The following is a 49,072-nucleotide window of genomic DNA, read 5'->3' on the forward strand; positions in this document are numbered from 1 at the left end:
CTATATGCTGGAATCGCAGAAGGGCTCGCGCCACCTGAACCGACCGCCACGGCGGCGCGGCGGTGTGGCCAAGCGCCGCGGCATCACCCGCGAACACGAGTGCCTGCTCGTCGCGCGCGACCGGAGCAGGCGGACGCTGGATTTTCACACTGGTCGTGGGCAGGTCAGCGCCGCCCGGCTTACCGCTTGTTTGCAGCCCGTGCTGGCGCCCGACGTGCTGCTGATCAGCGATTCGGCAGCAGCTTACCGGGTCTTCGCCTCCAACGCCGGTATCACACATGAAGCCGTCAATCTGCGTGCCGGCATCAGGGCCCGCGGCACGATCCACCTCAATAACGTCAATGGCTGGCATGGCCGATTCAAGACCTGGATCAAGCGTTTCAATGGCATCGCCAGTCGCTACCTGGTGAACTACTCCGGCTGGCAACGCTTCCTGGATGACGGTGAGTTGCTTACGCCAGCGCAATTGCTGACCGCCATTATCCAGTGCGCGATTTGTCGTCGGAAAATAACGAATTAACGCGCACAGCGCCCAACGGTTGGGCTCGGCGCATGCTCAGGCGCCGCCATGCCGGGCGCCACCCGGGATCGCCGCCAGCAGCGAGCGCGTGTACGGATGCTGCGGATTGCGGTACAACTCATCCGAATCGGCCATCTCGACCACGCTGCCCTGGTGCATCACCATCACCTGGTCCGAGATGTACTTCACCACCGACAAATCGTGCGAGATGAAAATATAGCTCATCCCGTATTCGTCCTGCAGGTCTTGCAGCAGGTTCAGCACCTGGGCCTGGACCGAGACGTCGAGCGCCGACACCGATTCGTCGCACACCAATATCTCTGGCTTCATGGTCAGGCAGCGCGCGATCGCGATGCGCTGGCGCTGGCCGCCCGAGAACTCGTGCGGATAGCGGCCATAGGCGGCGTCCGGCAAGCCCACCCTCCCCAGCAGCTGGCGCGCCAGCGCGCCGCGCTCCATGTCGTTGGCGCCGATGCCATGGATGCGCATCGGCTCGAGCAGGATCTGGCCGACCGTGAAGCGCGGATTGAGCGAGGCATACGGGTTCTGGAAAATGATCTGGATCCGGCGCTTATAGGCGTGGTACTCGCGGTCCGACATGGCCACCAGGTCGCGCCCCTCGAACAGCGCCGAGCCGCCCGTCGCCCGGTGCAGGCGCAGCAGGGTCAGGCCGACCGTGGTCTTGCCGGAGCCCGACTCGCCCACCACGCCCAGGGTCTTGCCGCGCCCCAGGGTGAACGAGACATCCCTGACCGCCTTGAATTCACGCTTGCCGAACAGGCCTTCGCGCAGCCAGAAACTCTTGGCCAGGTTACTGACCACCAGCACCGGCTCGTCCCCGGGCGTCGTACCGCGCGCGCGCTGCTCGTGCACATGACTCGGCGCAAATCGCCCACTCAGGTAATCATCGATCACCGGCAGGCGCAGCGGGCGCGCATCGAGCGAGGGCCGGCAATGCAGCAAGGCCCTGGTATAAGCGTCGGCCGGCGCGCCGAACACCTGGGCGGCCGCTCCCTCCTCGCGCACCTGGCCATGGCGCATCACGATCACGCGGTCGGCGATCTCGCCCACCAGGCCCAGGTCGTGGGTAATGAACAGCACCGCCATGCGGCGGGCGCGCTGCAGGCGCGCGATCAGGTCCATGATCTGCTTCTGGATCGTCACGTCCAGCGCCGTGGTCGGCTCATCGGCGATCAGCAGCCGCGGTTCGCAGGCGATCGCCATCGCGATCATGACGCGCTGCTGCTGGCCGCCCGACATCTGCCCCGGATAGGCGTCGATCTTGTGCTCCGGCTCGGGAATGCCGACTTCGTGCAGCAGTTCCAGGGTGCGCGCCCGCGCCGCGCGCTTGTCCATGCCCATGTGCAGGCGCAGGACTTCGCCGATCTGGTAGCCGACCGTGAACACGGGGTTCAGCGACGACATCGGCTCCTGGAAGATCATCGCGATGTCCTTGCCGCACAGCGCGCGCCGCTCGCGTAGCGGCAGCCCGAGCAGCTCGCGGCCGGCGAAGCGGATGCTGGCGCCGGGATCGACGATCGTGGTGTCCGGCGGCAGCAGGCCCATCACGGCCAGCGAGCTGACCGACTTGCCGCTGCCGGATTCGCCCACCAGCGCCACCGTGCTGTTGTCGGGCACGTCGAACGAGATGCCCTTGAGCGCCTCGAAGGTGAGGTGCTTGTCGGTGCGGAAGGCGATGCGCAGATCGCGCACCCGCAGCAGTGGTTCGGTGTCCTGGGTCATCGTGTGCTTCATTTGATCTTGGGATCCAGTGCATCGCGCAAGGCGTCGGCAAACAGCGAAAAACTCGTCACCAGCAGCGCCATCGCGCTGGCCGCGGCGGCCAGTTGCCACCATTTGCCCAGGATCAGCTCGTTTTGCGCCTCGTTGAGCATGCTGCCCCACGAGACCGTACCGACCGGCACGCCGAAGCCCAGGAAGGAAAGAATGACTTCGGCCTTGATGAAACCCACCACCAGGATCGACATCTGCACCAGCGCCACGTGCGAGACATTGGGCAGGATGTGGCCGAACATGCGCTGCCACCCCGATGCGCCGATCGCATTGGCCGCCATCACGTATTCACGCGCGCCGTGCTTGATGTATTCGGCGCGCATCAGGCGATAGGGGCCGGTCCAGCCGGTCAGCCCGAGGATCAGCACGATGGTGGCCACACCCTTCTGTTGCAGCACGGCGGCCACGGTCAGGATCATCAGGATCGAGGGAATCGCCGTGAAGATGCTGTAGAACCAGTTGAACAAGTCGTCGACCCAGCCGCCATAAAAGCCGGAGACAGCACCGAACAAGGTGCCAAGGGCAACCGCCAGCAGGGCAGCCACCAGGCCGACCACGATCGAGGTCTCGCCGCCCTTGATCGTCTTCTTGACGATGTCGTGGCCCCATTTGTCGGCACCGAAGGGCAAGGTGGTGCGCTTCTCGACCGGCGGGTGGGTGGCCGCCACCTGCGCCCTGAGTTCGGCCAGTTCGGCCGCCAGCGGATCGAAGGCATTCGGCGGCGTCGCGCGCGGTGCGTGCGCCTGGGCCAGTGCGCGCGCCGTGGCGTCGGCGCCGACGAAGGTCGGCGGCGCATAATTGACCGCGACCTCGTCTTCCCAGTCGCCCGCCACCAGCCCCGTGCCCGACAGCAGCACCAGCAACAGGAAGGCGCCGACCACGGCCAGCGCCGCCATCGCGACGCGGTCGGCGCAGAGGCGCCGCCAGGCGAGCGTCCACAGCCCGGGGGAGTGCATATGCAAGGTGGTCGTCATGGCTTACCTGAGCTGCACGCGTGGATCGACCGCCTGGTACAGCAGGTCGGCCAGCAGGTTGAACACCATGGTCGCGGCGGCCACGTAGACCGTGATCGCCTTGATCACCGGAAAATCGCTGCGTTCGACGGCCAGGATCACTTCGCGCCCGATGCCGGGGATACCGAAGAAGCGCTCGAGCAGGAAGGCGCCGATCAGCAGCGCCGGCAGGTTGGCCATGACGTGGGTGATGATCGGGATCGCGGCATTGCGCAGCACGTGGACCCAGACGATGCGGCGTTCCGGCAAGCCCTTGGCGCGCGCGGTGCGCACGTAGTCCTGCCCCACTTCGTCGAGCACGAAGCTGCGGTACAGGCGCAGCGTCGGCGCGATCGAGACCGCCAGGCCGATGATGATCGGCAGCAGCGCATAGCGCAGCAGGTTCTCGCCCAAGCCATTGCCCCAGCCCTGGACCGGGAACAGCCCCCACTGGTAGGCCAGCACATACTGGAACACGATGATATAGACCAGGATCGAGATCGACATCCCGACCGTGCAGGCGACCATCACGACGCGGTCGGTCAGTGAACCGCGCACGAAGGCGATCCCCAGCGCCAGCGCGATGCCGAACACGGTTTCCAGCACGGTCAGCGGAATCAGGACCGTGAGCGACGGGCCCAGCCGGCTGGCGATGATGTGCGACACCGGCTCGCCGGTGCTCCAGGCATTGCCGAAATCAAAGGTCAGGATCTGCTTGACGAAGATCCAGAGCTGCACCGTATACGGCTGGTCGGTGCCGAGCTGGCGCCGGATGTTCTCGATCGCGTTTGCATCGGCCATCTTGCCGGCGAGCAGATAGGCCGGATCGCCGCCAACCCAGTTGAAGAGGAAAAAAACCAACAGGACGACACCGGCCATTGTGGGCAGCATCTGCCACAGCCGGCGCAGCACATAAGCAAACATCGCACTCCCAGATTTGCGGATTAGGCGAATGAACCGCCCCGACAGAATGGCCACCAAGGTAAAACTTGACTGGCAAGAATGCCACGATAGCGCATATCCGCTCCTGCTAACAGCCGCGCAATCTTATGCCCCGATAGGCCAGGGTTATTACCATGTCATGACGCCAGTATCACAGATTCATATGAGAAGCTTGCTCGACAGAGAAAATATACATACGCCATATTTGGCAATTTTATGTCATAAAAATATAGTTCAATCAAATCAAATGCTGATTCACACTATATTTTCCGCATAGTCTATCCCGTTTCGAGTTTTGTGACTTTTGTGTGACTATCATCAAAATTACAAGTTGTAAACACAAGTTATCAGGTAGTTGTATTTTAGTCCCGTACATACTTTACTGATTGACACTGTCTAGCGGTCAATGTTTTTATTGCCAAGTAGTAAAAAACATGCCGCGCACATATGCCGCGGCGACTCAACGACTTTACTGGCCGCGCCACCCGCGGCCAGGTCTTACGGGGAAGACTGACTATGATGGTTGAAACTGTGTTATCTCGATCGGTGCGCCTGATCTGCGCCGGCGGCCTTGCCGTCGCCTGCACCGCAGCCCACGCCCAGGAAACGGCGCCCGCCGCCGAATCGCTCCAGCGGGTGGAAGTGACCGGCTCGCGCATCGCGACCGCCAACCTGGAAAGCGTCAGCCCGGTGACCGTGGTCAATGCCAAGGACATCAAGATGGAGGGTGTGCGTTCGGTCGAGAACCTGCTGAACAACCTGCCCCAGGTCTTCGCCGACCAGGGCGGCTCGGTCTCGAACGGCTCGTCCGGCACCGCCACCGTCAACCTGCGCAACTTCGGCGCCGACCGCACCCTGGTGCTGGTCAACGGCCGCCGCCTGCCGGCCGGCAGCCCGCGCAATACCGCGGCCGACCTGAACCAGATCCCGGTGGGCCTGATCAAGCGTGTCGAAGTGCTGACCGGCGGCGCCGGCGCCATCTACGGCTCGGACGCCGTGGCCGGCGTGGTCAACTTCATCATGGACGACCGCTTCCAGGGCGTGCAGATCGACGCCAACTACCAGTTCTACAACCACGACCAGAACGGCGGCCCGGTAGCCCAGGCTGCCGAGCGCCGCAACTTCCCGGTGCCGGGCGACAAGGGCGCCGACGGCAAGGTCAAGGACATCACCCTGACCATGGGCGGCAACTTCGCCGACGGCAAGGGCAACGCCGTGGTGTTCTTCGGCTACAAGAAAGAAGACGCCCTGCTGCAATCCGAACGTGACTTCACCGCCTGCGCGCTGAACGGTTCCACCGTCGGCAACACCTACAACTGCGGCGGCTCGGGCACCAGCTTCCCCGGCCAGTTCATCACCGCCACCGGCCTGAAGACCGTGGCCGACGCCAACGGCGGCGTGCGTCCCTACGTGAGCGCCACCGATGCCTACAACTTCGGTCCGCTGAACTACTTCCGTCGTCCATCGGAACGCTACACCTTCAGCTCGTTCACCCACTACGACATCAACGAGAAGGCCCGCCTGTACGCCGAGGCCAGCTTCCACGACGACAGCACCGTGGCCCAGATCGCGCCATCCGGCCTGTTCGGCCTGGACGCTTCCGGCGCCAACGCGATCCGCTGGGAAAACCCGCTGTTGTCCGACGCCTGGCGCAGCGCACTGGGCATGACCGGCCCCGGCGACACCGCCGACGTCGTCATCCTGCGCCGTAACGTCGAAGGCGGCGGCCGCCGCGACGACCTGCGCCATACCTCGTACCGCGGCGTGATAGGCGTCAAGGGCGACATCGGCAACTGGCAGTACGACGCCTTCGCCCAGGTCGGCAAGGTGCTGTACTCGGAAACCTACTTCAACGACTTCTCGGTCTCGCGCAGCGCGCGCTCACTGAACGTGGTGCCAGGCGCCAACGGCCAGCCGGTTTGCGCCAGCACCCTGAACGGCGTCGATCCAAGCTGCGTTCCCTACAATATCTGGAGCCTGGGCGGCGTGACTCCGGAAGCGCTGAGCTACCTGCAGACCCCTGGCTTCCAGAAAGGCCACACCTCGCAGACGGTGCAGGGCGTCAACCTCTCGTCCGACCTGGGCGAATACGGCATCAAGCTGCCGACCAGCGGCCAGGGCGTGGGCGTGGCCTTCGGCTGGGAACACCGCACCGAGAAACTCGAGCTGAACTCGGACGTGGCGTTCGAGTCCGGCGACCTGGCCGGCCAGGGCGGTCCGACCAAGAACGTGAGCGGCCAATTCAGCGTGCGCGACTACTTCGCCGAGACCCGCATCCCGATCCTGCAGAACGCACCGTTCGCCAAGGACCTGACCCTGACCGGCAGCTACCGCAAATCGGATTACTCGACCGGCCAGGACACCAATTCCTACGGTGTCGGCCTCGAGTGGAAACCGATCGAGGAAGCCAAGTTCCGCTTCAGCTACCAGCGCGCCGCGCGCGCTGCCAACGTGGTCGAGCTGTACACCCCGGCAGGCCTGGCCCTGTTCGGCATGTCGGCTGACCCATGCTCGGGCGCCAACCCGTCGGCCACCCTGGCGGAGTGCCAGCGGACCGGTGTCACCGCGGCCCAGTACGGCAACATCCTGAACTCGCCGGCCCAGCAGTTCAACCAGATCATCGGCGGCAACACGGCGCTGGAACCGGAAGAGTCGGATTCGTACACCGTTGGCCTGGTGCTGACCCCGACCCGCAATACCTCGGTGACCATCGATGCCTTCGACATGAAGGTCAAGGGCGTCATCGGCGGCCTGCCGGCGTCGACCACGCTGACCCAGTGCCTGAACACGGGCGATGCACAATTCTGCGACCTGATCACGCGTGACCGCCTGGGCTCCCTGTGGGCCCTGGAAAGCGCCAACATCGTGGCCACCAACCAGAACCTGGGCAGCCGCTCGACCAAGGGTATCGACCTGGGCGCCAACTGGAACACCAAGCTGGGCGCATGGGGCGGCCTGAACGTGTCGCTGATGGGAACCTACCTGAAAGAATTCAAGCAGGAAGACTTCCCAGGCTCGGGCGAGTATGACTGCGCCGGCTACAACGGCGCCACCTGCGGCATTCCGCTGCCGAAATGGCGTCACAAGCTGCGCGCATCGTGGGCGACCCCATGGCGCGGCGTGGAGCTGGGCGCGACCTGGCGCTATGTGCGCGGTACCGACCTCGACCTGACCAGCGACAATCCGCTGCTGGCCGGCGACTTCGAGCCGGGCGACGCGCGCATGAGCGCACGCAGCTACCTGGACCTGACCGGCGCCTGGCAGATCACCCCGGTCTTCGCCCTGCGCGCCGGCATGAACAACGCCCTGGACAAGGATCCTCCGGTGTCGGGCGTGCTGGCTGAAGTCTATGGCAACGGCAATACCTACCCACAGGTGTACGACTCGATGGGCCGTCACATCTTCCTGAACCTGACCGCCAAGTTCTGATCGGCTGAACGGTAAAAAGGGCGCACCGCGGTGCGCCCTTTTCGTTTCTGTTTCGCCGAAATTTATTCTTGCCGCACGCGGCGCTGGCGCACCGCGCCCGCCAGTCCTTCGAGCACGCCCACGCTGGTCTCCCAGTCGATGCAGCCATCGGTCACCGACTGGCCGTAGGTCAGTTCCTTGCCAGGCACCAGGTCCTGGCGCCCCGCCACCAGGTGCGATTCGATCATGACGCCGACGATGCGGTCGTCGCCGCCCGCGATCTGGGCCGCGATGTCGGCGCACACCGGCACCTGGTTCTCGGGCTTCTTCGAGCTGTTCGCATGCGAGGCGTCGATCATCAGGCGGCTGGCCAGGCCCAGCGCGGCGATCTGCCTGCACGCCTCGTCGACGCTGGCGGCATCGTAGTTCGGCGCCTTGCCGCCGCGCAGGATGATGTGGCAATCCTCGTTGCCCGCGGTCGACACGATGGCCGAGTGGCCGCCCTTGGTCACCGACAGGAAGTGGTGCGGCTGCGAGGCGGCCTTGATCGCCTCGGTCGCGATCTTGATATTGCCGTCGGTGCCGTTCTTGAAGCCGACCGGGCAGGACAGGCCCGAGGCCAGCTCGCGGTGCACCTGCGACTCGGTGGTGCGGGCGCCGATTGCGCCCCAGCTGACCAGGTCCGCGATGTACTGCGGGCTGATCACATCGAGGAACTCGGTGCCGGCCGGCAGGCCCATCTCATTGATGTCGCGCAGCAGCTCGCGCGCCATGCGCAGGCCATCGTTGATGCGGAAGCTGTTGTCCATATACGGGTCGTTGATCAGGCCCTTCCAGCCGACCGTGGTGCGCGGCTTTTCAAAATAGACCCGCATCACGATCTCGAGTTCGCCCTTGAAGCGCTCGCGCTCTTTCACCAACTTGCGCGCGTACTCGAGCGCGGCCTTCGGATCGTGGATCGAGCACGGCCCGATGACCACCATCAGGCGATCGTCCTGGCCGTGCAGGATGCGATGCAGGTCGATGCGCGCGCTGCTTGCTGTCTGCTCGGCCTGCGGCGTCACCGGGAACTCGCGGATCAGGTGCGAGGGTGGCGTCAATTCCTTCATTTCGCGGATGCGTAAATCGTCGGTGCGGGGCATGCTGGAACTCCCTTTCTTGCGTTTCTGTGCCGTGTCTGTTCAGGACCTGGAAATAAAAAAACCGCCATCGCTGGCGGTTTGTCTGGTTGCTGCCGGGACTGTTACTGCGCGTACCCGCCGCTACTCCACCGCCTTTGGCTGGAATGGCTAAAGTAAACAAAGCGGGTAAAGAAGAAGTGGCGCATGGCATCGTCCGTGTTTGGTCGAATTGACTATAACAACAAGACATGAAGATTGGCAAGCTCTTTATCGGAGACTGCGCAGTCGACTACCGCTTGTACAGACAACAATCAGTGGCGTCGAACGGACGCATACACCTCTCGTTTTCAAGCACTTTGCGCTGAATCAGCCTCTGAGCGCAGGTCAATGCAACAGTCGATTCAGATCCCGAGTGCGGTACCCATCCCATCAAAGGAGTCCGGACCATGACTGAAACCCTGCTTTCCCGTTCCGTGCGCCGCCTGTTCGCGGGTGGCGGCGCCGCCGGCCTGGCGCTCGCCGGCCCCGTGCTGCTGGCCGTCCCCTACCCTGCCGCCGCGCAAGAAGCCGCGCCGGTGGCGCGGGTCGAGATCACCGGCTCGAACATCCGCCGCGCCCAGGCCGAGACCGCCTCCAGCGTGCTCACCGTCAACCGCAACGACATCGAGCGTTCGGGCAAGACCACGGTCGCCGAGCTGCTGCAGACGCTGGCGGTCGACAACCAGGGCTCGGTGCCGATGAGCTTCGGCAGCGGCTTCGCGTCCGGCGCGTCCGGCATCTCGCTGCGCGGCCTGGGCACGGCCTCGACCCTGGTGCTGCTCAACGGCCGCCGCATGGCGCCCTACGGCCTGGCCGACGACGGCCAGAAGGTGTTCGCCGACCTCAACGTGATCCCGACCGACGCCGTCGAGCGCATCGAGATCCTCAAGGACGGCGCCTCGGCCATCTACGGTTCCGACGCGATCGCCGGCGTGGTCAACATCATCTTGCGCCGCAATTTCCAGGGCACCAGCACGCGCGCCCTCATCGGCACCGGCGAGGCCGGCGACGGCCAGCAGCACAACCTGGCCCTCGCCTGGGGCTTCGGCGACCTCGAGACCGACCGCTACAACGTGCTGTTCAACGTCGAGTACAAGCACACGCAAGAGATCTGGTACCGCGACCGCGGCAACCGCGACTACATCGGCAAGGTCGACCTGCGGCCTTACGGATACTCTGCCCAGCAGGGCTTCGGCGGCACCGGAGCCATCACCGGCAACAACCAGTCGGGCAATGCCATCAACGGCAATGTGCGCAATCCGACGACGCTCGATTACTACAACCGCGGCAACCTGGCCGGGGCCGGCTTCACCCGCACCTTCCCGGGCGCGGCCTGCGCCAACTTCACCAACCACCCGCAGGGCGATCCGGGCGGCGGCTGCGTGGTCGACTCGAGCTTCCTGTACAACCAGATCCAGCCCGACAGCGAATACCTGTCGCTGTACAGCCGCGGCACGCTCAAGCTGCAGGGCGAGACCGAGGCCTACGCCGAGCTCAATCTGTACAACAGCCTGGCCCAATCCAGCACCACCCCGAACCCGCTGGCCGGCAATGTCGGCTACCCGGGCGGCCCGGTCAGCAATGCCGGCGTCCAGTTCGGCGCCGACCACCCCGACAACCCGTATTTCGGCAGCGCGGCGCGGCTGCGCTACCTGCCCTTCGACGTCGGCCCGCGCCAATCCGACATCTCGTCGAACTTCATCCGCGCGCTGTTCGGCGCGCGCGGCACCCAGGGCGCCTGGGACTGGGATACCTCGCTGCTCTATTCGCGCAGCAAAGTCGACAGCGAGCGCCGCGGCTACCTGCAGCGCGACGCCACCTTCGCCCTGCTCGACCCGTCGCCGGCCAACGTGGCGGCGGCCCAGGCCAATCCCGGCTATCGGGCGCTGCCGCCCGGCACCTTCTGGCGCATCGGCGAGAACGCCGGCCTGAATTCACCGGCCCTGTACGCCGCGCTGTCGCCGATGATCGCGAACGATGCCGAGACCGAGATCGCGCAACTCGACTTCAAGGCCTCGCGCGAGATCGGCAAGCTGGCCGGCGGCGCAGTGGGCGTGGCGCTGGGCTTCGAGCACCGCCACGAATCGGCGCGCCTCGACCCGACCGCCGGCACCGAGCGCGGCAACATCATCGGCCTGGGGTACTCGGCCTACGACGGCCAGCGCAACGTGACGGCGCTGTATGGCGAGGTGCTGGCCCCGGTCTGGCCCGGCGTCGAACTGACCGGCGCCATGCGCTACGACCACTTCACCGACGTGGGCGATGCCTGGACGCCGAAGGTCGGCGTCAAATGGAACCCGCGGCGCGACCTGGCGCTACGCGCCACCTGGGCCAAGGGCTTCCGCGCGCCGAGCCCGGCCGAGAACGGCGTCGGCGGCCTGGCGGCCTTCGCGAACACCGACGATCCGGTGCGCTGCGCGCTGGGCGTCGAAGTCGCCTGCAACCCGGCCTCGGTGGCGGTCATCACCTCGCCCAACCAGGACCTGAGCCCGGAGCGCTCGAAGAGCTGGAACGTGGGCGTGATCTGGGACCCGCTTGCGCGCACCAGCTTCTCGCTCGACTTCTGGAACATCAAGCGCAAGAACGAGATCAACCAGCAACAGATCGACGCCGCGATCGACGCCGGCAATGTGGCGCGCGATCCGAGCACCGCGATCCCGACGATCCCGGGCGACCCGGGCGCGATCACGGCGGTGCTGGCGCGCTACGTGAACTCGGCCGAGACCGAGGTGCGCGGCATCGACCTCGATGCGCGCCAGGGCTTCGGCCTGCCGCAAGGCTGGGGCAACCTGACCTTCGATGTCAAGTACACCTATCTGGACAAGTGGAAACGGACCGAGCGCGACGGCACCACGCGCGACTATGCCGGCACCCATGGCAACTGCGACGTCAGCAATTGCATGGGTACGCCAGACCACAAGGTCAACCTGCGCGCGACCTGGGACCGCGAGAACTGGCGCCTGTCGGCCAACGTCAACTACCGCGGCCCGATCGACAACACCTTCTTCAAGGACGATCCGGACGGCTGCGCCAGCCACTTCGCCAACGGTGACGATGCGCCCAGCGATTGTGAACTGGCCTCGTTCACCACGGTCGACCTGGTGCTGCGCTGGAAACCGCAGCCGCGCTGGGAAATCTATGGCTCGATCCAGAACGTGTTCGACAAGCAGGCGCCGCTCGATCCGCTGACGTATGGCGCGGTGTCGTACAACCCGCTCGACTACTATGGGGCGATCGGGCGCTACTTCACTTTGGGAGCGAAATACTCGTTCTGACCCGTCAACCGCCGAAGTGGTAGTTGAGCTCCACGTACCCGGTGCGCCCGGCCGGGCTATAGCTGCCCACCGCGTAGTTCGGCCAGCCGCCGGTCGTATCGTGCTTGATCCGATCGAAGGCATTGTTCACGATGGCCGACAAGGTCAGGCGATCGTTGAAGCGGTACACGACGCTCGCATTGACCAGCGTGGTCGGCGTCAGGTAGTCGGTCTGGGCCGAGTTCGGGATCTTGCCGTAGCGGGTCGCGAACAGGGTCGACGACCACGCGCCCTGGTTCCAGTTCAGGCTGGCCGCCAGCTTGTCCGGCCAGTCCGAGCTGGTGAGCGAATTGAGTTCGTCGCGCACCGTGTCGCCGGCAAACTGCCTGGAGCGGCGGGTCAGGGTTTTCGAGTAGTTTCCACGCAGGGTGAAGGTGCCGTAGCTTGCCGTACGCAGTGCATAGCGCGCGCTGACATCGATGCCGCTGCTCGACTCCTGGGCCGCATTGATCGGGTTGACGCGGATCTCGCGGATTTCGCCCGGACGCACCGGAGAGTTCGCCGCATAGCGCGTGATGCGCGAGAGCGTGTCGGCGCACAGCGACGAACCGATGTCCAGCGAGCCCAGGCGGCAAGCCGCTTCGTCGCGCAGCAGCTGGTCGGCCGACAGATTGGTCACCAGGTCGTCGATCTTGATGTCCCAGTAATCGACCGAGGCATCGAAGTTGGTGCTCGGCGACCAGACGATGCCGGCGCCATACGACTTGCCCTGCTCCGGCTTCAGGTCGGTGCTTCCGTACTGCACGTAGTCGGCGCCCGGCGAGTAGTTGGCGAATTCGCAGCTGGCCAGCGGCTGGCCGGTGGCGCCGCAGCGATAATGGTCGGTGGTCGACGAGTAATAGCCGGTGCCGCGCGCCTTGTAGATGTAGTTCATGTCCGGCGCGCGGAAACTGGTCGCATAGTTGGCGCGCACCAGCACCTCGCGCGTCGGCCGCAATTCCAGGCCGCCGGCATAGGTGAACTTGCCGCTGTCGCGCTCGGCGAATTCGTAGCGGTCGTAGCGGCCGGCCAAAGTCGCCGTCAAGATCTTGTGCAGCGGGATGTTCGCTTCAGCCCCGAACGCGTAGCGGTTGCGGGTGCCGGCCGTGACGGCGGTGTTCGGCGCCAGGTTGAAATACCCCTGGTTGATGCGCGCGTCCGGCGCGTTGGTAAAGCCCTGGCGGCCGGCCTCGGCCACCGCCGCCAGTTGCAGCGGGCCGGCAGGCAGTTGCAGCACTTCGCCATTGGCGCTGGCCGACACCGTATGGGTCCAGGATTCGTCGTCGCTTTCGGCATAGCCGGTAATGCCGCCGAACTCGTCCGGATTCACGCGGGTCGCCAGGCGCGCCGCATCGGGTGCGTAGATGGCGACGCCGCTCGCATCCGACCCCAGGCGTGGGCCGAGGAAGAAGCTGTCGATAGTCGACAGTGCGCGCGGGGTCTTGCCCTTGCTCTCATACCACGAGGCGCTGTAGCCGGCTTCCCATTTCCAGCTGGTGCCCGGCACGATGCCGCGTGCGCCGAGCGAGGCGGCGACCGCGCCATCTTCCCAAAAGCGGTTGTAGCGCGACAGGCCGCCCATCTCTTCCGGCGATATATAACGGGTCCAGGTTTCGTAGTGGCCGGTGTTCTGGTTCAGGAAGTAGCCGTTGTTCAGCGAGCTGGACGTCCACGATGGGCCGCGCGTGTTGTTGACGGTGTTGTTGCGGCCCAGCAGGACGTCCGCGAACAGTGTCGTGTTTTCGTCGAGCTCATAGGTGGCGCTGCCGAAGGCGTTCTTGCTCTGGTTCTGCGTCTGCACCGACCAGTAGGTCGGGCTGACCTTGTTGCTGGCGCAGTAGTTGCCGGTGCGCGAGGCATAGTTGACGACGCTGCCGCCGAACAGGTCGCCCAGTTGCGAGCAGGTCGCGCCCGGATCGATGTAGCGGCCCACGGTCGCATCGCGCCGCGACAGCATATTGGTCGGCGCGCCCGAACGTTCGGCCATGAAGTCGCGCTGGTAGGCGCCGATCGGATTGCGCTCGGAGTACTCGAGCGCGAACACCGTGCTCAGGCGGTCGAACTGCTTGCCGCCGGTGACCTGCACACGCCGTTCCGATCCGCCGCCGCGGCTGGTGCCGCCCAGTTTCACATTGACGTCGATGCCCTCGGCCTTCTTCTTGAGGATGATGTTGACCACGCCGGCGATCGCGTCCGAGCCATAAATCGCCGAGGCGCCGCCGGACAGGATCTCGATGCGTTCCACGATCGATGATGGAATATTCGCCAGGTTGGTGAAGTTGACCGTGCCTTCATAGGCGATCGGGAAGTCGGCCAGGCGCCGGCCGTTGAGCAGGATCAGCGTGTGGTTCGGACCCAGGCCGCGCAGGCTGATCGTGTTGGCCGACGGCGTGAAGGTATTGCCGAAGTCGGCGCCCTGCACGAAACCGCTGTTCTGCACCTGGTTGTTGAGCGCGTCGAACACATTCTTGTAGCCCTGTTTCGTGATCTCGTCGCCGGTGATCACGGTGACGGCCGATGGGCCTTCGAGCGAGGTACGCGCGATGCGCGAGCCGGTGACGACGACGGATGCGGGGGCGGCGGCGGCGGGGGCCTGCGTGTCGGCGGGGATCGACGTGGTCTGGGCCTGGGCCAGCAGCGGCGCGCCGAAGGCGGCGGCCAAAAGGTAGGTATGTTTCATGATTGGCTTGTTTTTCTTGGGAAGCGAACTCTAACAAGCCCCTGTCGCAGTACAAACGAATTATTCTGAGCAACTTTATAATAATAATGTTTGACGCAAGCCCCGTTAACGCAGCCGAAAACGACAACGCCCGGCGCAGTGGCCGGGCGTCGGGATCAGGAACAAGTAGAACTGGTCAGGCCGTCCCGCCCACCGTCACCCCATCGATGCGCAGCGTCGGCTGGCCCACGCCCACCGGCACGCTCTGGCCTTCCTTGCCGCACACGCCCACGCCCGAATCCAGGCGCATATCGTTGCCGATCATGGAGATGCGGTTCATCACGTCCGGGCCGTTGCCGATCAGGGTCGCGCCCTTCACCGGATAGGTGATCTTGCCGTCCTCGATCATATACGCCTCGCTGGCCGAGAACACGAACTTGCCGTTGGTGATGTCGACCTGGCCGCCGCCGAAATTGGCCGCATAGATGCCGTTCTTGACCGAGGCCAGGATCTCTTGCGGGTCCTTGTCGCCACCCAGCATATAGGTGTTGGTCATGCGCGGCATCGGCAGGTGGGCGAACGATTCACGGCGTGCATTGCCGGTGATCGGCATCTTCATCAGGCGCGCATTCATCGTGTCCTGGATATAGCCTTTCAGGATGCCGTCCTCGATCAGGGTCGTGCACTGGGTCGGGTTGCCCTCGTCGTCCATGTTCAGCGAGCCGCGGCGGTCTTGCAGGGTGCCGTCATCGACCACGGTCACGCCCTTGGCCGCCACGCGCTGGCCGATCATGCCGGCATACGAGGACGAGCCCTTGCGGTTGAAGTCGCCTTCTAGCCCGTGGCCGACCGCCTCATGCAGGAGCACGCCAGGCCAGCCCGGTCCCAGCACGATGGTCATCGGACCGGCCGGGGCCGGACGCGCTTCCAGGTTGACGCAGGCCGATTTCACGGCCTCGGTGGCGTAGCGGTCGAGCACCTCGTCGCTGAAGTAGCCATAATCGTAGCGCCCGCCGCCGCCGGACGAGCCGACTTCGCGCCGGCCGTTCTGCTCGGCGATCACGGTCACCGACACGCGCACCAGCGGGCGGATGTCGGCCGCCAGCACGCCGTCGCTGCGCACCACCAGCACCACATCGTATTCGCCGGCCAGGCCAGCCATCACCTGCACCACGCGCGGATCCTTTGCGCGCGCCATCTTTTCCACACGCTCGAGCAGTTTCACTTTCGCGGTCGCATCGAGCGAGGCCAGCGGGTCGTTGGGCAAGTAGAGCGAGCGGCCGCCGGTCGGCAACGTGCTGCCAGCCACCTTGATGCGGCCGGCGCCGGCGCGCGCGATGGTGCGCGTGGCCGAGGCGGCATCCAGCAGGGCCTGTTCGGAAATCTCGTCGGAATACGCAAATGCCGTCTTGTCGCCCGAGATGGCGCGCACGCCGACGCCCTGGTCGATCGAGAAGCTGCCGGTCTTGACGATGCCTTCTTCCAGGCTCCAGCCCTCGCTCTTGGTGAACTGGAAGTACAGGTCGGCATAGTCGACCTTGTGCGTAAACATCGTCCCCAGCGCGCGCAGCAGCTTGCCCTCGTCGAGGCCGAATGGCGTCAACAGCACGTCGCGGGCGACGGCGATGGAGGAAAGGTTCGGTTCGAATGGAGTCATGGTTGCGTTCGGTATTTTCTGGGATAGCTCATTGTGCCATATCCAGTTCTTTCATACCGGGCGCGTAGTGGACGCGCCCGGGCAACGCAGCAATTACATCTTGCGGTGGCGCAAGGCCGGCAGGCTTTCGCGCACCCCGGCCAGGTAAGCCGGGTCGAGCTCGCCACTGATCACGCCCTCGCCTTCGGGCAATACCGCCTTGACCTCGCCCCAGGGGTCGACCAGCATGCTGTGGCCATAGGTGCGGCGGCCGTTGGCGTGGGTGCCGCCCTGGGCCGCGGCCAGCACATAGCACTGGTTCTCGATCGCGCGGGCGCGCAGCAGCACTTCCCAGTGCGCGCGGCCGGTGGTGTGGGTGAAGGCGGCCGGCACGACGATCAGGGCGCACTCGCCCATCGCGCGGTACAGCTCGGGGAAACGCAGGTCGTAGCACACCGACAGGCCGACCCGGCCGAACGGCGCATCGAACACGCCGACGGTCTCGCCCGGCACGATGGTACGCGCCTCGTCGTACGACTCGGTGCCCTTGTTGAAGCCGAACAGGTGGATCTTGTCGTAACGGCTCATGGACTCGCCCTGCGGGTCGTAGACCAGGGTGGTGTTGAGCACCTTGCCGGCCTCTGGCGAGACCATCGGCAGGGTGCCGCCGACCAGCCAGATGCCGTGCTCGCGCGCCAGCTGCGCCATGCAATCCTGGATCGGGCCGCTGCCCGGCGCCTCGGCATGCGCGACCTTGTCGGCGTCGCTCATGCCCATGATCGGCCAATACTCGGGCAAGGCCACCAGCGTGGCGCCGCGGCCGGCGGCCTCGGCCACCAGGCGGCGCACGGTGGCCAGGTTCGCGCTGACGTCTGGAGAAGAAACCATCTGGATCGCGGCTACGGTCGTCATATCACTCCTTCTTTGCTGGCTGGCTGGCGGCGGCTGCCGCCGGGTTATCGATCTTGGTAATCACCGGCGCTTTCCAAGGCCCCGTCACCTGCATCTCATAGGTCAGCGCCTTCATCACCGGCGCGCGCAAGAACAGCTGGGCCAGGTAGCCCCCGAGGCCGATCACCGGATTGACCGCCAGGCCATACACCAGCGGCCCGGTGCCGAGGTTGAATTCGGGGATCACCACCACCCGCAGATTGGTCGATTCATTGGCGATGTCGGCGCTGCCGTCCATCAGGACGGTGGCCGCCACCCCATGCATTTTAAGATTATCGGTGCGCACCACCCCGCGCTGGATCATGGCGTTGGCGCTGATGCCGTCGAAGGCCAGTCCTTCCGAGAACACATCGTGGAAATCCAGCTTGAGCAGGCGCGGCAGCGCTTGCAGGCTGAGCACGCCCAGCAGCTTGGCCGCACCCGGATCCTGCTTGAGGAACTGGCCCGACTCCACGTTCATCTCGATCTGGCCCGACAGGCTCGGGATGTCCATCGCATACGGCAGGCCGGCCCAGGACAGGTCCCCCGCCAGGGTGCCCTTGCCGCGGCCGATCGTGCCGGGGAAGCCCACCCGGTCCAGCAACTTGCCGGCGTCATCGATGTCGAGCGCGAAGTTCAGGCTGGTATTGCTCTTGCCGTCCTTGGTCAGCCAGCGGCCATTGGCTTTCAACTGGCCGTCCGGATTGCTCAGGGCGATGCGGTCGATGCGCCATTCGCGGCCGGCCAGCGCGCGCACATTGCTGGCGCGCAGCTCCAGCCGGCCGAGGCGCTTGTCGAACAGCTCGAACTGCTCGGCCACGATATCGAGCGAGGGGATGGTGGCGGTGGCGCCCTTGTTCGACTCCAGCAAGTCCTTGACCTCGGCCTCGGCCGACTCGGGAATCGTGAGCGAGGCCAGGCGCGCCGTGACCTTGCCCAGCCCACTGCGGGTCTCGGCCCAGGTGAGGTAGCCGCTGGCCTGGCGTGAATGCAGGTTGGCCTGCCAGGTGTCGCGCAAGTGGGTGGCCCCGACCACCACATCGGCCACGCGCCGCTCGCCGATCGTGAGCTCGCTGATGCGTCCGGCCAGCACGGTCGGCAGGATGTACTGGGTGAAGTCGGCCCCGGCACTGGCCGCCGGCGCCGGGCCGGTCATGCCACCCGAGGTCGGCATGGCGGCGGGCGCTGCGCCGTCCTCGCCGCTGCCGGCAATCGCGCGGCCGGCCGCCAGCCACTGGTCGATATTGAGCACCTTCGAGTCGACGTGGACCATCATGCCTTCGTCGGGCAGCGGCGCCGGCACATTGACGCCGATCCCGCCCTGGGTCACCCGCCACGGGCCCCTGCCCTGCTTCTCGCGCAGGTAGCGCGCCGCCAGGTTCGGGCCGACGCCGACGCGGATCTCGTCGCGCCCCAGGCCGGCCATGGTCGGCGCGCCTTCCAGCACGAAGTCGAGCGGCAGGCTGGCCTCGGCCACCTTGTTGAGCGGATGCGGTAACTCGACGCCGAGGCCCGCCAAAGTAGAGCTGACAGCAATGGTACGCCGGCCTTCGCGCACCGTGATCGTGCCGGTGTAGTGGGCGCTGCCCGACAGGCGCTCGGCCAGGCGCCCCAGCGCCGGCGCCGGCGCGGTGCGGCGCATGCCCTCGGCCGACAGCACGCCGTCCAGCAGCACCCGGGTGCTGCCGTCGCGCTGGGTGCCGCCGGCCACCGTGACCGGCTCGCCCAGGAAATTGGCCTTGATCCCTTCCAGGCCGAAGCCATGGTCGTGGAAGTCGATCCGGCCCTGGGCCGCCTGCAAGGTCGGCAGCTCGGGGAACAGGCTGACATCGTTGTTCTGCAGTTGCAGGCTGCCCTGTACCTTGGTGTCGTGCAGGTGCGACAGCGGCATGCGCAGCTTGAGGCCCAGCCTGGCGTTGCCGCTGCCGCGCGTGTCCTCGGTGAAGTGGCCGATCCACTCCAGCACCGGGGTGGCCGACACATAGCGCAGGAATTCCTGCAATGGTCCGGCGCCGTTGCCGTCGATCTCCAGCATCATGCGCTCGTGGGCCGCCAGGTCGGGGATCACCGCCTTCACGTTCGACAGCGCCACGCCCAGGGTGCGCAGGGTCTTGCCGTTGATTTCCATGCGCGCGCGATCGAACTCGATGCGGCCCTCGATCGCCTCGGCCAGCGGCCACAGCGGCGTGCCGTCCGGATGGCGGTGGCCGGGAGCGTACTCGAGGCGCGCGTTTTCCAGCCGCCCGGCCACCTTGAATTCGCCGCGTGCGCGCTCGGCCGCGTTGTTCGCATGGAAGGGGAACTGGGCCAGGTCGCCCCGCAGGCGCAGGCTGGCATCGCGCAGGCGGCCGCCCTGCAGCGCGCCGACCAGCCAGTCGTGCAGGCTGAGCGGGGTGGCCAGCGGCAGGTAGCGGCCGATCTGGTCGATCGCGAAGCCGTCCAGGCTGCCGGTGAAATCGGCCGTGCCCGGTCCGTGGCCGGGGGTGAGCGGCAGCACGTGGCGGCCCGCTATCTCGCCCGTGAAATCGCCCTGGCGAAAGGTCAACTCGTCGACCTCGACCTGCAATTGCTTGCCCGGCTCGAATGTCCAGTTCGCCTTGAGCGCCAGCTGGTCGAAAGGCATGCGCGGCTCGGCAAACCAGGCCGGCATGAACAGCGCCAGCCCCTTCGAATCGAGCGCCACCTTGCCGCCGCGTTCGTTCCCGTCGATGTGGCCGCTCAGGCGCTCGAAGCCGGGCGTGCCGGGCCGCGCCGGCAATGCCGGGATGCCGCCCTGCGCGGCCCGCGCCGGGCGCGCGGCGACCGGGTTCAGCGCCAGGTCGGCGACGTCGCCGCGCACGCGCCAGCCGCTCACGTTCGGATAGCGCCCATCCCACTCGGCGCTGACATCCTGCAGCAAGCCGCGCGGCGCATAGTCGGCCAGCAGCTGGCGCTGCACCGGCGTGATCGGCAGGTATTGGGCCAGCGCCGCCAGCGCGCCGATGTCGAGCTGGCGCGCGCGCAAGGCGCCGCGCTCGGGCTGGCCACCTTTCGCGGGGCGCCAGGTTTCTTCGAGCGTGGCCGGCGGCAGCGCGCGGCCGTCGCGCGCCACGACCGCAAAATTGTCGAGCCGGATCGTATGGCCGTGGGCGCCGAAAGTCGGCTTGCCGTTGGCTCCGTCCGGCAGCAATTCCTCGCGTGCCGACAGGCGGCCGGTGACGCGCGCCAGTTGCAGTGGCGCAATGCCCTTGCCCAGGCGCGCGTTCACATTCGCCAGCGCCAGGTCGGCCGTGAAGCCGGCCAGGCGCGCCTGGTCGAAGCTGACCCAGGCACGCAGCGAGCCGCGGCCGCGCTCGAGCTGGATCGGATAATCGACGAACCGCTTCCAGGCGCCGAGGTCGACGTCGCGCAGGTCGGCATACAGCTCGCCCTTCCAGCGCAGCACGTCGGACGGCCGCTCGCCGAAGCGGTGGCGGAACTGGGCGCGCACGTCGATCGGGCTGCCCAGGGCGCGCGGCGGCGTGGCCTGCAGGGCGAAGTGGTGGGCGCCCCAGCGGTTGAGCAGCGCCAGGGTCACGCCCTCGAGCGCCAGCGGCGGCGTGCCGCGTAGTTCGTCGCGCCAGTCGACCCGGCCGTCGCGGATCACGATCTCGCGCTGGCGCAGCAGCCAGTCGGCGCCGCCGCCCCCGGCCTTGTTGGGGTCGAGGCGGATGCCGGCGACCTCGATCACGCCGTCGAGCCCGCGGCGCACGGCTAGCCGCGGCCCCTTGATCTCGAGCGAGGCGAAGCGCGGCTCGAAGGCGGCCACGCTCCACCAGCCCAGGGTCGCCTCGACCTGCGGCAGCGCCAGCACTTCGCGCCCGTCGCGGTCGTGCAGGCGCACCTCGGCCAGCGACAGCGCCGGCCGCATGCCGTGCCAGGACGCGGCCAGGCGCGCGATCGTGACCCGGCTGCCCAGGGCATTGCCGGCCACGCGCTCGATGTCGCTTTTATACAGGTCGATATTCGGGAGGATGGCGTAGCGCAGCACCAGGGCCAGCACGGCGAGCGAAAAATACACCAGCAGCACCAGCTTGATGGTGAAGCCCAGCACGTGGTGCGAGGCCAGGTTGGCGACCCGATAGGCCGAACGCAGCCGCCGCCAGCGCGCGGCGAGCGGCGAGGCCGCAGCGGCCTCCTGCGGATCCGGGTTGTGCATCAAGGTGCTAATAACAAAGGCTCGCCGTAAATTTAACTCTTGAATAAAACAGGTCGCTTGCAACAGTTGCGGCGTCTACCTTACCATCGGTGCACACCCAGCAAGCATCGATGGCCGGAGCATGGTCCGCATCGTGGCCATGTCCATGAAGCGGGCCATTCTACCGCATCGCAAATGAACTGGACCTTAAAACGCCCCCTTCTACCAGGATCGACGATGACCTCCACCTCCCCTGCCTGCGCTTCGCGCTTCGTCCAGCGCTGGCTCGATGCCGCGCCGGAGCGGGCCTTCCAGTTGGCCGAATTGTCATCATTATCGCTGGGCGGCGCCGATTTCCGCGCGCTATTGGAACGCGAACTGGACAAGGGCTTGCCGCTCGAACGCGCGATGCGCCGCGTGCGCAATCTGCTGGTCTCGGCCATCGTGGCGCGCGACCTGGGCGGCCAGGCCGACCTCGACGAAGTGGTGACGGCCATGACGGCCTTCGCCGACTTCGCGATCCAGGCCCATGCCACCCGCCTGACCGACGAGCTGGTGGCCAGCCACGGCATGCCGACCGGCGAGGAATCCGGCCGGCCCCAGCAGCTGATAGTGCTGGCCATGGGCAAGCAGGGTGGCGGCGAACTGAATGTGTCGTCGGATATCGACCTGATCTTCGTGTACCCTGAAGACGGCGAGACCGCCGCCGGCCCCGGCCAGCGGCAGTTGTCGAACCATGAGTTCTTCGTGCGCCTGGGGCGGCGCCTGAACGCCGCCCTGTCCGAGGTGATCGAAGATGGCTTCACGTTCCGGGTCGACATGGCGCTGCGGCCCAACGGCAAGTCGGGCCCGCTGGCGGCCAGCCTGGGCATGGTCGAGGAATACCTGATCGTCCAGGGCCGCGAATGGGAACGCTATGCCTGGGTCAAGGCGCGCGCCGTCACCGGCGACCCGGAAGACATCGCCGCGCTGGACGCCATCGTGCGGCCCTTCGTGTTTCGGCGCTACCTCGACTTCGGCGTGATCGACGCGATCCGCAATATGCACGCCCAGATCCGCGCCGAAGTCAAACGCCAGGAGCGCCTGCATCCCGAGCGCAGCCACAACGTCAAGCTGGGGCGCGGCGGCATCCGCGAGATCGAGTTCCTGGCCCAGGTGTTCCAGCTGATCCGGGGCGGGCGCGATCCGGCGCTGCGCGAGCGCTCGACCCGCAAGACCCTGGGGCTGCTGGCCGAGCGCGAATTGCTGCCGGCCGAGACGGTCGAGCGCCTGCTGCAGGCATATACCTTCCTGCGCAATCTCGAGCACCGGGTGCAATACCTGGAAGACGCCCAGACCCATACCCTGCCCGTGGGCGAGGATGACCGGCAGGTGGTGGCGCGCATGATGGGGTATGCCGACGAAGCCACGCTGCTCGATGCGCTGGATGCACACCGCAGCTACGTGGCCCAGCAGTTCGACGCCATCTTCGCCGACAAGGAAAAGCCCGACGACGATCCGGACGCCCCCACGCTGGCCGACGAGCTGGACAATGTGGACGCGCTCGCCGGCCGCCTGGCCGCGCTCGGCTTCGACGACGCCCGCACCGCGGGCAGCCGCCTGGCCGCCACCTTGCAGGGGCCGCGCCTGGCCAGCCTGCCCGACGCCAGCCGAGCGCGGCTGCTGGCGCTGGTGGACGCCGCCCTGCCCCAGGTCGCCACCGTGGTGGGCGAAGCGGGGATCGGCAGCCACGCCGCCACCCTGGGCCGCCTGCTCGACCTGTTTGAGGCGATCGCGCGCCGCTCGGCCTACCTGTCGTTGTTGACCGAATACCCGCACACGCTCGAGCGCGTGATCCGGATGATCAATGCCAGCGGCTGGGCCGCCACCTTCCTCACCCAGCACCCGATCCTGCTCGACGAGCTGCTGGACGACCGCAACGCCGGCGCCGGCGACCTGGTGCAGCTGGCCGCGCTGCTCGACGAGCACTTGAGCGAAGCGGCCGGCGACACCGAGCGCCAGCTCGATATCCTGCGCGAAGCCCATCATGCGCAACTGTTCCGCCTGCTGGCGCTGGACCTGGCCGGCGAACTGTCGGTGGAGCACCTGGCCGACCACCTGTCGGCCCTGGCCGACATGATCGTGGGCGCCGTGGTCAGGCATGCCTGGCGCGCGGTCAACGGCCGCCACCGCGAGGAGCCGCGCTTCGCCGTCATCGCCTACGGCAAGCTGGGCGGCAAGGAGCTGGGCTATGTGTCGGACCTCGACGTCATCTTTTTATACGAGGACGAAGACCAGGACGCCCCGCCCCTGTATGCGCGCCTGGCCCAGCGCTTCATCACCTGGATGACGGCCCATACCGCGGCCGGCATCCTGTTCGACGTCGACATCGCCCTGCGCCCGGACGGCGCCAGCGGCATGCTGGTGTCGTCGGTCGCCGCCTTCGAGCGCTACCAGAACGACGCGGCCTGGCTGTGGGAACACCAGGCCTTGACGCGCGCCCGCTTCTGCGCCGGGGACGCGGTCATCGGCGCGCGCTTCGAGGCGATCCGCGAACAGGTGCTGCGCAAGGACCGCAGCGCGCAACAGGACCGGCTGCGGGAAGAGGTAGTGAACATGCGCCAGCGCATGCGCGACGCCAACGTCAACCGCGGCGAGCAGTTCGACCTCAAGCACGACCTGGGCGGCATGATCGACATCGAGTTCATCGTGCAATACCTGGTGCTGCGCCACGCCGCCGCGTATCCGCAACTGACCGCGAACGCCGGCAATATCGCCTTGCTGCGCCGCTGTGGCGAGCTGGGCCTGATCGACGCCGGCCTTGCGGCGCTGGTCGCCGACGCCTATCGCGCCATGCGCAAGCTGCAGCACAGCGTGCGGCTGCAGGGCCATGACAAGACCCGGGTCGAACCGGGCCTGGTCGGCGCCCATCCCGGCAGCGTGCAAGCGCTGTGGCAGGCCTGCTTCGGCGGCTGAATCGCACCGCGAATTCCTCCAATTCCCCTGCCCTCATGCCATGCGCACCACCCTGGTGCGCATGCACATCCCACGTGCATATGCCATGCGCTAGCACCCGTTTCTGCACCCGAAAAGCACGTACTTACTGCTGACTTTTTGGTCATTTAATTTCTTTTTGATAACTGTTGTTTTTGGCGCAAAAACCGCCCTCCAGCGCGTTGACACTCATCAACATGGAATGGTTTTATATAAATGTGTATGCACGACGGAACACCCGTTATCCACGGGCGTCCGCATGCGCACGGGTTGCACCTATTAATCATAAAAAGCCGTTTCACACCCGTGGAACGCAGGATGGAGAGCACATGCAACAACGAACGAAGATCGCATTGGCCGTCGCGCTCGCGCTGCCTACACTGACTGCCGTTGCGCAGGAAGCACTGCAGCGCGTCGAGGTGACCGGTTCCCGCATTCGTCAAGTCGACCTCGAGACCGCACAGCCGGTGCAGGTGATGAGCCAGGAACAGATCCAGAAGAGCGGCCTGGTCACCGTCGGTGACATCATCAACAGCATGTCCTCGGCGGGCGTCCCGGCGTTCAGCAAGGGCACCGCGCTGGGCGCAGGCCGCGAACAGGGCGGCCAGTTCCTCGACATGCGCAACCTCGGCTCGCAGCGCCTGCTGGTGCTGGTCGACGGCAAGCGCTGGAGCCAGTCGGTCAACGGCTATACCGACATGTCGACCATTCCGTCGGCACTGATCGAACGCGTCGAGATCCTGAAGGACGGCGCCTCGTCGATCTATGGCTCGGACGCGATCTCGGGCGTGGTCAACATCATCCTGAAGAAAACCATGCAGGGCGGCCAGGCCAGCGTCTACCACGGCCAGAACGAAAAGAACGACGGCAAGACCAAGGACTACTCGATCTCCTACGGCGCCGGCGACGACAAGGCTTCGCTGCTGTTCGGCCTGACCCACACCGACCAGGGTCCGGTCTGGGCCAAGACCCGCGACATCACCGCGACCACCAACGGTCCCGACCGTCCGACCGCCGGCCTGGGCACCGGTCCATGGGGCCGTATCCGCCAGGTCAGCCCGACCGGCGCAGCCACCGGCTTCGACCAGGTCCTGAACCACACCGGCGGCCCGCTGGGCGACGGCGTCGGCGCGGATTCGCGCAACCCGGCCAACTACCATCCGTTCACCAATGCCGTGGACGACCTGTTCAACTCGACGAGCCAGATGCACTTCCTGACGCCGAGCAAGTTGACCTCGATCTTCGTCAAGGGCGAAGTGGCGTTGCCGTGGAATATGAACTTCAAGACCACCGCGATGTATGCCGACCGCAAGTCGTCGCGTTCGGTCGCCGGTTATCCGCTGAGCTCGACCTCGCAGGCCAAGTACCCGGTCTACGTCGACAAGGACAGCTACTACAACCCGTACGGCAATTCGGTGGCCGGCGCCGGCAACGGCCAGGACCTGTTCTTCTACCGCCGCACCATCGACGTGCCGCGCGTGACCGAGAACAACAACCGCACCCTGCACATCGACGCCGTGCTTGAAGGCGAATTCGCCATCGGCACCAACCCATGGAACTGGAGCGTCGGCTATAACCACAGCAAGGTCGATGGCGCCGTGCTGGGCTACGGCGACCTGAACCTGCTGAACCTGAAACGCGCGCTCGGTCCATCGTTCATGAACGCTTCGGGCCAGGTGCAGTGCGGCACCGCGGCAGCGCCGATCGGCCTGGCCGAGTGCGTGCCGTTCAACATCCTGGGCGGCCCATCGGCCTCGACCCAGGCAGCGCTGAACTACGTGATGTCGACTGCCCAGGCGACCTACAGCTCGGTCGTCAACAGCGCCACCGCCGACATCACCGGCGAACTGTTCCAGCTGCCGGCCGGCGCCGTCGGCGTCGCCGCCGGTATCGAACACCGCGAAGTGCGCGGCGACGACCTGCCAGGCCAGTTCGAGCAGTCGGGCTATTCGTCCAGCCTGGCCGGCAACGCCACCTATGGCCGCTACAGCGTGCGCGAAGCCTACCTGGAAGCGAACGTGCCGCTGCTCAAAGGCGTGCCGTTCGCTGAGCTGCTGAGCCTGAATGCGGCAACCCGCTACTCGGACTACTCGAACTTCGGTTCGACCACCAACAGCAAGTTCAGCTTCATGTGGAAACCGATCCGCGACGTGCTGACCCGCGGTACCTATGCGGAAGGCTTCCGTTCGCCAACCCTGGGCGACACCTTCGGCGGCGGCTCGCAGACCTTTGCCAGCTACCTGGACGTGTGCGACAGCCTGCACGGCGAAGCTGCCCGCAACCCGGCCGTCGCGTCCCGCTGCGCAGCCGACGGCGTGCCTGCCGGCTTCCGCCAGAAGAACCAGACCGGCGCCAATGTCGGCGCGACGGGCGCCCAGACGCCATTCCCGTTCACGACAGGCGCCGGCAATGCCTTCCTGGAGCCGGAATCGGCCAAGACCCGCACCCTGGGCCTGGTCATCAGCCCCTCGAGCGTGCCTGGCTTCTCGGTCTCGGTGGACTGGTTCAATATCCGGATCGAAAACCTGATCACCGGCGTCTCGGCGACCGACACCCTGGAAGAGTGCTACCTCAACAGCGTGCAGAACTTCTGCTCGCTGATCAAGCGTGACGCCAGCGGCCAGGTGGTCGACCTGCAGATCGGCAACACCAACCGCGGCAAGATCGAGACCGAAGGCGTCGACGTGGCGATCAACTACCGCCTGCCACGTACCCGCTTCGGCCAGTTCAGCATCCGCAGCGAGTCGACCTACACGGATTCGTACAAGCAGCAATCGACGCTCGATACCGACTGGATCGAATACGCCGGCGAATACGACATCTTCCGCGTGAAGTCGAACACCTCGCTCGACTGGAGCATGGGCAACTGGAGCGCCACCCTGACCGCCCGCTTCTTCAGCAGCCAGAAGAACCGTTGCTACTCGGCGACCCAGAACATCTACTGCTCGGATCCGACCGCCTCGGCGAGCTGGGGCACCGGCTACAACCGCCACGGCGAGATGTGGTTCGGCGACCTGTCGGTCGGCTACACCCTGCCATGGAACGCGAAGGTCCTGTTCGGCGCGAACAACCTGTTCGACAAGAAACCTGAGATCAACTACAGCGCCGGTTCGGCGACCGGCGGCAACTCGTCGTCGTCGTCGGTGTCGCCAGAACTGCCGATCGACCGCTTCTTCTACGTCCGCTACAACCAGGCGTTCTAACAAGCTTCAGGTTTCAAGCAATTTAATTGCTCGAAAGACCCATCCGACGCAAGCCGGGTGGGTTTTTTTTCGTCTTGCCAAATTTAGATCAATAATTGACTTGGCAGTCAATAACTTGTCAAATTAGCAATCAGTAAATACACATTTCCGCAACACATTTGTCATACAGACGTTTTAACGTTGACAGTGAAGTGCCGCGAATGTTTTTATTGCTGACTTGAAAAGTCGTTTAACCAATTAGTTGGCGTTTTTCAGCGAGTCGCTTCGCGACATTTTCGGTGGCAGTGCCCTTCCCATGGTGCCGCCGCGTTTTCACCCTAGGAGTTTGCAACATGATGGAAACACTCTTGTCCCGGTCGGTCCGCGCGATCTGCCTCGGCGGTATGACCCTCGGCATGACCGCAGCGGTCGCACAGGAAACTTCGCAGCAGCAAAACCTGCAGCGCGTCGAAGTGACCGGTTCCCGTATCCGCCAAGTCGACCTGGAAACCGCTCAACCTGTCCAGGTCGTGAACCAGGAACAGATCCAGCGCACCGGTCTGGTGACCGTCGGCGACATCCTGAACAACCTGTCGTCGGTCGGCGCGCCTGACTTCAGCAAGGGCGCCTCGCTGGTGTCGAACGCCGAAGTCGGTGGCCAGTACGTCAGCCTGCGCAACCTGGGCTCGAACCGCCTGCTGGTCCTGGTGGACGGCAAGCGCTGGACCCAGACCGTTGACGGCTACACCGACCTGTCGACCATCCCTGCAGCGATGATCGAACGCCTGGAAGTGCTGAAAGACGGCGCCTCGTCGATCTACGGCTCGGACGCGATCGCCGGCGTGGTCAACATCATCCTGAAGAAGAACATGCAGGGTGGCCAACTGTCGATCTACTCGGGCCAGAATGAGAAGAACGACGGCAAGAACAAGGACTTCTCGCTGAGCTACGGCGCCGGCGACGAAAAAGCCTCGCTGATGTTCGGCCTGTCGCACACCGAGCAGGGCGCAGTGTGGCCGTCGAGCCGCGCCATCACCCGCACCTCCGACGGTCCGAACTACCCGACCGCCGGCCTGGGCGCTGGCCCATGGGGCCGCATCACTCCGGTCGACCCGGTCACCGGCGGCCAGCTGACCGACCCGACCAAGGGTGGCTTCAACCAGGTGATCAACCACACCGGCACCTGGGATGGCCGTGGCGTCGGCGCGGATTCGCGCAATCCAGCCAACTACCACCCGTTCTCGAACGCGAACCACGACGACAAGTACAACTCGACTCAGGACATGAACCTGATCATTCCGTTCAAGTTGGACACCCTGTTCGTCAAGGGCGAAGTGCAGTTGCCGAAGGACATCCGCTTCAAGACCACCGCGATGTACTCGCAGCGTGAATCGAACCGCCAGATCGCCGGCTACCCGCTGACGTCGGTCTCGCAGCCAGATTTCCCGGTCTACATCGATGCGGGCAGCTACTTCAACCCATACGGTAACTCGGTTGCCGGCGCCGGCCTGGGCCAGGACCTGTACTTCGCACGCCGCACCATCGAGCTGCCACGTAGCACCGAGAACAAGAACCAGACCCTGCACATCGATGCGACCCTGGAAGGCGACTTCGCCATCCGTGACCTGGCGTGGAACTGGAGCGTCGGCTACAACCACAACAAGGTTAACGGTGCAGAACTGGACCGCGGCAACATCAACCTGCTGAACCTGAAGCGCGCCCTGGGCCCGTCGTTCATGAATGCCTCGGGCGCCGTCCAGTGCGGCACCCCGGATGCACCGATCGGCCTGGCCGAATGCGTGCCGTTCAACATCCTGGGCGGCCCATCGGCCTCGACCCCGGAAGCGCTGGCCTACATCAACGCGACCGGCCAGGCGACCTACGGTTCGACCATCAACAGCGCCACCGCCGACCTCGCCGGCGAACTGTTCCAGCTGCCTGCAGGCGCCGTCGGCGTTGCGGTCGGTATCGAACACCGTGAAGTCAAGGGCTACGAGCTGCCAGGCCAGTTCGAGCAATCGGGCTACTCGACCAACCTGGCCGGCAACCCGACCGAAGGCCGCTACACCGTGCGTGAAGCCTACGCCGAGCTGAACGTCCCTGTGCTGAAGAACCAGCCGTTCGCAGAACTGCTGAGCTTCAACCTGGCGACCCGCCACTCCGACTACAGCAACTTCGGCGTGACGAACAACAGCAAGATCAGCTTCATGTACAAGCCGCACAAGGACCTGCTGACCCGCGGTACCTGGGCTGAAGGCTTCCGCGCACCGACCCTGGGCGACACCTTCGGTGGCGGCTCGCAGTCGTTCGACACCTTCCTGGATCCATGCGACACCCGCTTCGGCGACGCGTCGCGTAACCCAACCGTCCTGGCACGTTGCGTCGCCGACGGCACCAGCGCGAGCTATCGCCAGCTGGTCCAGTCGGGCGCGGCAGTCAGCAGCAGCAGCGGCGACCAGAGCCTGGTGGCCTTCCTGTCGGGCGCCGGCAATGGCTTCCTGACCCCGGAAACCGCGACCACCAAAACCCTCGGCTTCGTGTACAGCCCGGCGTACCTGCCTGGTTTCAGCATCGGCTTCGACTGGTACAACATCCAGGTCGAGAACCAGATCACCGGCATCTCGGCCCAGTACCTGGTCGACCAGTGCTACATCCAGGGCGTGTCGGACTTCTGCTCGCAGCTGCGTCGTGACTCGGCTACCGGCCAGATCACCACCCTGTCGCGCGGCAATGCCAACCTGGGCGAAGTCGAGACCGAAGGTCTGGACATGTCGATCTCGTACCGCCTGCCACGTACTGCCTACGGCCAGTTCAGCATCCGCAACGAGACCTCGTACCTGGACAAGTACCGCAGCCGCAGCAGCTCGACCGAATCGTGGGATAACTACGCCGGCCAGTACTTCTACAACCGCGTGAAGTCGAACACCAGCATCGACTGGGCACTGGGCAACTGGAGCGCCACCTGGAGCTCGCGTTACTACAGCGGCGTCAAGGACACCTGCTGGGATGCGACCGGCGGCGTCGAGTGCAACATGCCTGACTTCAAGGCAACCTGGGGCACCGGCGCCAACAAGCTGGGTTCGAACATCTATCACGACCTGAGCGTTGGCTACAAGACCTCGTGGGATGGCCGTATCCTGGTCGGTATCAACAACCTGTTCGACCATGGCCCACGCATCGTGCGTAACACCCAGGCTTCGGCCTCGGCCATCGATGCGGACATGCCGGTGGACCGCTTCTTCTACCTGCGTTACAACCAGTCGTTCTAATGGAACGGGGCCGGAAGGCCCCCTCCTGAACGCCTGAACATGCCCGTCCGGCCTTGCCGGACGGGCATTTTTTCTTTGCGAGCCCACCCTCGCCCGCCCGGCGCGGTATCATGGCGGTTTGCCTGCGCCGCGCGCGCCACACTCCCCCCGTATGACCATCAAACTCAAGAACGACAAGGACATCGCCAAGATGCGCGTCGCCGGCCGCCTGGCCGCCGAAGTCCTGGAAATGATCAAGGAATACGTCGTCCCCGGCGTCTCCACCGAAGAACTCGACCGCCGCTGCCACGACTACATCCGCAAGGTGCAGAAGGCCACGCCGGCCAACGTCGGCTACCACGGCTTTCCCAAGACCCTGTGCACCTCGGTCAACGGCGTGGTGTGCCACGGCATTCCGAGCGAAAAGGACGTGCTGGCCGATGGCGACATCGTGAACATCGATGTCACCGTGATCAAGGACGGCTGGCACGGCGACACCAGCCGCATGTACTTCGCCGGCACGCCGCGTCCTGAAGCGAAGAAGCTGGTCGACACGACCTATGAGGCGATGATGGCCGGCATCCGCGCCGTGCGTCCCGGCGCGCGCCTGGGCGACGTCGGCCACGCGATCCAGAAGCTGGCCGAAGGCGCCGGCTATTCGGTGGTGCGCGACTATTGCGGCCACGGCATCGGCCGCGTCTACCACGAAGAGCCGCAGGTGCTGCACTACGGCCGCCCGAACACCGGCCTGCTGCTCAAGGAAGGCATGACCTTCACGGTCGAGCCGATGATCAATATTGGCGAGGAAGACGTGATCCAGCTCGACGATGGCTGGACCGTGATGACGCGCGACGGTTCGCTGTCGGCGCAGTGGGAACACATGATCGTGGTGACGAAGAACGGCTACGAGATCCTCACGCCCTGGCCGGACGCGAAGTAAGTAGCGTCGCTAAAAGGAAACCCGGCCATGGCCGGGTTTCCTTTTTCAGGCGTCGACCGTCATCCGACCATCAGAAGCTGTAGCGCGCCGATGCCGTGAAGTAGCGGCCGTACGGATTATGCAGCCCCTCGTTGTAGCCGGCCAGCGGTGCACCGTTGTTGGCGCCGTAGCGCGGATCGAACGGGGCCGCCTTGTCGAACAGGTTCTGGACGTTGAAGGTCAGCGCCAGGTTGCGGATGCCGGTATAGGTATACCCGACGCCGAAACGCACCCATTCCTTGACCTTGCAGTTCGGGAACTCACCGAGATAGCCTGGCACCGCGATGCTGGCGCTCGGCATGCTCGGGCTGGTTGCCGGCTGGTAGTGGCAGAACGCCTGGTCATACGTCGTGTCGTTGTCGTACTTGCGCAGCAGCGACACCGGACCGGTGTAGTTGATGTTGGCGCTGAAGGCGTGGTTGCCCCTGGTCAGCGAGGCCGATACCTGGGTCTTCCAGCGCGGCAGGTCGATGCCGCTCGACAGGTTCCAGTCGAGCAGGCCGGCGTTGTAGCCCACCAGGTTGTGCTCGGCATCGCCCGGTTCCTGCTGCAAGGTGTACGAGTGCATATAGGCCGAAGTCAGCTTGGCGCTGAAGTTGCCCCATTCGCCGAGGTTCTTGCGGAAAGCCATGTCGATGTCGACGCCGCGCACTTCCACCGAGCCCTTGTTCAGCCATGGCTGGCGCACCATCAGCAGCGGACCGGTGCCGGGGATCGGCACGCCGTTGGCGTCGGTCACGAAATTGTCCCGATTCTGGTCGCGCACGACCAGGTCGGGATTGGTGTCTTCGTCGCGCAGCGCGTCGAACGCCGAACCCAGGGCCACTTCGCCTTCCTTGCGAATCTTGTAGAAGTCGAGACCGATGTCGAAGTTCGGGGTCGGCGAGAACAGGATGCCGAAGGTATAGCTCTTCGACTCCTCGGGCCTCAGGTTCGGGTTGGCGCCACCGGTGCCCGATGCCGACTTGTTGCAGTCCACCTCGGTGGCGTTCGGCTTGGGCGTTTCCTCGTCGGTTTCGCAGCGGCGTGGATCGAACAGGCCGGACAGGAAGAACTGGGCGCCGCCCGGCGTCACCTGCGACAGGGCCGGCGCGCGGAAGCCTTCCGAATAGGTGCCGCGGAAGGCCAGGCTGCTGGTCGCGGTCCACTTGGCGCCGACCTTCGGCACGAAGTTGGTCTTGATGCCCGGATACTTGTCCCAGCGGCCGGCGAAGTCCATTTCGAAGTTGGTCAGGAATGGCGTACGCACCTCGATGAAAGCCGACTTGACGTCGCGCTCGCCGTCGATGATGGTGTTTGCCAGGCCATAGATCTGGCCCGAGGACAAAGCCTCATCCGGCACCATGACGAGCTTCTCACGGCGCGCTTCGGCGCCCACCGCGACGCCGATGGCGCCGCCGCCGAGCTGGCCGAAGGTGGTGTTGGCCTTGACGTCGAAGTGGGTGATCGACGACTTGTCGTCGCTGCTGGTGCTGCGGAACAGGTCCGGATTGGCTGACAGCTGGGCCAGGGTGGCGCCCGCGTTCAAGGTATTGAGCACCGGCAGGTAGAGGCGGCCCTGGTAGGTGTCCTCGCGCCGCGCCTCGTTGTACAGCATGCCGACTTCCCAGTCCCAGTTGAAGTGGGTGCCCTGCAGGCCGGCCAGGAAGCGCCCCTGCTCGTTGATGGTCTCGGTACCGGTCGGCGCGTTCTCGAAGCGGTAGGCAACCGAAGCCCGCGCGCCAGGGAACGGGTTATCCGGATGGCCGGCCGGCAGGATGGTCTGGTAGCTCGGCGCGACGCCGGTGGCGGTGAAGTTGGTCACCGGCGTGGTGCCGATCGTGATCGGATTGGCCGTGTACTGGCGTTCGGTGCGGGCATAGGTCGCTTCGGCAAAGGCCCGCACGTTCGGCCCCAGCTTGACGATGCCACGGGTCAGGAAACTGGCGTCCTTGCCCTCGCCGGTACCTTCCAGGTTCTGGTTGGTGTCGTAGTTGCAGAAGGTGCGGCCAATGAAGACGCTGGTGGCCGCCAGGCCCATGGCGGTCGAACCGACCAGCTGGCGCGACGGATCGCAGTCGGTGCTCAAACGAAGGCGCTCGGCGGCATTGGCCTGGGTGGCGGTGAACTGGCGCGAGTTCGGCGCGGTCTCGCGATAGAAGGCAGGCGCGCCCGAGACCGTGCTGCCATACGGCGTGGCGTAGCGGTTCGACAGGCGGCGGTATTGGTCGAACTCGATGTCCTTGACGTCTTCGCGCAGCACGCGATCGCGGTCGGACAGGTCGGCCGTGAAGAACACATTGTAGCCGTCGGTGTCCAGGTCTCCGGTGCCGGCGACCACGTTCACGCCCTTGCGCTTGAACTTGCCATCGTCGTTGGCGCTGGTACGGGCCGAGATCTCGGCGCCGTTGTAGTTGGTGCGGGTGATGAAGTTGATGACGCCGCCGATCGCGTCCGAGCCGTACACGGCCGAGGCGCCGTCGCGCAGGATCTCGACCCGCTCGAGCGCCGCGATCGGGATCGAGTTCAGGTCATACAAGGTGGAGTTGCCGTCGTTCGGGTCGGCATAGGCGGCCGGCGCCATGCGACGGCCGTTGAGCAGGACCAGGGTAGAGGTCGACGACAGGCCGCGCAGCGAAGCGCTCGAGACGCCGCGCGAGAAGCCGCCATCATTGGTGTCGAGGTTGACGTCGCTGCCCATCGACGGCACCAGGCGGATCAGTTCGGTGACCGTGGCTGCACCGGTCTCGCGAATGTCTTTCGCTGTGATGACCTGGATCGGCTGGGTGCCTTCCTTGTCGGTGCGCTTCAGGTTGGAACCTGTCACATACACGGTCTGCGCGCTTTCGGCCTCGGCATTCTGCGCCGAAGCGAAAGGCGTTGCTGCAAGCGCCGCGGTGACGGCGATGACGCTGTACTTCAAGAGTGGCTGCTTCATTGTTTTCCTCTCACTGCGTTGTCATTATTTTTAGACTTGCATCTCGTATGTATCGATACATACATGAGTGAGTCTCGCAGAGAGATGACAGAAAGAAAACTGGATTCGTAACAAATTACCCGTGCAACATGCTTCTGTTGTAAATCAATAACAAAATATTTTGTTCAACAAAAACCGAATTTGCATATTCTTTATGCGACATAAGCACGCTCTGACGATAGATATTACCAATTATAGGTAAACAATGAAATCCACTGGTACGCACGAAAACAGTGCATATCACGCTCCAAGTATGCACATTTGTTAAATATCAATTCCGTGTCACCTTTCCGCCAGAATGACAGCGCAGCAATATCGGGCGATCGTTGCACCTTGACTGTGCGTCGAGTGATGCGGGACGCGAGCCCAAGAAAAAGCCCCGGAGGCCGTAACGGTGTCCGGGGCTACTTTCACGATGAAGCGGATTACTTGGCGTTCATCAGCGCGACGGTGGTGTCGAGCATGCGGTTCGAGAAGCCCCACTCGTTGTCGTACCACGAAGTGACTTTCACCAGGCGGCCCGAGACCTTGGTCAGCGTGGCGTCGAAGTTCGACGATGCCGGGTTGTGGTTGAAGTCGACCGAGACCAGCGGATCGGTGTTGTAGGTCAGGATGCCGGCAAGCGGACCTTCCGACGCGGCCTTCTTCATGATCTCGTTGATCTCTTCGACGGTCGTGTCGCGCTTGGCGATGAACGACAAATCGACGATCGACACATTGATGGTCGGCACGCGGATCGCGAAGCCGTCCAGCTTGCCGTTCAGTTCCGGCAGCACCAGGCCGACCGCGGCCGCGGCGCCGGTCTTGGTCGGGATCATCGACTGGGTGGCCGAGCGGGCGCGGCGCAGGTCTTCGTGCATCACGTCGGTCAGCACCTGGTCGTTGGTGTAGGCGTGCACGGTGGTCATCAGGCCGGTTTCCAGGCCGATGGCGTCATGCAGCGGCTTGACCAGCGGGGCCAGGCAGTTGGTGGTGCACGATGCGTTCGAAATGACGGTGTCGCTGGCCTTGAGCACGTCCTGGTTCACGCCGAACACGACGGTCGCGTCGACGTCCTTGCCGCCCGGGGCCGAGATGATGACCTTCTTGGCGCCGCCCTTCAGGTGGGCCGAGGCTTTTTCTTTGGTGGTGAAGAAGCCGGTGCACTCGAGCACGACGTCAACGCCGAGCTCGCCCCATGGGATCTCGGCCGGATTACGCTGCGCGAACACGCGGATCTTGTCGCCGTTGACGATCATATTGTCACCTTCGACCGTGACGGTGCCCGGGAACTTGCCGTGGGCGGTGTCGTAGCGGGTCAGGTGGGCGTTCGACTCGGCGTTGCCGAGGTCGTTGATCGCCACGATCTCGATGTCCTGCTTCTTGCCGCCTTCATAGAAGGCGCGCAGGACATTGCGGCCGATACGGCCATAACCATTGATTGCAACCTTGATCGTCATGCTGTGCTCCTGATTGGAAAAAAACTTTTTTCGTAACGAACATAGTAAAACGGGCCGCCCCCAGGGGAGCAGCCCGCATGCAGCGAATGCTTATGCTGCGATAACTTCTTTCGCTTTCGCGACGACGTTCTCGACCGTGAAGCCGAAGTGCTTGAACAGCACCGGCGCCGGCGCCGATTCGCCGAAGGTGTCGATGCCGACCACGGCGCCTTCCAGGCCCACGTACTTGTACCAGAAGGCAGTCACGCCGGCTTCGATGGCCACGCGCGGCGTGCCCTTGGTGAGGACGCTGGCCTTGTAGCCCGCGTCCTGGCGGTCGAACACATCGGTCGACGGCATCGAGACCACGCGCGCGGCGATGCCCTCGCCTGCCAGCGCGTCGAACGCCTTGACTGCCAGTTCGACTTCCGAACCGGTCGCGATCAGGATGACCTTGGCGTCCGCCGTATCGCGCAGCACATAGCCGCCCTTGGCGATGTCGCTCACTTGCGCCGCTTCACGTGCCATGAACGGCAGGTTCTGGCGCGAGAAGATCAGGGTCGATGGACCGTCCTTGCGCTGCACCGCCGCACCCCATGCCACCGCCGATTCGACGGTGTCGCATGGGCGCCAGTTGTCCAGGCCAGGGATCAGGCGCAGCGACGAGACGTGCTCGATCGACTGGTGGGTCGGGCCGTCTTCGCCCAAGCCGATCGAGTCGTGGGTGAATACCGAGATCGAGCGGATCTTCATGAGCGACGCCATGCGCAGCGCATTGCGGCTGTAGTCCGAGAAAGTCAGGAAGGTCGCGCCGAACGGAATGAAACCACCGTGCAACGCCACGCCGTTCTGGATCGCCGACATGCCGAATTCGCGCACGCCGTAGTTGATGTGGTTGCCGGCGATGCCCGAACGTACCGGCACCGATTCTTTCCAGTTGGTCAGGTTCGAACCGGTCAGGTCGGCCGAGCCGCCCAGGAATTCAGGCAAGGCCGGGGCCAGGGCCTGGATCGCGTTCTGCGAGGCCTTGCGGGTGGCGATGGTCTCGGCCTTGTCCACGCAGGCGGCGATCGCCGCGTCCAGCGTCTGCTGGAAGTTACCTGGCAGCTCGCCCTTCATGCGGCGCTCGAGTTCGGCGGCCAGCTCAGGGTGGGCGCCGCGGTAGGCGTCGAACAGGGTGTTCCATTCACCTTCGGCTTGCGCGCCGCGCTCTTTCGCGGCCCAGGCTTCGTACAGGTCGGCCGGGATGTCGAACGGGATCGGATCCCAGATCAGGTGCTTGCGCACGGCCGCGATCTCGGCATCGCCCAGTGGGGCGCCGTGGACCTTGTCGCCGCCCTCCAGGTTCGGGGCGCCCTTGCCGATGATGGTCTTGCAGCAGATCAGGGTCGGACGGTCGGATTGCTTGGCTTTCTCGATGGCCGCATCGATATCGCCCACGCTGTGGCCGTCGACCTTCGGGATCACGTTCCAGCCATAGGCTTCAAACCGACGCTGAGTATCATCAGTGAACCAGCCTTCGACGCGGCCGTCGATCGAGATGCCGTTGTCGTCGTACAGCCAGATCAGCTTGTTCAGGCGCAGGGTGCCGGCCAGCGACGCGACCTCATGCGAGATGCCTTCCATCAGGCAGCCGTCGCCCAGGAAGGCGTAGGTGTAGTGATCCACCACATCGTAGCCCGGACGGTTGAATTCATTGCCCAGCAGCCATTCGGCCAGCGCCATGCCGACCGAGTTGGCGATGCCCTGGCCCAGCGGACCGGTGGTGGTCTCCACGCCCGGGGTGATGCCGACTTCCGGGTGGCCCGGGGTCTTCGAGTGCATCTGGCGGAAGTCGCGCAGGTCATCCATCGACAGGTCGTAGCCGGCCAGGTGCAGCAGCGCGTAGTGCAGCATCGAGCCGTGGCCGTTCGAGAGCAGGAAGCGGTCGCGGTTCATCCAGCCTGGATTGGCCGGGTTGTGGCGGTAGTGCTTGTCCCACAGTGCAACGGCAATCTCGGCCATGCCCATCGGCATGCCCGGGTGGCCCGAGTTGGCTTTCTGGACAGCGTCCATCGCCAGCGCGCGGATCGCGTTGGCCATCAGGGTGGTGGTTTGCGTAGATTTCATGGAGATCGTGGATCAGGGATTGGAAAGCGATGGCCTGCGGGCCGTAGCCCGTTATTCTACCAGACCGGGGTGCTGCCGATTTAAAATGCAGGTTTATTCCTTCAACGCAAGCCCTCGCTGCGACCAACCAGAATGCCCCGTTTTTATTGCCCCCAGCCGCTCGCCCTTGGTGCGACCGTCGACCTGCCGGAAGCCGTCGCCCACCACCTGCACGTGGTACGCCTGCAGCCGGGCGCCAGCCTGACCCTGTTCAATGGCGAGGGCGGCCAGTACCGCGCCACCCTGCAAGAGACCGGCAAGCGGCGCGCCAGCGCCACGGTCGACGCCTTCGAGGACGTCGAGGCCGAGCCGCCCTATGCCGTCACCCTGGCCCAGGGCTTGCCCGAAGGCTCGAAAATGGACTGGATCGTGGAAAAGGCGGTCGAACTGGGCGTGACGGCGATCCAGCCGCTGGCGGCCCAGCGCAGCGTGGTGCGCCTTGCGGGCGAGCGTGCCGAGAAACGCCAGGCCCACTGGCAGGGCGTGATCGTGGCCGCTGCCGAACAGTGCGGGCGCAACCGGCTGGCGCGGCTGCAGCCGCTGGCGGATGTGCAACCGTGGCTGGCAACGCCGCCGGAAGGCGTGCGCATCCTGCTCAGCCCGCGCGCGACGCAATCGCTGGCCGGCTGGGCCCGTGATCACGGGCCGCAGCCGGTGACCTTCCTGATCGGCCCCGAAGGCGGCCTCACGCCGCAAGAAGAAGACGCGGCCGTCGCCGCCGGCGCCCTGTTCCTGTCGATGGGACCGCGTGTGCTGCGCACCGAGACCGCCGGGCTGGCGGCGCTGGCCGTGCTGGCCGGGGCCTGGGGCGGGATGTAGGCGGCGCCGCGTCCTGCTTTATATAGCAAGGCGCTACGGAACGAAAAAAAGCCCGCCGGCATCGCTGCCGGCGGGCTTTTTACTGGACATCAGGCAGGCTTAGAACGTGTAGTTCGCGCCCAGGCTGAAGAAGCGGCCGACCGCGCCAGGCTGGTGCAGCGAGGCGTTGTACGAGGTCTGGTTACCCGCGTTGCCGTAGGTGGCGACGTCATACGGGGCTTCCTTGTCGAACAGGTTCAGGATCGAACCGCGGATGGTCAGGTTCTCGGTGACCTTGTACGCCACGTTCAGGTTGGTCGTGGTGAACGAGGACACGTTGCAATACCACGAAGGCTGGACCAGGCCCTGGAAGTAGGCGCGGCCACCAACGTGCTCCGCCGTCGTTGCGCAGTCGGTCTCGCCCAATGCCGGGTCGAACGTCGAGAAGCCGCTCGTGTAGTTCACGGTGGCGGTCACATCCAGCGGGCCGCGGGCATAGCCGAGGGTGAACTGGGCGCGGTCTTTCGGGTTGCCGGTGGCGCCGCCGACCGACGACGGGCCCTGGGTACCCGCCAGCTGGTATTTCTCGCCAGCGACTTCGGTCTCGTACCCGAAGGTATGGGCCGCGCTCAGGTTGGCCGTGATGGTGCCCTTGTCGCCCAGGCGCCAGCGGTAGCGCACATCCGCTTCGATGCCGTGGGTCTCGGTGCTGCCAGCATTGATGTACGGCGACAGGCCGTACAGGATCGGACCGGCGGCCGGCGTGCCCACCGACGTATTGTTGCCGACGCCGGTCGCGATGTCGATCGGCGCTGCCGGACCGCGCACCCAGGTCGGGGTAAAGCTCGGGTCGTTGCCGGCCTGGGTCACGATCAGGTTCTTGATCTGGATCTTGTAGTAGTCCAGGGTCATGTTCAGGCCACGCACCGGCTCGAGGATGACGCCGAAGGTAAACGATTTCGACTTCTCCGGCTGCAGGTCGGGATTGGTGGTCTGGACATATGGCGGGCTGAACGAGCAAGCCGACGGCACGTTGCCGGCCGTGGTCTGGCTGCCGTTGGCGCACAGGATCGGATCGCTGATCGCGTTGAAGGTGAAGAACGAACCGGCGTTGCCGACCTCGGCCGGCGACGGTGCGCGGAAGCCGCGTGCGAAGGTACCGCGCAGGCCGATCTGCTGGCTCGGCGTCCACTTGAAGTTGGCCGACGGCGTGAACGAGCGGCCGTAGGTGTCGTAGTGGTCGTAGCGGCCGGCGACGCCGACTTCGACGTTCTTGATCGGCGTCGCTTGCAGCTCGGCGAAGGCCGCCTTGTTGGTCTCTTCGCCGATCGTGAAGGCCGAGGTGCTGGCCACGGCACCGTTGGCCGTCAGGCTCGACGGCGGCGCATCCTGCTTGCGCTTGTGCCAGTGCAGGCCGGCGGCGAAGTTCAGCGGACCGGCGCCGAAGTTCGACAGCAGCTCGCGCGAACCGATCAGGTCGGCATAGTTCAGGGTCGACTCGATCTTGTTGCTGAAGTGCGGCGAGACCTGGTTCATGACGGCTGGCGAGTTACCGCCCAACACATTGAAGCTACCGTTGCGCAGTGCGTCGTACAGCGCGGAGCGGTTGACGTAGCCGCTGTAGTCGAGGTCGTTCTTGACCTTGGTAGCGCCGACCGAGGCGGTCACGTCCCAGCCGTAGGCGCTGCCGATCAGGTCGGCCGAGAAACGGGTCGCGGTCGATTCGTTGTAGGTGGTCAGGGCCGGGCCGACATCCGGGATGTAGCCGTACAGGCGGGCGTTCTGGCCGAACGGATTGGTCACGTTGGCGCCGACTTGCGCGCCCGGCGCGAAGGTCGTGTTCGGCACCGCGCCGACGCGCGGGGTCAGCACGCCATTGACCAGCGTGGTGGTGCCGTTGAAGGCGGTCGGATTGTACTGCAGCGGAGAGTTGTTGGCGCTGTTGCGGTTATTGGTACTTTCGCGGCGGAACATCGAGCCCTTGAACTGCACTTCCCAGTCTTCGCTCAGCTTCTTGGTCATGCCGACGAGAAGGTTGAGGTTCTCGGTCGGTGGCTGGATGAACGACTCGGTGTCGCGCACCGAGCAGCCGCCGGCGCGGTATTTGGCGAAGTTGCAGTTCGGGTCCAGGAACTGGTAATTCGCCGGGTTGTCGACGTTGTTGACGCCGGCCGGGTTGTTCGGGTTGCTCGGGTTGTACAGGAAGGGGCTGCTGGCCGCGGTCAGGAAGTTATTGATATTGGTCGGCACGCCCAGGGTCAGGTCGTTGCCGCCGCGTGCGCGCCAGTCGCGGTTGGCGTAGCCGAAGTTCTCGCGGTCGGCCACGTAGATCGGGTCCTGCTTGCGGTATTCGGCGGTGATGAAGGCGTTGTAGCCATCCGCGCCGAGGTCGCCGATGCCGGTGCTGATCGAGGCGCGCTTGGTCTTGCCGCCGCCGTGCTGGGTGTCGCCCACCTCGGCCGACAGGCGGGTGCCGTTCAGGTTTTTCTTGAGCTTGATGTTGATCACGCCCGCGATCGCGTCAGAGCCATACAGCGACGATGCGCCGCTTTTCAGGACCTCGATACTTTCGATGGCGTCGAAGGGAATCGACGACACGTCCACGAAGGAGCGCTGGGCGTCGTCCGACAGCGGATACGGGGCCATGCGGTGGCCGTCGATCAGCACCAGGGTGGCGCCGACGGTCAGCCCGCGCAACGAGATGCCCGAGGCGCCGTTGGCGAATGCGCCGGCGAAGCCGGTGCCCAGGGTGCCGGCGCCGTTGGCGGCCAGGTCGCTCAGCAGTTCGGCAACCGAGGTCTTGCCGCTCTTCTGGATATCGGCCGCGGTCAGTACCTGGATCGGGGTCGGGGTTTCGGTATTGGTGCGGCTGATCAGCGAGCCGGTCACGACCACGCGCTGGGGCGCGCCCGCGGCGGGATCGCCCTGCCCCGGGGTCTGCGCCAGTGCCGGCGCGGCGCCGGCCAGGGCGCCGCTGGCGATTACGCAGGCGATGGCGCACGGCATCGACTTCAGTTTTAACATTGTGCTTCTCCTTGCTGTTCTTTTAGGTGGTTTCATGCGAGCGCGTGCATCGGGTCGCAAGCGATTTGTTGGCACCAAAACAATTTCCTCTGTATATCCTCACCATAGGGAGAGGATTTGCTATACATATCGATCATTCAGTACGAACACCCTCAATTGGCGTTTTTTGGAAATAGAACGTCATTTAAGTGAGCCCATAAAACCATATCAAAACGAAAAGCGTCAACATGCGCATCGCATATGCACATTGTTAAATTGAATCAATTCCCGTCGGCAGACGTTCGGTTTTTCGATCGGCTGTGTGCGCCGAACAGGGCAATGCTCACCTGTGAAAACCGCCCCGAGGCACGGCACAGTACGCTAAGTTCTTGTATTTACAATGGTTTCATAAAGATATGCATAGCAAATCAGCGGGATCGTCACGCGAGAAAATCATGATTCGCATGCACATACGGTATGCACGCGATCTGCATGCAAAAAAACAGTAGATGACTTATGAGATAGTTGTGTAAAAACCACGCTATAGCCAAGTGGCTTTTTGTTATTCATCCAAAAGGATGAGGGCGAATTTTTGGGCGCAAAAAAAGCCGCTCCAAGGAGCGGCTTCGCGCTGCGACGGCCGCAAGGCCGTCGGTGAGCAGGATCAGAACTTGCGGTCGTACATGACCGAGAAGCGTGCTGAACGCGGCGCGGTCAGCGACAGCGGAGTTTCGTACAAGCTGCTGACGTTGGCGCCATTGTTATAGGCCTCGGTCACGTTCTGGACGGTCTGATCGTTGAACACGTTGAACACGTCGATGCGGAACTGCAGGCCTTTTGCAAAGTTCGGCTTGTAGGCCAGGTTCAGGTCATAGCGGTGCTGCCATGGCAGGTTGCCGACGGTGCCGCGCGGGGTCACGACGTTTTGTGCGCGGGTCGCACCGCCGCAATAGAAGGTCTGGTTCGCGTAGTTCGGCGAATCGCCAGGCGATGCCGCGCTACCGATGCAGCTGCGCGGACGGCCGGAGGCGACCAGCACATTGCCGCCGACGACGAACTCGGGCGTGATTTCATAGAAGCCGAAGGCCTTGACCACGTGCTTGCGGTGGTTAGGCAGGTAGCCGTACGCGCCTTCCATCAGCTCTGGATAATCCCACGACGAGGTCACGGCGACGTCGGCCTGGCCGTTATCCGAACGCACCTGGCCTTCGGTATTGCCCTTGCTGCGCGACCAGGTGTAGTTGACCTTGCCGTACCAGCCGTTGCGGAACGGATGCTCGAGGAAGGCGTCGAAGGCTGCGTAGGTGCGCTTCGGCTTGTCGAAGCCCTGCTCTTCCTTGCTCAGGAAGACTTCGGTCAGGCGGCTCGGATCGCCGTAGAAGTCGACCATGAAGGTATTGTCCTGACCCGGGTTAAAGGTCTGGCAAGCATTGCCCCACAGAGGATTGGTGATCTCGATGCCGTTGGCCTCGGCATAGCGTGCGAACGGACGACCGTCGCAGAAATCGTCGATGGTCGATTTCAGCTTGCGGTAGGTCACCTTGCCGCCGAAATTCAGCGATGGCGAATAGGCACGCTCGAAACCGAGGCTGACTTCATCCTGGTAGGCAGGATCCATGTCCTTGGCCGCCAGCGCCTCGACCACCTTGTCCTGGCCGTACTCATTGTTCGTCGACAGCGGCACGCTCAATTGCGTCAGGCCGGTAGGGGCGCCATTGGCGTCGGTACCGGTGTAGGTGAAGTACTGGGCGGTGTAGGTCGAACGACCGGCGCCACGCACCGAGATGTGGGTCGGAATTGGCACCGAGTAGCGGCCGGCGGTCGCGAATACCTTGAAGCTGGCGTCCCCATTGACATCCCACACCGCCGCCAGGCGCGGCGTGATCTGGTCTTTCATCTCGAGGAAGGTGGTCTTGGTGTCGTTCTGGTTCTTGAACGACTCGTTACGCACGCCTATCGTCACCAGCAGGTTGCGCGTGGCTTGCCAGCGGTCTTCGACATACCATGCGCTCTGTTCGCCGTACGAGTCGGTTACCGTCGAGAACAGGTCGCGCGTCACGTAGTAACCCTGGCTGGCCAGCGTGCCACCGGTGCTCGCCGGGCTCGGGATCAGGACACCGGCCGGGCCCTCGATCTGGGCATTCGGATTGGTGGCACGGAAATACGTCCACATGCCGCCACCGGCACGCAGGTCACCGGCCGCCATCGACTCGATCTTGTTCTGGTCGAAGCCACCGCGCAGGGTATGGTCGCCCACACGCCATTCGATGTCCAGGCGGCCGGACTTGACGATGTCTTGGGAACCTGGCGCATGGATGTTGCCGCTGATGTTCTGCGGGTTGTTGTAGTTGAGGCCAGGCGCGCGCGCATCGACGGTCGACGAGATCTGGTACAGGTCCGGGTTGTAGCCGGTGAAGTAATTCTCGTGCGTCGACTTCGAACGGCCGTACAGGGCAGTGACGGTCAAGTCGTCGGTCAGGTTCCCGACATAGCGCAGGGTATTGATCTTGGCGCCGTTATTGTCGACGTTGACCAGCTTGGAGTTCGATGTGACGACGCCAGTGCGGCTGCGGGTGGCGTAGTTGAAACCGCTGTCCGCGTAGTTCTCTTCGGGGGTGTCGCCCAGCGTGGTGAATTCGAGGCGATGGTTGTCAGTGATATTCCAGTCGATCTTGGCCATGTAGCGCTCGAGCTTGGTGTCGCGATCGCGCCAGCCTACCCGGTCGTTATTGGTCGCGATCCGAAAACCGTTGACCAGGCCTTCTTCGGTATCGGTCTTTTCTGCGGAAGCGAAGAAGAACAGCTTGTCCTTGATGATCGGACCGCCGACGTAGGCGCCATATACCTTGCGGTCCAGGGTATTTTCGGCGCGCGCCAGGCGCAGCGTGCCGTCGGTCGCGGCATTGGTCGGCGCACCGGTATTGCGGTAATAGATATCGTGCGGCTTGGCGCGCAGCGATTTAGGTTCCCAGGTCACGATGCCGCCCGCTTCCCAGGTATTGGTGCCGCTCTTGGTGACGATATTAACCACGCCGCCGATCGAACGACCGAATTCGGCGCCGAAACCACCGGTCATGACCTCGGCTTCGGCGATGGCGCCGAACGGCAGCTGCGCCGCGCCCAGGCCGGTCAGAGGGTTCACGACAGGGAAACCGTTGATGTAGTACGAGTTCTCGGAAGCCGCGCCGCCGCCGAACGATGCGCCACCAGAGAACCGAGGATCGGCGGTGGTGGTGTTCGGGGCCAGCTGGATGATCGACTCGACGTTGCGGCCGATCGGCAGCGCCGCCAGCTGGCGCGCATTGAAGGTCGCGCTATTGGTGGAGTTCGAGGTGTCGATGGTGGCGCGGGTGCCGGTCACCTGCACGACGGCGGTGCCGCCCGCCGTATTGTTGGTGAAGATCGCCTCGCCATTGCGGCCGATCCCGGTTTCCACCTCGACCGTGGCAACCACGCCGCCATCACGGATCTGCGACACGCGGTAGGTGCCGCCCGGCAGCGAACTGGCCGTGAAACGGCCCTGGGCATCGGGCGTCAGGGTACGGCGGATGCCGATGTCCGGGTTCTCCACTAGGATCTGGACATTGCTGCCCGGGGCGACGGTACCGAACACGCTGCCGGACGCGTTCGACTGCGCCATTGCCGGCGACATCACGGCCAGGCCGAGCACGGCCCCACCGAATGCAAGACTCAAAGCGTGAACTAATACGGTTTTTTTCAACATGTGATTTCCTGTCTTATTTTTTCGGCCTGTGCCGATGTGGTTTTACGTGCGGATCACTACTGCCGCTTTTCCTCTCTTGACCCCACTGACGGAATATTCATTTAAATGATAATTGCGCCAGGAGAAGCATTTACATAAAAACACGGAGAAAGTTCTTGTGTCAATGACACACTTCAGAGGTATGCACATAAACAACACTCCTCCGTGGGCGACCATCTGGCCAGAATAAAAATTATCCGCAATGGTGCATTGCCGCACAATTTTGACCACACCGTCGCCAAAAAGGGGAGTCGACGCAATATTCTGCCTATCGTTATGTGAATTTTCACACCAACCATACATACAAAGGCAAATGTCACATCAGGGCATATGTCATTCGGAAACATGTCATATATGAATAATTTTATTGGCAATTACTTACCAAAAAACAAGAAAGGATATTCGATCTGCTTATACCCACTCTGAGAGAACAGAGTGTTTCTTGAGCTTTCGCAAGACAAATCCTCGCTGTTGTGCTTACGACGACTGCGGTACTGCAGCACGGCTGAAGTAAAATAGTGCTTTGCCTGTCCACCTTTGTTGCCTCACCAGCAACCACCCTCCATGCTCCGTATCAACGAACTCAAACTCCCCCTGAACCACCCCGAACCGGCCCTGCGCGAAGCCATCCTGGCCCGTCTCGGCATTGCGGATACCGACCTGGTCGACTTCAGCGTCTACAAGCGCAGCTATGATGCGCGCAAGAAGTCCGCCATCGTGCTGATCTATTCGATCGATGCCGACGTGCGCAATGAAGCGGCGGTGCTGGCGCGCCTGGGGCACGACCGCCACGTGATGCCGTCGCCCGACGTCGACTACAAGTTCGTGCAGGTAAACAAACCGGCGCCGGGCACCCCGCGTCCGGTGGTGGTCGGCACCGGCCCCTGCGGCCTGTTCGTGGCGCTGGTCCTGGCCCAGATGGGACTGAACCCGATCGTCCTGGAGCGCGGCAAGATCGTGCGCGAGCGCACCGTCGACACCTTCGGCTTCTGGCGCAAGCGCAAGCTCAATACCGAGTCGAACGTGCAGTTCGGCGAAGGCGGCGCCGGCACCTTCTCGGACGGCAAGCTGTACAGCCAGATCAAGGACAGCAACCACCACGGCCGCAAGGTGCTGACCGAGTTCGTGCGCTTCGGCGCCCCGGAAGAAATCATGTACGTCAGCAAGCCGCACATCGGCACCTTCCGCCTGGTCAAGATGGTCGAGCAGATGCGGGCCGAGATCATGCGCCTGGGCGGAGAGATCCGATTTGAGACCCGCGTGGACGACGTGCTGATCGAGGAAACCGGCGGCGTGCGCCAGGTGGTCGGGGTGCGCCTGTCCAGCGGCGAAGAAATCGCCACCCGCCACCTGGCGCTGGCCATCGGCCACAGCGCGCGCGACACCTTCCAGATGCTGTACGACCGCGGCGTGTACGTCGAAGCAAAACCGTTCTCGATCGGGTTCCGGGTCGAGCACCCGCAGTCGCTGATCGACGTCTGCCGCTTCGGCCCCAACGCCGGCAACAAGCTGCTCGGCGCGGCCGACTACAAGATTGTGCACCATGCCTCCAACGGCCGCTCGGTCTACAGCTTCTGCATGTGCCCGGGCGGCACCGTGGTCGCCGCCTCGAGCGAAGTAGGCCGCGTGGTCACCAACGGCATGAGCCAGTATTCGCGCGCCGAGCGCAACGCCAACAGCGCGATCGTGGTCGGCATCGAGCCGAGCGACTACCCGGGCCACCCGCTGGCCGGCATCGCCTTCCAGCGCGAGCTCGAATCGCGCGCCTTCGTGCTGGGCGGCAGCACCTATGACGCGCCGGGCCAGCTGATGGGCGACTTCGTGCGTGGCGTGCCGTCGAAGGAATTCGGCTCGGTGATCCCCTCGTTCCGCCCGGCGGTGCACCTGACCGACCTGGCGACCTCGCTGCCTGACTACGCGATCGTGGCGATGCGCGAAGCCTTCGTCGCCTTCGACAAGCAGATCAAGGGCTACTACAAGGAAGACGCGGTGCTCACCGGCGTCGAGACCCGCACCTCGTCGCCGATCCGCATCCGCCGCAACAACGACGACCTGCAAAGCCTGAACACGCGCGGCCTGTTCCCGGCCGGCGAAGGCGCCGGCTATGCGGGCGGCATCATGTCGGCTGCGGTGGACGGCATCCGCGTGGCCGAGGCGGTAGCGCTCGCGATGGCGGCCAGGTGAGCGGCCGCGCCGCGTCGGACGCGACCGACGTGGGTGGCGTCGCCGCGCCCGCGCTGGCGATCCTCGGTTCGCTGGTGTCGGTCAATGCCGGCGCGGCCTGGGCCAAGGGCCTGTTCCCGGTGGTCGGCAGCGCCGGCGTGGTCGCGCTGCGGGTCGGGCTGTCGGCCCTGATCCTGCTCGCGATCGTGCGGCCGTGGCGCTTTGCCCTGCGCCGCGCCGACATCCCCAACGTCGTCATCTACGGCGTGATGCTGGGGGCAATGAACCTGTTCATCTACCGCTCCTTCGAGCGCATCCCGCTCGGGATCGCGGTGGCGATCGAGGTCACCGGGCCGCTGGCGGTGGTGATCCTGTCCTCGCGCCATGCGCGCGACTTCCTGTGGGTGATGCTTGCCGCCGTGGGCTTGTGGCTGCTGCTGCCCGTGCGCGGCACGCCTGGCGGCGCGGCGCTCGACCCGGTCGGCGTGGCGTATGCGCTGGCGGCAGCGTTCTGCTGGGCGATGTATATCGTGTTCGGCAAGCGGGTATCGATGCTCGACGGCGGCCAGGCGGTGTCGCTGGGGCTGCTGGCGGCCTGCATCTTCGTGGTGCCGTTCGGCGTCGCCCACGCCGGCGGCGACCTGCTGGCGCCCGCGGTGCTGGGCGGGGGGCTGGCGGTGGCGCTGCTGTCGTCCGCCCTGCCCTATACGCTCGAGATGAAGGCGCTCAAGCGCCTGCCGCAGCGCGTGTTCGGGATCCTGGTCAGCGCCGGGCCGGCGGTGGCGGCGCTGGCCGGTTTTCTCCTGCTGGGCGAGCGCCTGACGACCTTGCAATGGCTGGCGATCGGGCTGGTGACCCTGGCCTGCGGCGGCGCAGCGGCGACGGCGGGCAAGCGCTGATTGAACGCGTCGGCGGCGTAGCCGCCGACCCTACGTAGGGTTGGCGGCTACG

General features: G+C 64.7%; 23 protein-coding genes. 10 read left to right on the plus strand and 13 right to left on the minus strand.

Features of this window, described 5'->3' with window-relative positions; genetic code table 11:
- On the plus strand, positions 1 to 520 hold a 520-nt coding region (locus E8M83_RS20630), incomplete at its 5' end, for an IS1595 family transposase (RefSeq protein ID WP_137175234.1).
- A gap of 36 nt (positions 521 to 556) precedes the next feature.
- On the opposite strand, the gene E8M83_RS20635 is transcribed toward E8M83_RS20630, so the two are convergent.
- Genes E8M83_RS20635 through E8M83_RS20645 form a run of 3 tightly spaced genes read right to left on the minus strand, consistent with a single transcriptional unit; the run spans position 557 to position 4,230 of the window.
- Positions 557 to 2,275 (minus strand): ABC transporter ATP-binding protein, encoded by a 1,719-nt coding sequence (locus E8M83_RS20635; protein WP_229491718.1) that lies wholly within the window; start codon positions 2,273 to 2,275, stop codon positions 557 to 559.
- Positions 2,272 to 3,288: an ABC transporter permease gene (locus E8M83_RS20640; RefSeq protein ID WP_137175235.1), complete on the minus strand. Its 1,017-nt coding sequence runs from the start codon at positions 3,286 to 3,288 to the stop codon at positions 2,272 to 2,274. The genes E8M83_RS20635 and E8M83_RS20640 overlap by 4 nt, the downstream gene beginning before the upstream one ends.
- A gap of 3 nt (positions 3,289 to 3,291) precedes the next feature.
- Positions 3,292 to 4,230, minus strand: a complete 939-nt coding sequence (locus E8M83_RS20645) for an ABC transporter permease (protein ID WP_137175236.1) — start codon at positions 4,228 to 4,230, stop codon at positions 3,292 to 3,294.
- Between the two features lie 534 nt (positions 4,231 to 4,764).
- Here E8M83_RS20645 and E8M83_RS20650 point away from each other — a divergent pair.
- A complete protein-coding gene (locus E8M83_RS20650) occupies positions 4,765 to 7,677 on the plus strand; it encodes a TonB-dependent siderophore receptor (protein WP_229491724.1) in 2,913 nt (970 codons plus the stop codon).
- A gap of 62 nt (positions 7,678 to 7,739) precedes the next feature.
- Here E8M83_RS20650 and aroG read toward each other — a convergent pair whose 3' ends face one another.
- Positions 7,740 to 8,798, minus strand: coding sequence for a 3-deoxy-7-phosphoheptulonate synthase AroG (aroG, locus tag E8M83_RS20655; protein ID WP_137175237.1), 1,059 nt, complete (start codon positions 8,796 to 8,798; stop codon positions 7,740 to 7,742).
- Between the two features lie 425 nt (positions 8,799 to 9,223).
- Here aroG and E8M83_RS20660 point away from each other — a divergent pair, with 425 nt between their 5' ends.
- Entirely contained in the window at positions 9,224 to 12,091 is a 2,868-nt protein-coding gene (locus E8M83_RS20660; RefSeq protein ID WP_137175238.1) for a TonB-dependent receptor, read from the plus strand.
- A gap of 4 nt (positions 12,092 to 12,095) precedes the next feature.
- On the opposite strand, the gene E8M83_RS20665 is transcribed toward E8M83_RS20660, so the two are convergent.
- The 4 genes from E8M83_RS20665 to E8M83_RS20680 form a co-directional block, all read right to left on the minus strand.
- Positions 12,096 to 14,789: a TonB-dependent siderophore receptor gene (locus E8M83_RS20665; protein ID WP_137175239.1), complete on the minus strand. Its 2,694-nt coding sequence runs from the start codon at positions 14,787 to 14,789 to the stop codon at positions 12,096 to 12,098.
- A 175-nt stretch (positions 14,790 to 14,964) separates the two neighbouring features.
- The gene (tldD, locus tag E8M83_RS20670) at positions 14,965 to 16,425 is read right to left on the minus strand and encodes a metalloprotease TldD (RefSeq protein ID WP_137175240.1); all 1,461 of its coding nucleotides are present in this window, start codon (positions 16,423 to 16,425) and stop codon (positions 14,965 to 14,967) included.
- Between the two features lie 93 nt (positions 16,426 to 16,518).
- Positions 16,519 to 17,316: a carbon-nitrogen hydrolase family protein gene (locus tag E8M83_RS20675; RefSeq protein ID WP_137175241.1), complete on the minus strand. Its 798-nt coding sequence runs from the start codon at positions 17,314 to 17,316 to the stop codon at positions 16,519 to 16,521.
- 1 nt (position 17,317) lies between these two features.
- A complete protein-coding gene (locus E8M83_RS20680; protein WP_137175242.1) occupies positions 17,318 to 21,511 on the minus strand; it encodes a YhdP family protein in 4,194 nt (1,397 codons plus the stop codon).
- Between the two features lie 216 nt (positions 21,512 to 21,727).
- On the opposite strand from E8M83_RS20680, the gene glnE reads away from it, so the two are divergent.
- From glnE to map, 4 genes are all read left to right on the plus strand, one after another.
- Positions 21,728 to 24,445, plus strand: a complete 2,718-nt coding sequence (gene glnE, locus E8M83_RS20685) for a bifunctional [glutamate--ammonia ligase]-adenylyl-L-tyrosine phosphorylase/[glutamate--ammonia-ligase] adenylyltransferase (RefSeq protein WP_137175243.1) — start codon at positions 21,728 to 21,730, stop codon at positions 24,443 to 24,445.
- Between the two features lie 347 nt (positions 24,446 to 24,792).
- Positions 24,793 to 27,666: a TonB-dependent siderophore receptor gene (locus E8M83_RS20690; RefSeq protein ID WP_137175244.1), complete on the plus strand. Its 2,874-nt coding sequence runs from the start codon at positions 24,793 to 24,795 to the stop codon at positions 27,664 to 27,666.
- 332 nt (positions 27,667 to 27,998) lie between these two features.
- A complete protein-coding gene (locus E8M83_RS20695) occupies positions 27,999 to 30,914 on the plus strand; it encodes a TonB-dependent siderophore receptor (RefSeq protein WP_137175245.1) in 2,916 nt (971 codons plus the stop codon).
- A gap of 151 nt (positions 30,915 to 31,065) precedes the next feature.
- Positions 31,066 to 31,833, plus strand: coding sequence for a type I methionyl aminopeptidase (gene map, locus E8M83_RS20700; protein ID WP_137175246.1), 768 nt, complete (start codon positions 31,066 to 31,068; stop codon positions 31,831 to 31,833).
- Positions 31,834 to 31,903: 70 nt separating this feature from the next.
- On the opposite strand, the gene E8M83_RS20705 is transcribed toward map, so the two are convergent.
- The 3 genes from E8M83_RS20705 to tkt all read right to left on the minus strand — a co-directional run bounded on the left by E8M83_RS20705 (position 31,904) and on the right by tkt (position 38,355).
- Complete coding sequence (locus E8M83_RS20705) at positions 31,904 to 34,789, minus strand: TonB-dependent siderophore receptor (RefSeq protein WP_137175247.1); 2,886 nt, start codon at positions 34,787 to 34,789, stop codon at positions 31,904 to 31,906.
- A gap of 464 nt (positions 34,790 to 35,253) precedes the next feature.
- Positions 35,254 to 36,267: a type I glyceraldehyde-3-phosphate dehydrogenase gene (gene gap, locus E8M83_RS20710; protein ID WP_137175248.1), complete on the minus strand. Its 1,014-nt coding sequence runs from the start codon at positions 36,265 to 36,267 to the stop codon at positions 35,254 to 35,256.
- Between the two features lie 90 nt (positions 36,268 to 36,357).
- Positions 36,358 to 38,355, minus strand: a complete 1,998-nt coding sequence (gene tkt, locus E8M83_RS20715; RefSeq protein ID WP_137175249.1) for a transketolase — start codon at positions 38,353 to 38,355, stop codon at positions 36,358 to 36,360.
- 132 nt (positions 38,356 to 38,487) lie between these two features.
- Here tkt and E8M83_RS20720 point away from each other — a divergent pair, with 132 nt between their 5' ends.
- Positions 38,488 to 39,213: a 16S rRNA (uracil(1498)-N(3))-methyltransferase gene (locus E8M83_RS20720; RefSeq protein WP_137175250.1), complete on the plus strand. Its 726-nt coding sequence runs from the start codon at positions 38,488 to 38,490 to the stop codon at positions 39,211 to 39,213.
- Positions 39,214 to 39,312: 99 nt separating this feature from the next.
- Here the strand turns inward: E8M83_RS20720 and E8M83_RS20725 are convergent, their stop codons facing one another.
- Both E8M83_RS20725 and E8M83_RS20730 read right to left on the minus strand, forming a co-directional pair.
- The gene (locus E8M83_RS20725; protein WP_137175251.1) at positions 39,313 to 42,216 is read right to left on the minus strand and encodes a TonB-dependent receptor; all 2,904 of its coding nucleotides are present in this window, start codon (positions 42,214 to 42,216) and stop codon (positions 39,313 to 39,315) included.
- 643 nt (positions 42,217 to 42,859) lie between these two features.
- Entirely contained in the window at positions 42,860 to 45,919 is a 3,060-nt protein-coding gene (locus E8M83_RS20730; protein ID WP_137175252.1) for a hypothetical protein, read from the minus strand.
- A gap of 603 nt (positions 45,920 to 46,522) precedes the next feature.
- Between E8M83_RS20730 and E8M83_RS20735 the strand changes: the two genes are divergently transcribed.
- A complete protein-coding gene (locus E8M83_RS20735; protein ID WP_137175253.1) occupies positions 46,523 to 48,142 on the plus strand; it encodes an NAD(P)/FAD-dependent oxidoreductase in 1,620 nt (539 codons plus the stop codon).
- Positions 48,139 to 49,020 (plus strand): EamA family transporter, encoded by an 882-nt coding sequence (locus E8M83_RS20740; RefSeq protein ID WP_137175254.1) that lies wholly within the window; start codon positions 48,139 to 48,141, stop codon positions 49,018 to 49,020. Before E8M83_RS20735 ends, E8M83_RS20740 begins: the two co-directional genes overlap by 4 nt.
- The last annotated feature ends 52 nt before the right edge of the window (positions 49,021 to 49,072 follow it).

Source organism: Massilia sp. HP4 (assembly GCF_005222695.1).
Lineage (GTDB): Bacteria > Pseudomonadota > Gammaproteobacteria > Burkholderiales > Burkholderiaceae_D > Telluria.

Bases quoted from the DNA above. Each gene is read 5' to 3' on its own strand.
- E8M83_RS20635 (WP_229491718.1), bottom strand. From the start codon at position 2,275: ATGAAGCACACGATGACCCAGGACACCGAACCACTGCTGCGGGTGCGC.
- E8M83_RS20640 (WP_137175235.1), bottom strand. From the start codon at position 3,288: ATGACGACCACCTTGCATATGCACTCCCCCGGGCTGTGGACGCTCGCC.
- E8M83_RS20645 (WP_137175236.1), bottom strand. From the start codon at position 4,230: ATGTTTGCTTATGTGCTGCGCCGGCTGTGGCAGATGCTGCCCACAATG.
- E8M83_RS20650 (WP_229491724.1), top strand. From the start codon at position 4,765: ATGATGGTTGAAACTGTGTTATCTCGATCGGTGCGCCTGATCTGCGCC.
- aroG (WP_137175237.1), bottom strand. From the start codon at position 8,798: ATGCCCCGCACCGACGATTTACGCATCCGCGAAATGAAGGAATTGACG.
- E8M83_RS20660 (WP_137175238.1), top strand. From the start codon at position 9,224: ATGACTGAAACCCTGCTTTCCCGTTCCGTGCGCCGCCTGTTCGCGGGT.
- E8M83_RS20665 (WP_137175239.1), bottom strand. From the start codon at position 14,789: ATGAAACATACCTACCTTTTGGCCGCCGCCTTCGGCGCGCCGCTGCTG.
- tldD (WP_137175240.1), bottom strand. From the start codon at position 16,425: ATGACTCCATTCGAACCGAACCTTTCCTCCATCGCCGTCGCCCGCGAC.
- E8M83_RS20675 (WP_137175241.1), bottom strand. From the start codon at position 17,316: ATGACGACCGTAGCCGCGATCCAGATGGTTTCTTCTCCAGACGTCAGC.
- E8M83_RS20680 (WP_137175242.1), bottom strand. From the start codon at position 21,511: ATGCACAACCCGGATCCGCAGGAGGCCGCTGCGGCCTCGCCGCTCGCC.
- glnE (WP_137175243.1), top strand. From the start codon at position 21,728: ATGACCTCCACCTCCCCTGCCTGCGCTTCGCGCTTCGTCCAGCGCTGG.
- E8M83_RS20690 (WP_137175244.1), top strand. From the start codon at position 24,793: ATGCAACAACGAACGAAGATCGCATTGGCCGTCGCGCTCGCGCTGCCT.
- E8M83_RS20695 (WP_137175245.1), top strand. From the start codon at position 27,999: ATGATGGAAACACTCTTGTCCCGGTCGGTCCGCGCGATCTGCCTCGGC.
- map (WP_137175246.1), top strand. From the start codon at position 31,066: ATGACCATCAAACTCAAGAACGACAAGGACATCGCCAAGATGCGCGTC.
- E8M83_RS20705 (WP_137175247.1), bottom strand. From the start codon at position 34,789: ATGAAGCAGCCACTCTTGAAGTACAGCGTCATCGCCGTCACCGCGGCG.
- gap (WP_137175248.1), bottom strand. From the start codon at position 36,267: ATGACGATCAAGGTTGCAATCAATGGTTATGGCCGTATCGGCCGCAAT.
- tkt (WP_137175249.1), bottom strand. From the start codon at position 38,355: ATGAAATCTACGCAAACCACCACCCTGATGGCCAACGCGATCCGCGCG.
- E8M83_RS20720 (WP_137175250.1), top strand. From the start codon at position 38,488: ATGCCCCGTTTTTATTGCCCCCAGCCGCTCGCCCTTGGTGCGACCGTC.
- E8M83_RS20725 (WP_137175251.1), bottom strand. From the start codon at position 42,216: ATGTTAAAACTGAAGTCGATGCCGTGCGCCATCGCCTGCGTAATCGCC.
- E8M83_RS20730 (WP_137175252.1), bottom strand. From the start codon at position 45,919: ATGTTGAAAAAAACCGTATTAGTTCACGCTTTGAGTCTTGCATTCGGT.
- E8M83_RS20735 (WP_137175253.1), top strand. From the start codon at position 46,523: ATGCTCCGTATCAACGAACTCAAACTCCCCCTGAACCACCCCGAACCG.